Raw genomic sequence first — 57,671 nt, 5'->3', positions numbered from 1 at the left:
TGCCTCCTCTCGATACAAACGTAAATTTAGGATCTTTTCGTGCCATTTGTCTGCGCCTCCTTTAGCGATAAGTTTTCGCTAAACGTTCCGATAAAGGTGCGCAGTATTTAATGCAATAGCGAAGTGTTCACGCCCAACTTTCCGCGTCGTTGTGCGTTTTGTGAGCGAGCTTGTCCGGAGTGAACTCGGAATTTATTGCCATGGTAGCCGACAAGCTGCGGATTGAGCATAAGGTTAGTTGAAAGGGTTAGGGGCAGTGCGTGGTAAGTGATTTTGAATTGTTGGAAGGTGTTTAGGCTAAAACAATTTTGCCTACAAACTTCTTATTAGGTAATTTAAAGCCAATCAATTTCTTCTTTGTATATGTATAAATTTCACTCCTTTATTGGGTTCGGTAAATCCAATGGAGGAGTGTTTGCTTATGACTGATTTTGAATTTCAAATTGATAATTTTATGTTGTAGTATATCTACATACACAATTAAAATCACTGATGTAATAGTATTGAAAATGAAATAACAAAGAATGCTTGTGGGAAAATCGAGAACTCAAAAATTATCAGAAAAATCAAAAAAAGCTCAGTGTAGAAAGCTTAAAACTTGTTCTTGGACAGTTTGATACATCGAGGTATGAACAGTTAACTTTCTTCAATAGAGTTGATTATAGAGATTCTAATGGAACAATTTAGCATCTGATAAAACAAATGTTTAATTTAGAAGGAGACATATGAACTTGAAAAATAGTGGGAGTGTGAAATGTGGAAAAGATATTATTGGTTTGTATTATGATAATGTTGATGTTAGCATCGGCTAATGGGAATGTTGAAATGATATCAAATCCAAATACTTCTAATGAGCCTAAACGTGAAACGGATGAGTCTATTATTCCAAAAAACACATCCGTATATTGTGCTCAAGAAAGTATAAATTTGGATAGTGAAACTGAAAAAGATTTCTATGGAACTTGGAAAGTTGAGAAGCTTTTAGGATTTGCAAATTCATATAATGATGCTTCTGAATATCCAACAGGGCAAAAATTTATTGGAGATGAAATTATCATCAAAAAAGACTTTTTTTCATCAAAAGGACTTAAAAACTATAGTGTTTATCAATATGAACTTAAAAAACCATTATATGAGATTACAGCGACATGTTATAACTCTGACTCTTTTTATAGATTATATAAAATAGATATCCCAGACTTAAATATAAATGATGTAGTAAAAGTAATAAATATAAGTGACCCTTCTACAAACCTTGGAATACCTTTAAGTTTTTTTGTTGTTAATAACGATAGGCTTATCTTGTTATCAGAGGCAACTATTTTTGAGCTTAAAAAAATTACGATTAAATGAATGCGATTCTGAAAATACCCGTTGATATGGAATGGCGTTTATTATTTGCGTTTAGAAAATATCCCCTGCTTAAAGAACGTATGCTTGGTATGTAATGCATAGCAAGAGCTATCAACAAATCAATGCAGCAAAAAGACACTGAGATCTTATTCATCAGTGTCTTTTTTGTTTATACTTTTCCGCCAGAGGATTGTAATTATTAAAGCAGTTTAATCAGCTCTTCTAGCTCGTCAACCATACCTTTTGCAAGTTCAAAATTATTGTCTTTTAAAGCTAATTCTATTTTCATTTCAACTGCTTTTTTATTTTGTTCATTTTCTAAATAGTCTTTATCAAAATGACTGGCATAAATCATCTTTCTGAATTTTCTCATACTCATTTTTCTAATCGTCTTATCGTCAATGATTAATACATAATCCATACCATTTACTACAGAATAGAAATCATGAGAAATCATGAGAATCGCACCCTTATAGTCTTCAATGGCTTTCTCCAGTGCGATTTGTGTATAGGTGTCTAAATGGCTTGTAGGTTCATCAAGAAGCAATAAGTTTGCTTTGCTAGCAGAAACTTTTGCCAATTGCAGTATGTTTTTTTCGCCACCAGATAAAGATTCTATTTTTTGATTAAGAATTTCTCCTTCAAAACCATAGTTTGAAAGATGTGCTCTAATCTCGTCATAAGTTGCAAACCCAGCATCGATGAAGTCTTCTAGTATGGTATTAGAATCCTTTAGCACTTCGTCTTGAAGCTGAGAAAGATAAGCCACTTTAACATCATCATGTATTTTAATTGAATCATGATTATTTTTAAAGATATCTCGAAGTAAAGTCGTTTTTCCGGTACCGTTTGGACCGATAAGGGCTACTTTATCTGTAGGTTTCATCTCAAAGTTAACATTTTCTAAAATCAACTCATCAAAGGAAACACTATAATCATTCACATTTAAAACAGTGATGTCTTCTTCAATTTCATTGTCCACACAAAAACTGATTTCCGGTTGCTTAATATCAACGAATGGTGCTTTAATTTTTCGCGCTTCCAATCTTTCTTGAAACTTAACCCTAGCTTTTAACGCTCTCCCTCTAGATGCTTCTGAATTATAGGTTGCGATCGCTCTAAGATTATCAATAATGTCATCGTATCTCTCAATTTCTTCTTGTTCAGCGACTGCGATTTCTTGTAACTCAATTTTCGTCTGAAGTAATGAGAAGTTATACTCAATATATCGCCCATCGAACTCTTGGATCTCCATGTTTTCAAGGTGTATAATTTTGTTAAAACAATGATTCAATAGATAACGGTTATGCGTAACAACTAGCAATATTCCTTTGTGAGCATTAATAAGATTTTTAAGTGCATTTAGGTTTTCAAAATCTAAAAATACATCGGGCTCATCCATAATCATTAAGTCTGGACGAGTCAGCATTTCCTTCATCACTTGAATAAGCTTAAATTCCCCACCACTTAGGTCGGATACCCTAGCATCTTTTAGTTTCAAAAGGTTGGCTAAATTTAGTTTCTTATTAATATTGCTTTCAAAATCATTTCCATCCATTAAATCAAAGGCATCTAGAGCTAATTGATACTTTTCGAGTAATGAATCAATATCTGATGATGTTTCCATTTCAGAGAGAATAGTTGTTATTTCATTTTGTATCTTAATAAATTCTTCTCCTATATATTCAAAAACGGTTGTTTCTTTACTTCTGTCTACTTGTGAGAACTGACTTACATATCCAATTTTGCAGGTTGGGTCAATTTCTAACTTGCCTTCGAACAAATATTTTTCTGGATCCATCAGTATATCGATCAGTGTACTTTTACCACTGCCACTTGTTCCTATAAAAGCGCAATGTTGTGCCTCTTCAAGCGTAAATGTAATGTTTTTATATAGTTCTTTTTGCGGAAATGAGAAGGATAAGTTATCAACTTTTATCATAGTATTACCTTTCTTTATACAGAATTAGTGAATATTAACAGATGTGTAGAAGATCATAGACTTTGAGTTTACCGTTGATAGAGTAACACTGTTTACAAACAACATCAATCATTTCACATAAAGTTGTTCGTAGAATCGGAAAATCAATTTAGAACAATATGACTAAGCCTGCCCAGAGGGCGTCTTATAACTCCATTTTATCTGGAAAGAAGTGTGGTAGCCTCCGTGTTTTATTTAATTATGAATAAGAAAAGGGTTTAAATACTGTAATGGAATTGTAGGGTTTGATATACTAAATATGGAAATGAAAAAAGGAATTAGATTAGCGTATAGCTTGATAAGGTGGTTAGCTACATAGATGGTTGTGAAATTGCAGTAAAACCAATCAAGAGGAGGCAATTCATGCTTGATATTGAAAGAATAAAAGAAGTAATTCCTCATCGATATCCGTTTTTATTAGTCGACAGAATATTGGAAATTGAAGATGGGAAAAGAGCTGTTGGAATTAAAAATGTGTCAATTAATGAGCCTTATTTCAGTGGACATTTTCCCAACTATCCGGTTATGCCTGGGGTCTTAATTGTAGAAGCATTGGCACAAGTTGGTGGTATTATTATGTCCAATGAAATGATCGGTACTAATAAAATTGGTTTATTGACTGGGATCGATAATTGTAGATTCAAACGTCAAGTAAAACCAGGAGAACAACTTCTGCTTGTATACGAAGTAACTCGAATGAAGGGACAGGTCGTCAAAGGAAAAGGTATTGCCACGGTAAATAATGAATTAGTGTGTGAAGCTGAAATAATGTTTGCAATCAGTTCAATTTAGATAGTTTTAGTTTATGAATGGTATGCGCTTTCTAATAATGAGAAAAGAAAAGCTAGAGATGAAATGGCGCCACTAGATGATCTTAGAATATGGAAGTGGGTCAAAATTTTGAGCATAATATGAAATTGCAAAAGACTGCTGGATTTAAACCAGTGACCAAACTAGAGATACTTTAAAATGCCTTCAATTAAGAAACTAATGAATACCGCTTAATTATCGGTCCTAAAAACCAATAAATGAGCGGTATTTTTATGCTCAACCCCCTCCTTCACAAAATGCACATTCACTTGGAAAATAATGTTTGACATGTGAGGAATATCACTGATAAGATAAATAAAATTAAACCGAGGCGAATAATCGGATATGAATCCGGGAATACTCATTTCTTTTTTTGCGTTAAATACCAATTAAACAGATATGCATAATTATAATTTAATGGTCGGAAAGGGTGGACGGAGTGTCTAAAGAAACACTGGTTATCGAACATTTGAACAAAGTATTCGCCGCTCCTGCAGGTGATGTTATCGCTTTAAGCAATATTCAGCTGAAGGTGAACAAAGGCGAATTAATTACGATTATTGGTCCCAGCGGTTGTGGTAAAAGCACCTTGCTGAAAATTGTGGCAGGGCTGGATACCAGCTACAGCGGTACGGTTCTACTAAATGGCAAGCAGATTGACGGCCCGAGTATTGAGAAGGGATTTATTTTTCAAGAGCCAAGACTCTTTCCATGGCTGACAGTGGAGCATAATATTGCAGCGAATCTATCCCTCAAAGACCCGGAGGTTCGTAAAAAGGTGGATGAACTGATTGAGCTTGTTCGCTTAAAGGGATTTGAGAAATCCTATCCGCGTGAGCTGTCAGGTGGGATGGCACAACGGGTATCTATTGCTAGGGCTTTACTGCGTAATCCGGATGTTTTACTGCTCGATGAACCCTTTGGTGCACTGGACGCTTTTACTAGATCACATCTGCAAGAGGTGCTTCTTGATATTTGGCAGAGCAATAAGACGACTATGTTATTTGTAACTCATGATCTGGATGAGGCTGTATTCCTGGCAGAGCGGGTAGTTATTATGAATCCTCGACCTGGGCATATTCGCAATATTCTTCCTATCGATTTACCGTTTCCGCGCAAAAGATCCAGTACTTCATTCCAAGAGCTACGCCGACTGGTCTTGAGTGAATTTGAGAAAGTAGAGGAACCAGCGATTGATGTTGGAGCTGGTATCTAGATAAAGAGAGTTCATTTTTATAAAAAAAAGGGGAGAAATGATCCATGAAACTATTTCGCAATTTATTACTTGTTATGCTTGTCTTGTCTGTATTTGCAACGGGTTGCGCTTCTAATGAGAAGAGTGCGGGAAAGAATGACGCCAACAAGTATGAAGGTGTGAGCATTAAGATTGGCGTGCAAGGTAGCGGAGGATTGTTTGGCAAAGCCCGTGAGGAAAAATGGTTTGAACAGGAATTTGATAAGCTGGGCGTCAAAGTAGAATGGACGGAGTTCCAAAGTGGACCTCCAATGACAGAGGCGATCGCTTCAAATAAGCTGGACATAGCGACCCTTGGCAACATGCCAATCATCGCAGCGCAAGCGGCGGGTATCCCTATTAAAATTATCTCTCAAGTATTAGAAGGTACGAATAACGTTGCGCTTCTTGTGCCTGGCAGCAGTACTGCTCAGAAACTGGAGGATTTGAAGGGGAAGAAGATAGCTGTTACAAAAGGCAGTAATGCTTACAACTTCCTTTATCGCGGTATCGAGGAATCCGGACTTAAAGATTCAGATTTTGAAGTAATTCAGCTGCAGCCTGATGAAGCACAACCCGCGTTTGAATCAGGTGGAGTGGACGCATGGGCTACATGGGATCCATATATTACTTTAAATGCATTGACTGGTAAAGGGAAAGTATTGACTGACGGAAAGCAATTGGGCGTATTATCCCCTTCCTTTGTGATCTCCCGTTCAGCGTTCGCAGAGAAATATCCAGAACTAGTTACTCTTTACTTAAAGGTCACTAATAAAGCTATTGCCTGGGAAAAAGATAACCGCGCTGAAGCGACAGAAAGATATGCTGCTGAACGGAACATCCCGGCGGCAGTTATAGAAGGAACGTTTGAACGTGCGCAAATGATTAACATCGCAATAAGTGATGCCATTGTCGAAGAAATGCAAAAGACGGCTGATTTTCAATATAAAATCAAGAACATTCGTAAAGAAATTAAAGTTTCCAAAATAACGGATAATCAATTTATCGAGGCAGCACTGAAGGAACCTTTGAAATAAGAGATGAAACCACAGATGTAGAAAAGAGGTTGTGACATGCAATTCAGTGCTGAAAAAGCTGTGATCTCACCACTTATACAAAAAAAGAATCCGGCAAAGAGACGCGGTCTTTCCATCCAAACGACGAATATATTGCTTGGACTTATTTTGCCGGTAGCTATTCTTCTCATTTGGGAAATAGCCGGAGCGATGGGAAAGCTCAATCCCATATTGCTGCCAAGGCCAAGCGAAATATGGTTGGAACTGGTCAGCCTGACCGCATCCGGTGAACTGGCGAGACATTTGGGCATCTCTGCTTGGCGGGCACTGCTTGGTTTCCTAATTGGGGGAGGGCTTGGCTTAGCTGCTGGACTGTGGGTAGGCTTTTCATACAAAACAGAACGTTTGCTGGATCCGTCGCTGCAAATGCTGCGCACGCTGCCCCATTTGGCAATTGCTCCGCTATTTATTTTGTGGTTCGGATTCGGTGAAACGTCCAAAATATTGTTGATTGCTAAAGGCTCGTTTTTCCCATTATACGTAAACACATTCCTGGGAATCCGCTCGGTGGATGACAAGCTGTTTGATGTGGGGAGAGTCCTGCAATTCAGTAAATGGCAGATGGTCAGCAAGTTAATCATTCCAGCTTCACTGCCAAACATCTTTTTAGGCATTCGCTTGTCAGTGGGAATTGCTTGGCTTGGTCTTGTGGTTGCGGAAATGATGGGCTCTAGCTCAGGTGTTGGTTATCTTATCAATGATGCGCGATCGTTCTCTTTGACTACAGTGGTGTTCGTTGGGATCATCGTGTTTGCCGTAGTAGGGAAGCTGTCAGACTCACTCGTTAAGCTGTTAGAATCTAGATTGCTGAGGTGGCAGGACAGTTATAAAGGAGATAAAGGATCATGAGCGAACATACATCCAGCACTAAAATAGAGCGTCAAGGTGATGCGTTAAAATGGATTCCGAAAAAACTGCATGGCTGGATCGTACCCCTTGCCTTGGTTGCGATTTGGGAAGTGGCCGCGGCGCTCCATTTAGTCTCTGCGACAACACTGCCTGCTCCATCTAGCATCATTGCCCAGTTCTTCTCTTTAATTGCCAGCGGTGAATTGCTCCGACATTTGGGGATTAGCGCTTATCGTGCAGGACTTGGGTTTTTATTGGGGTCTGCGACGGGCCTGCTGCTTGGTTTATCTACAGGACTTGGGAAATTAGTAGAACGAACACTAGATCCCTCTTTGCAAATGCTTCGAACAATACCTTTACTTGCCCTTATTCCGTTATTTATTTTGTGGTTTGGTGTGGGCGAGTTTTCCAAAATATTAATGATTTCATTAGGTGCATTTTTCCCGGTGTACTTAAACACCTTCCTTGGGATACGCAATGTTGATATCAAGCTGGTTGAAGTATCCCGCATTTTCCAATATACAAGATGGCAGCTGCTTAGCAAAATGATTATTCCAGCCGCATTACCTAACATTTTACTTGGTATTCGGTTGTCGCTTGGTGCATCGTGGCTTGTACTTGTCGTTGCGGAGATGATGGGAACTAGTGCGGGTATAGGCTACATGATTCAAGATGCCAGAGCTTATTCGCAAACAGATATTGTATTTGTTGGGATTTCAATCTTTGCCGTAATCGGAAAACTCTCGGACTCAGCTATTCGCCTGCTCGAGAGAAGATGGCTTCATTGGCGTGATACATTCAAAGGTTAACGAACTTAGAATACGAAAGGCAGGGTCATTATGGGAACTAGACAAGATCAGCTACATTTAGGTGCATTTATTTATTATTCAGGTCATCATCATTATGGCTGGCGCCATCCTGAATCAGGAGCGGATAAAATATTCAACTATAAATTTTATCGCGAATTGGCACAGACTGCCGAGCGCGGGAAGTTCGATATGATGTTTTTAGCGGATTTGTTGTATGTAATGGGGGCGGATCAAGCAGCTTCGGGTATGTTGGACCCATTGACCCTGCTGTCTGCCCTTTCGACAGATACAGAAAAACTCGGATTAACAGCTACTGTATCAACCACGTATAACGAACCTTATAATGTAGCCCGCAAATTTGCATCATTAGATCATATTAGTGAAGGTCGAGCTGGCTGGAACATAGTTACTTCTCAGCTCGATGTGGAAGCTTATAACTATGGGAAGCCGGAGCATCCTGAGCATGGACTCCGTTACCGTATGGCACGGGAATTTGTTGAGGTTGCAACGCTTCTCTGGGACAGCTGGGAAGATGACTCTCTGATCGTTAACCGCGAAGAAGGGAAATTTGCGGATGCGACGAAGATCAAAGAAGTGGAATACAAAGGGGAGTGGTATTCTACGAAAGGGACTCTCAATGTACCTCGTTCACCTCAAGGGTATCCCGTACTTATTCAAGCCGGTTCTTCTGCTCCAGGGCAAGATTTTGCAGCTAGCTTTGGTGAGGTGATCTTCACAGCACAGCAGTCACTTGAAGCAGCCAAGGCTTTTTATGAAAGTGTCAATTCTAAATTAGCAAATTACGGCCGTGAACGCGGCAGCTTAAAAATTATGCCTGGTTTGTCCCCGATTATCGGAGCGACTGAAGAGGAAGCACAGCGGAAATATAAGGAACTGCAGGAACTGATTCCTCCTGCTGCTGTTGTGGGTATGTTGTCTGGGATGTTGCAATTTGACTTGTCCGAATTTCCAGTGGACGGACAGCTGCCTGATATTCCTGATCCAGTAGAAGCATCGAATGGAATGAAGAGCCGGGTTCAGCTGATTATGGATATGGCTCGTAAGGACAAATTATCCATTCTAGAATTAGGACGCCGTTTGCTTGGTGCAAGAGGTCATATGCAGTTTGTTGGAACTTACGAACAATTAGCTGACCTTATGCAATTGTGGTTCGAAGAATATGGCTGCGATGGATTTAACATTATGCCACCTGTACTGCCAGGCAACTTGGATGAATTCGTAGATCATGTGGTACCTATTTTGCAAGCACGTGGCTTGTTCCGTACCGAATATACAGGCAGTACTCTTCGTGAACATCTGGGACTGGAACGCCCTGATGTCCGTCATTTCCATAATCGCAGAGTGGCTGAAACAGCGGCTAGTAAATAGTTCGCCCAAGGGAAGTAAAGGATTCTGTACAGTATAGAACTGTTGATTCCTTTCGTAGTGAAGGTAAAATGCAAAGGAAGCGATTCTTCATTCATTGAGGAGTTGCTTCTTTTTTAGCATTGGGGCGTTTGTGTTCTTCGATCAAAAGGATGATAATTGGAGAATGCGCAGGAATAATTACTTTACATAACTTTATATCCGAAAAGCGAGGCGTAAGAAAATGAATACATCTGAGTTTCAACAGTATGTGAAGAAGTTCAGTGAAACCAAAGGTTTTGACACTAGTAGCATTGAGCAGCGAATGTTGTACTTAATGACTGAAGTGGGGGAATTGTCCAAAGAGGTACTGTCCGTATCCTTCGATCCTGATGGTGAGAAAAAAGAAAACTTAGGATATGAGATGTACGACGTGGTGTGGAATATTTTTGATCTGGCCAATAAGCTGGATATTGATTTGGATCAGGCATTTAAACGTAAGCTGGAAATTAATGAACAAAGAACATGGGAGTAGTATAAAAAAATCCAAGGACATCCCGCGCGGGGAGCCTTGGATTTTTTATATAACATTTTTATTTAAATGAAGCATAACCTTCATCCGCCATTACAACACTACCGTTAATTGCGCTAGCTTCTGGCAAGGAGAGCAAGTATACGGTATCAGCAACTTGTTCAGGTAGCGTTAATTTGTTACCCATGACTTTGCTCTTCATCTCGTCGACCATTCCTTGGTCTTTATATCCTTGGATAATTGGGGTATCTACAGCACCTGGAGCAACGGCGAGTACGCGGATACCGTGAACGGACATTTCAAGCGCTGCCGATTTGGTCATCATTATGACCGCACCTTTGGAAGCGTGATAAGCGAATGTACCTGGGGAAGCCAGGAATCCAAATACAGAAGCAGTATTGATGATCACACCCTTGATGCCGAGTTCACGCATTTTTTTACCTGCCGCAATAATACCGTGGGCAACACCATGCTGATTGACATTAATAACACTATGATAATCCTTAAGGTCTTGGTCTAGTACAGGAGTGACGCGGCCGATCCCGGCATTGTTGAACATGACGTCAATTCTTCCATAAGTGGTAACGGTCTTTTCAACCAGTGCTTCTACCTCTTCATATTTTGAAACATCGGTTTTGACGAAAATCGCTTCGCCACCATCCTTGATGATCTGTGCTACTGTTTCTTCACCTAATTGTTGATTGAAATCGGCAACGACCACTTGGTCACCTTTGCTTGCGAATTTAATAGCGGTTTGTTTCCCGATTCCACTGGCTCCACCTGTTATTACGGCTACTCTTTTGTCTGTCATTTGTGATTCCTCCTCGAGAAATATAGTTATACTAGAAATATAGGGTCATATGGTGAAAAGGTTATTTACTAACTTATTTACATTCTAACACTAGTCCAAATTAATTAAAATTTAAGTAAATTTAATAGGTATTAAGTAAATATTAAGTTAGGGAGTGATTCAAATGAATTTAGAGCAATGCGAGAATATCGTAGAAGTCGCAAAGATTGGTTCACTAACCAAAGCCGCTCAGAATCGTCATATCACCCTGTCTGCGATAAGCCAATCTATAACACTGTTAGAAGCGGAGCTGGGAGTTGCTTTGTTCATTCGTTCGCGAGGCCAAAAAGCAGTTCCCACAGCAGAAGGACAGGTCATAATCAGCAAAGCAAATGAAGTCCTAATGAAAGTTAATGAATTAAAAGCTGAAGCACAGATTTACAGTGATACGTTAAGCGGTCATTTGAAGATTGCTACAATTCCGGGACCTATGCATCTAATAGTGAAGGTTATTTCTGGTTTTAAGATGGATTTTCCAAATGTGAAAATAGAGATTTTTGAAAAGGGACCTAAAGAGATTCTGGATAATGTGCTTCAGGATGAAGTGGATATCGGACTGATGGTCTCGCCGGAGGGCTTATCAGATCAACATAAAGGGGTCGTATTTGAGAAATTAATGGAAGGAAAGATTGTTGTAGGCGTACATCCTCATTCACAATTAGCTTTAAATACAATGATTACCCCTGAACAGTTAGCAGGTCAGACATTGGTTTTATACGATGATCATTACATACAGGACTTTGTGGAGCGATATTTACTGAAGGCTGGGCCGATGAATATCCTTTTTATAAGCAATAATACCCGAGCCATTGAGAATGCAGTTGCGGCAGGACTCGCGATTACGATCGGTATGGATTATTCTTTTATAAAAACATTTGAGGATTCTCAGAAGATTATGAAGACGATCGAGCTGCGATCTTCTGATCAGCATACTCCAGGTTCTATTGTTTCAGCTTCTAAACAAGGCTCAAAAACGGTCCGAAGATTTATCAACAGGCTTAAGCATGAGTTTGAGGAAGGGATCAGAAGAGGTTGAACGTTCATTTCTCCAATGTTGGAGAGCTTGAATTAGGAGAGGATGGAGCGCCCCGAAAAGATTACAAACATCAGTAACCATGCTAAATAATGAATACAAAGGATTACAATTAGTAAGAAAGCTACGACTATAGCACAAATCACTTCGATGCACCTATTCTTAGATCGCTCTTCGGTCGAGCTGTTTGCGAATGAAGGTCAAGCAGCAATGACCAGTCGGATTTATCCTACAGAAGCTCGTTCGGGAATCGAATTTTTTGAACACAATGGCGAAGTGACCATCACAGAATGTACGTACTGGAATTTAAAAAATATTTGGAAAGTATAATAAATAATTTATTGGGAATGAGTTTAGGAGGAACTGGAGTTGCTGAAAGAGACACAAGGAAGCTTAGTGTATCAACAAGTACTTTGTATCGGAGAATTATTAATTGCTAATCAAGTGGGTGCTATCGTGTGTACGAAGGTAGGCGCTATTGCTGCATTACCTACTTTAATTTTGGGTACCGATAGAAACCATCAAGCGCTGGCCGCTTGATGGTTTTTTATTTGTGCCCAGCAGGGACGGGCTGAAATATGAATTTGATGAATGAATTAGAAGAAGTTAACAGTATGCCTTGGTAAATTTAATTTAACCTTTACGCTTCCTAGTTAATATAAACCCTATGATGTTGTCCAAGCTCAGATCGTCATTAGGACAGCCAAGTGGGGAGGATGTCAACACAGTGAGAAGGTATTTAAGGCAAATTAATGTGGTAGTTATTTTTGTTTTGTTGATTTCGTTGTTGCAGCCGGGGGCATTTGTTCACGCTTCCATTTCAGATTTACCTGCTACAGAATATGGTACTGTTATTGATGTTCGTAAGACGGAGCTGGCACCTGAGGCGATGTATACCTGGATGGATCTTCAAAATGAACGTGGTTTGCAAAAGGTTCATGCTGTCGAGTTTAACCCGCAAAATCCTAACTTAGAGCTGCGGGCGGGCACGAAGGATGGAAAGGTTTATGGCATGAAGGGTGTAACGGAAATGGCATCTTATGCGGATACGCCTGGAAACCGTGTAATAGCAGGGGTTAATGGTGATTTTTATGAAATCTCCGGTTTTGCCACGGGTGTTCCTAACGGATTGTTTATGGATGAGGGTGTGATTCTGAACAGTTCGATCTCAGCTTTTACCTTCGGTTTAAAAGAAGACGGCAGCTCGATTTATGGTGTGCCGAAGTTAACTAAAAACATTACGATAAACGGAAAAACGACTAATCTAACCAGTATCAACCGTTATCGAAATACAAATGAGCTGGTTCTCTATACGGAAAATTATAATACAACTACAAAGTCGACCAATGAGGGTGACGAGGTTGTTCTAGATATTGTCGAAGGAGAAGTGAAAAGCGGTCAGACCTTGAAGCTGAAGGTGTCTGAAATCCGTAACAATCAAGGCAATACGCCGCTTTCCCAAGGAAAGGTGGTTTTGTCTGCTAATGGGACATCTCGTGCTGTTTTGCAGGGGTTATCGGTTGGTGATAGTGTTACTGCAAGCTTTGCGCTAAGTGGAGAATGGAATGAAGTCAAAGTAGCAATCGGCGGTGAAGGACCGCTGGTGAAGGACGGAGTAGTTCAACAAGGTGTAGGGCCTTTAGGTATTCATCCACGTACTGCCATTGGTACAAAAGCGGATGGCAGCATCGTTCTTTTCGAAGTAGATGGAAGATCACCGGGCTTTAGTGAAGGCGTAGATACCGATGAACTGGGAAAAATAATGAAAGATATGGGCGTTATTAACGCCATGAATCTAGATGGTGGCGGTTCATCTACCTTTGTTGCCAGAATGCCAGGTACTACCGGCGTTAAAATGATGAACCAGGGCTCGGATGGCTACGAACGTAAAACCGGCAACGGTTTGCTTATCGTCAACACAGCTCCTGAGCAATCTGCAGCTTCTAAGCTGGTTGTGCAGCCGAATACGGAACGTATTTTACAAGGCTCAACCTTTGCATTCAAAACCGCAGGCGTGGATGAGAATGGACATCCAGCTCCGTATTCAGGAACGGTGAATTGGCAGGTGGATGACGGTCTTGGAACCATTGACGGAAATGGAGTCTTAACAGCAGGAACCTCCGCCGGAACCGGAAAGGTGACTGTAGAAGCTGATGCGGTCAAAGGCAGCGGCGAAATCGAAGTGGTGGATAAGCTCACAGAGCTTAAATTTCCTGATGTAATCAAAACGTATTCTTCAGGTGCTACTGCACCATTGACCATAAAAGCTCTTCGGAATGGACAGGTTATTCAAGCAGATAATCATAGCTTCGAGTGGCGAGTTGAAGGCGAGATCGGGACAGTGGACAAGAATGGTCTGTTTCAAGCGACGAGCGAGAACGGAAAGAATGGTAAGATTATCGCTAAATACGGCAATGTAGAGACATCATTTGAAGTTAATGTTGGATTACCACCAGTAATGCTGGAGGATTTTGAGAGTGGAATCAATAAATATGTAGCTTCCAGTGCTGCTGCCAACAGTGTGAAGCTTCTAGAAGTAACAGATCAGGATTTTGTCCGCAGTGGGGATAAAGCCTTGAAGCTGGAATATGATTTTGTGGGGAAGACAGGTACATCTGGAGCATATGTAGCTGCGAGTTCAACCGGAAATCGAATTCAAATTCCGGGTTATCCTGAGAAAATCAGTATGTGGATTTATGGAGATGGCAAAAAGCACTGGCTGCGAGGACAGATTCGTGATGGCAATAATGCAGCGGTGCCTGTGGATTTTACGGATCAGGTGAACGGTGTGAATTGGACCGGATGGAAATACGTTGAAGTCTCCGTTCCCAAGGGAAAAGCCACACCTTTAACGATGGATATGCCTGTTCGCTATATGGAGACCAGTAATCTTAATAAGAGTGAAGGTGCTATTTACGTAGATGATATTCGCGCCATTTATGGTCCGCTAGAGGAAGATAGAACACCTCCAGTGCTTAAAGATGCTTATCCTGGTGTGAACGAAATTGTAAAAACAGCTACGCCAACCCTTTCTATCAATGGTGAGGATGATGGTTATGATCCTGTAGCCCATCCAGGAACGACCTTAATTGATCCTGCAAAGACTCGGGTTTTTGTAGATGATCAATTAGTAGAGCATGGATTTTATCCACCAAAGGGACAAATTACTTATAAACCTAAGATTCCGCTAACTGAAGGTAGACATAAAGTAAAAGTAGCTATTCGCGATATGAGCGGTAATCAGACAATAAAAGAATGGTATTTTACTGTGAATCTAGGATCACCATTCTATGTATACAAAACGCCAGAAGTAGTATACGCCGGCAGCACATACACTTTGGATGTAACCGCGGAGAAGGCTAACAAGCTGAAGGAAGGAAATCTTACGTTTGCTTTTAATCCTGCTGCAGTTAAAGATTTGCAGGTGATTCGGGGGAGTAAGGTAACAGAAGCCCAAATGGCATCACTTATTGATCCGGTACTGGGAACTGTACGCCTTACCTTAAGCGACATAAATAGCTCTAATCTTGGTGATAAAGATCTCATCGGCCAAATTCAATACACAGTTCGAAATGATTATTTGGGTCCCTATACACAAGAACAGTTGGCTGGAGACATCAGTAAACCGTTTGTAATTGAGAATACATCCGGTTCTGTAACCTCTACGGAGGGTACGGGAATCCCTATTTCTTTTGTTGGGGCAGCTGTTGAATCTGTGGTGAAGACACAGTTAATGCTCACTTGGAATCATTACGATATAGCCAAAGGCTTTGATGCTTCTTTTTCGGTAAAGGATTTGAGTGGCAATGGCGTTGAGGGTGCTTCACTACTGATTGATGGTATGGAGGTACAAGGAGCAGTCTCAGGGGCAAACGGAATACTTTCAACGGCTTCCGTTACTTCTGCAGAAGGAGCGTTTAAATTACAGACAGTGAAGGGGAATATCTACAGTCCTGTAATGACATTCAGAGTTGCTCCATACGACGGGACAACTGCTCCGCGGAATGTGAATGTTACGATGGGACTCGATGCAGCAACCTCCCGTCAGTTCACTTGGCAAACCGAACCGTTAACCAGGGACACTGTAGTTGAACTTGTGAAAAAAGCAGATTTCACGAGCTTTCAAGCCGAAAATGTAATAAAAATAACTGGCAGCAGTTCGATCTACAACACTAACAATGACGGAACAATGCGAGTTCACAAAGCGGAGGCAGTAGGGCTTACCCCTGGAACGGAATATGTATATCGTGTGGGGGATGGCAAGTTAAATGTAAGTGCGCAAGGAACCTTCGTTACAAGCGGGGGGGAGAGCACTTCTACAAAATTCCTGTTCATCGGTGATTCCCAAGCTGACTCGAAAGCAGGTTTTGGTCTTTGGGGAAATACGATTCAGGCTGCTTTTGCCTACATGCCAGATGCAGAGATGCTAGTTCATGCAGGTGACATGGTGGATAAAGGATTTGAACAAGAGCAGTGGAATTGGTGGTTCGATGCTGCGCAGCAACAGCTCCTGAATACCACACTTGTCCCGATTATCGGGAACCATGAAGTGATGGGAACGAATGGAGACGGGGATTACCTAGCACAATTCAATAATCCGCAAAATGGTGCAGCGAGTGTGAAAGGGACGAACTATTCCTTTGATGTGAAGGATACTCACTTTGTGGTCATGAATACAGAACATTCAGGTAGTCCGTTTGCAGAACAGGCAGAGTGGCTGGATCAGGATCTTTCAGCTACAGATAAAAAGTGGAAGGTGATCTTTTTCCATCAAGGTCCCTACGGCAGCATCTACTCTAATGAGCAGGTGCAAGCAAAGTGGGTACCAGTGTTTGATAAGCATAATGTGGATCTTGTTATGAATGGCCATGATCATATTTACTTACGAACTTTTCCGATGAAGGATGGTAAGCAGGTAGCGGAAGGCGAAGGTACTCGATATGTGATCGGAGGTTCCTCGGGTCCTAAGTTCTATGCGTTGACGCCACGTTTTTGGCAGGAAAAAATATATGATGAGGATGAACAAATTTATACCGCTGTTGAGATTGCCGAGAATGAGATTACGGTTACTGCAAGAACGGTTGATGGTGTGGAAATTGACCGTCTAGTAATCGGGAAAATTGTTCTAGAATCTATTGCGCTGGATCAAACCACTGTAGAGCTTGAACCTGGTGCTAGCATTCAACTGCAAGCTAAGGTTCAACCAGAACAGGCTAATCATCTAAAAAAGATTTGGTCCATCGTTTCTGACACTACTGAATCAGTGGTCACTGTAAATGAGAGCGGCCTGGTCACAGCGTTGAAGCCAGGTATAGCTAGGGTAAGAGTTGCAGTGGAAGGTTACCCGAATATTTATGCGGAGAGTACGATAAACGTAGATGTTCTGCAATCTATTAAGCTTCAGGGCAAAAGAGAGCTTAAACTGGAAGAAGCTGATCAAACGGTAACCGAAGCCGTTTATGCGTCAGGTAAACGTATCCCGATATTAGATGGACTTCATTATTCCAGCTCAAATGAGAATGTTGCTACAATCAACGATCAGGGCTTGATTCAGACCTATAAGGAAGGTACATCAGTAATTGCAGTTACCTATAGAGAGTTCTCATCGGAGTACAACCTTGTCGTAACAACGGATGTGGCTTCTGAGCTAACAGGAATCGCGATTAAAGGGCCGGATTCGTTGGAGCTGGGTAGTAAAGGCTCTGTTGTCGTTCAGGCTGTGTACAGTGATGGCAGCACGCTAAAATTGATCGAAGGCGTAAAATATGATACTTCTGATCATGACGTTGCCATGATTAGTGAGACAGGAGAACTTCATGCTCTAACTGTCGGTACAACAAAAGTCAGTGCTGTTTATAACGGGTTAAGTACTGATTATGAATTGACAGTGACAGAAGGTTCACCAGGGACAACACCAACACCAACACCAACGCCAGGTGGCTGGGTGCCGGGACCTATGGTGACACCAACGCCTACATCCTCACCAACACCGTCGGCATCTGCACAAGTGGGAATTGTAACGATAACAGAATCTCAGTTGTCAGCGAACAAGAATGCACAAGGTGAAGTTGTGGTTTCCATTGACGAAGTGGTAACGGGATTACTCTTGCCAGGGAATGCGGTTGAACTACTTGGCAGTGCATCCCTCAGAGTGGTTACGAAGGAATTGACGGTTATTATCCCTGTGAGGGTATTGGCGGATCTAAGTAAGCAGGACCCTGCTGGAATCAATGCCGAAAGTAAGATTTCACTTCAATTGAATTCAGTAGCTAGCGATGCAGCAGCGGAACTGATTAATCGTGCAGGAACACTTGCGGGTGCACAATTGAGAGTGATAAGTGATATGCGGGAATGGTCGCTTAGCATGATAACTGAACAAGGAAAGAGCTTCAGGTTAAGTCAGTTTGCAGAGCCGATCACGATTTCATTTAAGGTTGACGCGAATGTAGATCGACGTTTATTAGGAATTTATCACATTGATGATACTGGTAATTTGGAGTATATGAATAGTAATTGGTTGGAAGGTTATATTGTTGCTCCTATCAGTCATTTTAGTAAATATGCATTATTAGAATACGACAAGGATTTTAGTGATCTGAAAACCGATCATTGGGCATTCCTTACTGTGAAACAGCTCGCAGCTAAGCAGCTTGTACAGGGCGTAACAGCGGATCATTTTGATCCCAACAGATCGGTTACACGTGCTGAATTTACTGCGATGCTAGTTCGCGTACTTGGGCTGAAAGGTCAAACGGAAGCCGTATTCGCCGATGTAGCTTCGGACAAATGGTATGCCGAAGCCGTAGGCTTAGCGAGACAAGCTGGAATTGTTACTGGCCAGAATTCTTTACAGTTTGAACCAGATGCTAAGATTTCTCGTCAAGAGATGGCTGCGATGCTGGCTCGTGCATATGCTTACGCCAAGAAAACAGTAGCTGTCGATAGTCTTAACGGTATGGCATTTAAAGATATTGCTGCTACTCCGAAATGGGCTCAAGAGGCTATCAGCGAGGTGCTCAGACATGGATTGATGCAAGGACGTGGGGAAGGGCAATTTGCTCCGAAACAAAATGGCACTCGTGCCGAAAGTGCACAGATGATCATCAACTTGTTGAATGTTATGTAGTAATGATTTTGGCCAGTCTCAGAAAATTGGGGACTGGCTGTTTTTTGGTCCATTTTTTTTTAGTTTTCGGACTCCACAGTTCTTATTGTCATATTTTTGAACCGGCTCGCCGTATATTTTAATGAATAGCTGCATCTGAGTCCCTTAGGTGAGCGAAAAAGCAGAAATCAGCTAATAAGGTCTCAACAGTCAGATACGTTTGATTTTCCAACCCGAGAACATAATCCAAAACCTGGAAGACGATCACCTATTCTTATCCTGTTTTTGTGACATGAGGGTTATATTGGTTATTGAATAGTGGGAATTACCCTTCAGAAGCAAGTAAATGCTAGGATTAATTGTTATAAGCCAACACAAATTGTTATGTTGTGTTATGATAGTAGGGAGGTGACTCCCATGAATGATTTTGAGAACTATCCCGATGAGCTGGGTAATTTCATTCGGCACATCAGAAAAACGAGAGGGTTAACCTTAAGAGGACTGGAAGAAAAGAGCGGTATTAGCTACTCACAGCTTAGCAAGATCGAACGTGGAGAGAGCATTCCGCTTAAAGACAATCTGGACAAGATCATTGAAGCGCTTGGAACAGATCTGAAGAATCGGATGTATCATTTGGCAGACTATATGCCTGATATTGAATATATCAAGACCTTGAAGCATGGTTATGAACTGCCGCAGCTTAAGCAGTCTCAAGACTACATTTATGAGACGGCCTTTAACAAGCTTAAGGAATTCAGGGCAAAGGAAGGTAAAGAAACTTCTTATGTTTCCTTTGATTCTAATGAAGTCATAGTTTATGAAACCGAATATGGGGCAGGAATGGTAATAGAGAAGATTGAGAAATACAATCTTACTGACGTCCTGAACGATAAGTTTGAGGGTTGCCTCGACTCCTTAAGAAAGAGCCCTCGGAAAGGGCGTCAAGCCTTTCTATTTGGCGAGTGGTTACGGGAGTGCGTTTATGAGCTGAAGGAAGAAGAACAGGATCAGGTCATACAAGCGCTCAAAGAATTTACACAATTTAAAGTACAACAAATAAAGGGTGCTTATAAATAATGTATGTTTCATAAATGATCTCAAAAATGAATAATGTTGCCCTTTCTTGCAGCCATCTATTCATCTTGATCCATAAACTAACAACTAAAAATGGTTTGACAGAAAAGGGGATATTAATAATGAAAATTAACATGAAGTTTACCAGCAAGGGAAAAGTCGCTATAGAGAATTTTAATAACGAGGAATTGCTGGAGATCTTCGCACGATACATCAAGACATTATCCAAAAAGTATGATATCGAAGTTGATGTTCCTCTTGACGAGAATCAAAATATTGTTGGTGATGGCGCAGTGATCGCGACTGCTAAAAATGTAAAATGTGATGTAGAAACCTTTTTCAAAGAGCTGGGTAGAGATATTAAAGTTCCATTGAAGAAGAGACTTGGCGGAAAATTGGAAAATGTATTTAAAACTGAAATTACGGAGTAGGGACTATTCTATTTAGATGGAGTAATCCTTGTTTCAAACAAAGAAGGTAGGGCCATTAGAGGCTCTACCTTCTTTATGTTGATGAAGTTAACATGAAGACAAAACAGAGAGCACTCGGAGTAGAAGTCATGGGAAATTATATAATTGCGCACAATAAGCGAATGAATTCGTGTCGGGGATGTTATATTTCTTTAGAATGTATGAGATCTCTACTGTCTAAGATCTCTTTAACAATCTCAATGAAATCTGGTAAAGCTTGTGCCTCAACCGCTAACGCATAGATGTTAAGTAATTCTTCATCAGATATCGATTCAAGAGATGAGGGGCGAGGTGAGGGATGAAAATAGTAATTCATTTGGTTCCTCCATCATATGTTTGTTTTTATTTCGCATTTATCTATATGGTATCATTTGGAATACAATCCGTCCCCTGTCATTCATCTTACGAATTTATCTTTACATCTGAGGATAATTATGGCATAATCTCTTTTTTTGTGCGATTATAGGATGGATTGCTTTAAATTTTAATAAATAAAAAAAGATCCCGACATGTAGAGACATGCCGGGATCTTTTTAATCGGAGTCTTTCTTTAGAGTAGATAAGTACTTTTTTAGGCGAGGTTCATTGGACTCCGAAACAGTTGCAAACTGCTCGCCATGATTAAAATAAACGATTTTTCGTTCGGAATCATAGCCTTCGATGTTGTTAATATTGACTACATTGCTGCGGTCAAGGCGTTTAAATCCCTTACCCTCATACGCTGTGAAAAGATCGGAAAGAGTGGTGGGGAGAACAAATTCGCCTTCTTTCGTATGGACGAATATTGTATTCTTATAATTCGAGAAATACAATATTTCTTCCTCCAGAATATCACAGGAGGAACCGTCTTTCTGTAAGACACGCATCTTTTCCCCATCCTTGTTTAATTACTTACGCAATTCTTTTGGAATTTCTGGACTGTGAATGTAAGGCTTGATTATTGTTGCAAAGACAAGAGCGGACATGCCAAGCGCACTAGAAGCAACACGAGCGAGCGTTTTCTTCATCTACTAGACCTCCCTTGTAAAGGAATGATTACTGTTAAGGACTGGATGAAAAAAGCCAGACCGATGACAGACGAGTTAATCCAAAAATTTGCGAGCACTAACAGGATGGATAACATTTTCAAACCTAGGTACCAGTCTTTAGAGAGTTGTGCATTTCGATCTGGATTCGGAGCAAATAAGATCATTGAAATCATACTAAATAGATTAATCCAGAGCAAATAACTATGTGCAAGGAATGTAAGATGGGGGATTAACGAACATATGAAAATGGACGTTATATTACAGGCTGTTGCAGTTTTCAAATGGGCTCCGCCAGAACAAATCCTTAGCAATCCAAAACTTAGAAGCGCGATCAATGTTCCCATTAATTGCCCTGTAAAGCCCCCTATAAGAAGGGAAACTGTAATAATGAATAAAGTATTCAAAATAATACTCAGTGCATACTGCATTACTTCTATGGAATGAGTTTGCTCAGGGTTTGTTTTTTTTATGGCCGAAACGATTCTAAATGCTAAATGATTCATGGTCATTTCTATCCTTTTTATAGGATAAGTACAAATATCCCCATAATATAACCCCATAACCAATAGGGATTAGAAGAAAATAGCTTGACTGAAAAAATAACGAAACGGAAGCGATTAGAAATAGAGCAGGAAGATTCAGAGCAAATAGTATTTTTTCGCTCGTACTCGGTTTTATTTTTATATCAGGTTTATCGGGTACAAAATCAAATCCTTTACGTTTTCGGCGCATATACACACCAATACCTATGGCAGCCAAAGCTGATAAAACTTGAAGTATAAATATATTGATAGAAACAGAGTTGGAAGAGTCTAAAGGAAACTTGATTACAAAGTTTAAAAAATAATATAGAGAGGTTTGAATCACGGAATATGCTTGATAAGCCATCCCGGTCAGTATGGAGGCATAAAAGGGATGAATTCGGAACAACAGCCACATAAAGAAAAACATTAGTGCATATTGTGAGAAAATATCTAATTGAAATAGGTCATAGTTCGTCCGAAGTGAATAGGAGAAAAACCCCATTACAAAACTTCCGAACACCATCTCCTTATGAAAGAGATCAATTTTGAAGATTTTAAAAGCTAAAAAGAAAATAGCATAGGTTTCTAGTCCTGAAAAAACCATGAAGAGAATAAAATCAAGCATGCCGACACTCCCGATGACTAGTTTAACAAATCTTAATATTGCAAGTATCATACATAATTAACTAAAATACAACTATGAGCACGTGATTTTTCTCCATATTTTTCAAAAAAATTCAATATGTGAGGAGTTTCTACATGGGTCAACGTCCAGAGAGCAGTGAGTATTTGAATGAGCTGTCAAAGTATATCTCTTTAGTACCAACAGAAGGGGAAATTTGTACTATTTTTAGAGAGCAGACGGATGAGATTTGTAGTTTTATTTCGAACCTTACGGAAGAACAAGGAGAGCATCGTTACGCTCCTGACAAATGGAGTATTAAGCAAATGGTCGGCCATCTAGCGGATACTGGAAGAATTATGTCTTATCGTTTATTGCGCGTGGCAAGAGGAGATACAACACCATTAGCGGGGTTTGAGGAAAAGGACTACGTACTAACCGCAAATTTCGATGCGCACACTTTAGAAAAGCTGCTGGCTCATTACAAGCTTGTCCGAGAGTCAACGCAAGCCCTTTTAGATACTCTGCCGGAAGAAGCGTGGACTCGAATGGGAACGGTTAACAATGGAGCTATCTCCGCGAGAGCGGTGGCCTGCTTAATGATCGGTCATGATCTTCATCATTTGAATATTCTTAAAGAAAGATATCTTGTATAAGCGAGTTAGATATAAAAAAGCATTCCTGAGGCTAACGCGCCTTCGGAATGCTTTTTTAGCTTAAAGAAAATATTGGGGTCCTCCGCAAAGCCTCGCCTTGTGGAGATTTTTTATAGTGGTGGATTCTTGTGACATTTACGGCACACTGGATAGTAGGCTTCGTTGCCACCAATTTGGATTTGCTTACCGCTGTATACAGGCTTACCATTTTCTACTCTTAGAGCCATCGTTGCTTTGCGCTCGCAGAACCAGCAAATAGTCTTCATTTCCTCGATTTTATCAGCATAAATCAGCATGTATTTGCTGCCTTCAAATAGCTGGTTTTGGAAATCATTTTTAAGTCCAAATGCCATAACGGGAATGCCTAGTTCATCTACAATCCGTACTAGCTGAAGAATGCAGTCCTTGCTTAGAAATTGACATTCATCAATTAGCACACAGTGGGGTTTGGGCTGGTTACTGCTGACGATATTATAAATATCGGTATTCTCGTCGACGGGTATGGCCTGTTTCCGCAGCCCAATACGGGAGGAGATAAAACCAACTTCGTCCCGATCGTCTATGGATGGAGTGAAAATGAGCACCGATTTCCCTTGCTCTTCATAATTATGCGCAACCTTGAGTATCTCAATAGATTTACCGCTGTTCATTGCTCCGTATTTGAAAAACAATTGTGCCACTTCCATCTATCCTTTCGTATAAGCCAATTATCTAATCTTAAAAATGCGACCTTATTAGAGTATCATATTCGTGTCAGCTGTATCCAGTGAAAACATTGCGATAGATTTGAATGTGGTATGATAAAAGGAATCAAGTGATTGGAAAGGAAGTAATAAGTGTGACTGAAAAAATAGACGAATACAAGGAACGGTTAGCTCTGATTCAGCAAAATGGAAATCTTTCTATCGAGGCTGAGGCTTTGCTGGAAGAGATGATGGCAGATTTGGTGGAATTGAATCGAAGCAATAAAGCGCTGCGGCGGGCAATAATGAAAACTGGGCAGGCCTCCACAATGTCGACTCGTTTAAGGGATGCACTGTACGAATAGAAAAAGAGGGTATTCGAATGGGTTTGATTTTCTCTTTTCTCAAAAAATATAAAGTCGCTGCAATAGCTGCCCTAGTGATGATGCTTATTGAACTAGCGGTGGAATTGTCACAGCCTTTACTCATTTCCAAAATTATTGACCAGGGCATTAAAGAACAGAATTCCTCTGTAGTATGGCTCTGGGGCGGTGTATTGATCGGCAGCGCGGTAGTCGCGTTTATAGCTGGAGTGTTAAGTTCTTTTTTTGCTGCCCATGCGAGTCAGAGCTTTGCTTTTGATCTTAGGGACAAGTTATATGAAAAGGTACAATCCTTTACATATGAAGTATTCAATCGGTTTGCTACCTCGTCGCTGATCACACGTCTGACCGGCGATGTATCGCAGCTGCAGGACACTATATTTATGAGCCTTCGCTTTATGACACGGGTGCCACTGGTTGTGGTGGGCAGTGTGATTATGGCATTGGTTGTTCATGTGAAGCTGGGATTATTTCTCACTGTAGCTCTACCTTTGTTGCTTCTCTTCCTTTACTTCATCATGAGAAAAGCTTCTTTGTTATTTCGCAACGTACAAAATCGGCTAGACGGTGTGAATGGAGTAATTCAGGAGAATCTTACAGGAATTCGCTTAATCCGTGTGTTCGTGCGCATGGGACATGAGATTGGACGTTTCACGGTATTTAGCGGGAATTTGATGAGATCCACGGTATCTGCGCTGCGTTTGACCGAGACGACGATGCCATTTGTTATGCTAATTGTGAATGCAGCGATTATGCTGATCCTATGGTTTGGACGGATTGAGATTGCAAATGGGGATGCTACTTTAGGAGAAACCGTTGCGGTTATTAATTACTCTTTACGAACCATTGGAGCATTGTCAGCAATATCTGGGCTAGTCGTTACAATTTCTAGGGCACGCGCCTCCTCACAGCGTATTACAGAAGTGATGTCAGCAGGCGCTGGAGTTAAGGAAGGCGGAGCCGCAAAGAGCGAACCGATACAGGGACATGTTCAATTTGAAGGCATCAGCTTCAAGTATCCTGAAAGTAGCATTTCAGTGCTTGAGGATATTACTTTTGAAGTTTCTGCTGGTGAGCGAGTAGCGATTATGGGAGCCACCGGATCAGGAAAGTCTTCTCTTGTCGGTCTCATCCCACGTTTATACGAAGAGACAGACGGCATCATTAGCATTGATGGGCAAAAGAGCAGCGATATCGATATTTCAAGATTGCGGCGATCGATTGGTTACGTTCCTCAAGAAGTACAGCTCTTCAGCGGATCGATCCGCGATAATATCGCTTGGGGCAATGAACATGCCACACAGGAACAAATCGAACACGCAGCGTCTGCCGCTCAAATTCATGCAACAGTGATGGAATTGCCTAATGGTTATGACACGATGCTTGGTCAACGAGGGGTAAATCTGTCTGGTGGGCAAAAGCAGCGGTTGACCATTGCTCGGGCGCTTGTGAGGAAGCCTGCTATTTTGATCCTCGATGACAGCACGAGTGCGCTTGATGCTGTGACAGAAGGACTTTTGCTGGAGGCACTAAAAGAAATTTCTTGTACAACCTTCCTGATTACTCAAAAGATCAGTTCAACTGCATCTGCCGATTTAATTTTGCTGTTGGACGAAGGGCGCTTAATCGGTAAGGGATCACATGAGGAGCTTATGGCAAGCTCTCTGCTGTACCGCAAGATTTATGAATCACAGGTAGAGGAGGCGAAGCAGCATGTTCAAAGCAATTCTTGAACCCTTTCGTCACCCAAAACCCGTCATTGAGCTTGGAGCTGGAAGAAGTCTTGGTTCAGCAGCTGGAAGGAAGCCAAAAGCGAAGGCGAAGGATTGGGGCGGCACGCTCATGCGGATTTGGAGCTACCTTGCCGAGCGTAAAGCTAAGCTTTTTCTCGTTCTGTTAATGGTGGTCTTCAGCTCGGCTTTAGCGCTGCTCGGGCCTTATATGATTGGTAGAGCCGTGGATGATTATCTGGAAGGCACTGGCGGACGTTCGTGGACGATTTTTTTGATCAGCCTTGCTAGTGTGTACATTTTCTATTCTTTAACATCTTGGCTGCAAAATATTTGGATGATCGAAATCGCTCAGGAGACCGTATTTCGGATGCGCACGGAGTTGTTTTCTCATCTGCATCGTTTGCCGATCTCATTTTTTAACCGGAGACAGCAGGGCGAAATTATGAGCCGCCTCACCAACGATATTGAGAACGTCAGCTCTACACTGAATAGCTCAGCTATTCAGATCTTTTCAAGTGTGTTGACGTTGCTCGGAACGGTTGGTGTAATGCTGTGGCTCAGTCCTCTTCTGACACTGCTTACATTCCTGGTTGTACCTTTGATGTTATTAGGCATGCGCTGGATTACTCGGCGTACGGGTCCGCTTTTTAAAGAACGTCAGCGCAATGTGGGTGAGTTAAATGGTTATATAGAAGAAACGTTATCCGGTCAACGGATTATCAAGGCTTTTTCACAAGAGGAACGGGTCATCGCTGGTTTTCATGAACGCAATGAGCGAATTATGCTCTCTGGATACTGGGCACAGTCGATTTCTGGCTTCATTCCTAAGCTGATGAATGGACTTAATAATTTGAGCTTCGCTATTGTTGCTGGAGTTGGCGGTCTGCTAGCGATCCGTGGGGCAATAACGGTCGGAGTGATTATCGTATTTGTTGAATACACGCGTCAATTTACTCGCCCTCTTAACGACTTAGCGAATCAGTGGAATACACTGCTGTCAGCGGTTGCAGGAGCGGAGAGAGTGTTTGAGGTGCTGGACGAAGAGACGGAAGCTAAAGACGAAGGTGCAGCCACTTCGCTGGTTAAAGTTGAGGGTGCAGTGAAGTTCGAAAATGTATCTTTTTCATATGACGGAAGTTCTAACACACTGCATGATCTTAGCTTTGAAGCGAAGCCTGGCGAGATGATTGCCTTAGTAGGACCTACCGGTGCCGGCAAAACTACTCTAATCGGACTGTTATCCCGTTTCTATGATCCTAACCAGGGAAAGATTACGTTGGACGGCTTAGATATCACTTCCATTCGGCGTGAAAGCCTGAGGAGCCATATGGCGTTTGTGTTGCAGGATTCCTTTTTGTTCAAGGGTAGCATCCGCGATAATATTCGTTACGGGAGACTGGATGCTTCCGATGAGGAGGTCGAAGCGGCGGCGAAGCTGGCTAACGCTCATTCTTTTATTATCCGAATGCCGGAAGGTTATGATCGAATGCTCTCTGCTGATGGCAGCGGTATAAGCCAAGGACAGAAGCAATTGCTATCCATTGCAAGGGCTATTCTTGCCAACCCTTCCATGCTTGTTCTTGATGAAGCCACTAGCAGTATCGATACCGTGACCGAAATCAAGATTCAGGAAGGACTACAGGCGTTGATGAAGGGACGGACCAGCTTCGTTATTGCTCATAGACTGGGTACCATCCGCGCTGCAGATCGAATTCTTGTTCTTCAAGGGGGCAGATTATTGCAGCAGGGCTCTCATGAGGAGTTGTTGAAGCAAGGGGGCTTGTACAGCGAGTTGGTTCAGGGTGGCCGTAGAGAGTCGCTTGATAAAGCTGGGCTTTAAGCTGTGCATAAAAAGGCGGGAGTTTTCAAGGAAGCGCAAGTTGCGTCCATGAGAACTCTCGCCTTTATGTAATGTGTGGAGATTCATTATGCATTCGAAGGAGTTGTTGGATGGTTTGATTTAACCTTCTTTGGAATGAATTCTATTGTACAAAGTACAATGAGAGGGGGATTTTGCTGCCTAGGAGATCGTTTCTTGCGCTGCAGCTTGCTTCGCTTGTTGTTTCTCCTTGAACCGAGGGCCAACATAATTGCGTTTGCGGTCTCTTGCTAGAATCCAGCCCCCAAGGAAAGTCATACCTGCTGCAAAGAGAAGGAAACCACCGCCAAAGTGAAGCCAAGCGAAATCTGGGACAACGGAGTCATCGCCATGCATAGAGATATAATCAAAAATATCGTCCTTCATCATTAAGAAGCCCTTCATTGCGATTAAACCAGGAAACACAAGAATAAGGATGGCAATGAAGCGTGAAATTAACAGTTTCATAAATGTCTCCTACCCCTCTTAGCCCATTAGATTCAACCATATGATAACGCTTTAGTAAGAAAAAGTCTATTTGGATATGACGTTTATAAGTTTTGTAATACTCTAAAAAGAGAGTACAATATACAATGTAAAATGAACTTACGTGTAATGACTGGAGGATACATATCATGACAATTTCATGTGACGTGGCCATTCTTGGCGGAGGAACCGGGGGATATGTGGCAGCCATTCGCGCTGCACAGCTTGGTAAGTCCGTCGTCGTCATCGAAATGGACAAACTGGGAGGAACCTGCCTGCACCGTGGCTGCATTCCTAGCAAATCGCTGCTCAGAAGTGCAGAAGTATATGCTGAAATCAATGAGAGCGAGAGCTATGGCATTGAGACAAGCGGTGTACAGCTTGTATTCCCGAAAGTACAAAAGCGCAAGGAAGCGGTAGTTGAACAACTTCATCAGGGCGTACAATATTTGATGCGCAAAAATAAAATACAAGTTATTAAAGGCAAGGGGCGCGTGACGGGTCCCTCTATTTTTTCCCCGCGTAGTGGTGCTGTTGCTGTGGAACTAGAAGACGGTGAAATGGAAACAGTGGTCTCTAACCATCTTATTATTGCTACAGGATCTCGTCCGCGTGTATTACCTGGTCTGGAACCAGACGGGAAAGTTATTCTTAGCAGTGATGAAGCACTCACGCTCGACGAGTTACCTTCTTCCATCATTATTGTTGGAGGCGGAGTAATTGGGGTGGAATGGGCCTCTATGCTTGTCGATTTCGGAGTACAGGTTACGGTAGTTGAAGCTGCTGGTCAGTTACTACCTCAAGAGGATGAAGAAGTAGCTAAAGAACTGCAACGCTTATTGAAAAAACGTGGCGTTAAAGTTCTAACTGAAACTACAGTAGATGCTGCAACCTGTAAGGTAACTGAGGATGGAATAACGATCGATGCCCGTAAGGGAGAGCAAACTCAAAGTTTATCCGCAGAAAAGCTGCTAGTATCCGTAGGCAGAGTAGCAAATATCGAGAATATTGGCCTGGAAAATACAGATATTCGCTTTGACAAAGGAATTATCGCTGTAAATGCTAGTATGCAGACAGCTGAACCGCATATTTATGCGATTGGCGACTGTATCGGTGGATTACAATTAGCACATGCGGCCAGTCATGAAGGCATTATGGCGGTCAACCATCTCGCTGGTGAGAGACTTCATCCTTATCATACACATCTTGTACCGCGCTGTGTCTATACACGTCCTGAAGTAGCGAGTGTGGGTCACACTGAGAAGGAAGCTAAGGCATTGGGACATGATGTGGTGACTGGAAAATTCCCTTTCTCAGCCATTGGCAAGGCGATTGTATACGGTCAGAAGGACGGGTTTGTTAAAGTTGTAGCGGATCGAACCAGCGGAGATATTCTCGGTGTGCAGATGATTGGTCCTCATGTAACGGATCTAATCGGAGAAGCGGCACTAGCCCAACTGCTTGATGCAACACCTTGGGAAATTGGTGAGGCCATTCATGCTCACCCTACGCTTTCGGAGATCGTTGGAGAAGCAATGTTAGCAGTAGACGGAAGATCTATCGGGATTTAGCTTTTCTTTTTGGGTAAAAAGGGATTATAATAAACTCAAGCCAAGTCTTAGTACCAGGTTTTAAGATCAGGATACAATTGGTCTTAAATCCTGTAAGACTCAGGCTTTATGAATAAGGAGGTATCTCTTTATGGAATCCCAAGATACTGTAGAAACGATTAACAGACATAAGCAGCTTGGACTAAGTGACGGCCAGGTCATCGATATGTACAGATATATGTTGCTCGCACGTAAATACGACGAGCGCAGTCTGCTGCTTCAGCGCGCTGGCAAGATTAACTTTCATGTCTCCGGCATTGGCCAGGAGGCGGGTCAGGTAGCAGCAGCATTTGCGCTGGACCGGCAGAATGATTATTTTTTACCATATTACCGTGATTATGCTTTCGTACTCTCCGTGGGTATGACTACTCGTGAACTGATGTTGTCTGTGTTCGCAAAGGCAGAAGATCCAAACAGTGGTGGGCGGCAAATGCCAGGTCACTTTGGTAGTAAGCGTCTGCGTATTGTGACAGGCTCAAGTCCGGTAACCACGCAGGTCCCTCATGCGGTTGGTTTTGCTTTGGCGGCCAAAATGCAAAAGAAAAAGTTCGTCTCATTTGTAACCTTCGGAGAAGGCTCCAGCAACCAAGGCGATTTTCATGAAGCTTGTAACTTTGCCGGAGTGAATAAGCTGCCGGTTATTATTATGTGTCAGAATAATCAGTACGCGATCTCTATTCCTGCTCACAAACAGCTGGGCGGTAAGGTCAGCGACCGTGCTCTGGGTTATGGGTTTCCAGGTGTGCGTGTAGACGGCAATGATCCACTGGAAGTATATCGTGTCGTTAAGGAAGCTCGGGAAAGAGCACTTGCGGGGGAAGGTCCTACGTTGATCGAAGCTATGATGTACCGTTTATCTCCACACTCCACCTCGGATAATGATTTGGCTTATCGGACCAAAGAAGAGGTTGATGAGAACTGGAAGAAGGACGGCGTAGCAGGATTCCGCAATTACCTGATCGGTCTGGGACTTTGGAGTGACGAGCAAGAACAAGATCTTATTGCTGAATGCAATCTTGAGCTTAAAGCAGCTATCGAATATGCTGACAACGCTCCATTCCCGAAACCGGAAGATACACTGCTGCATGTTTACAGTGATTCCGACCTGAAAGGAGGAGCATAAACCATGGCTATAATGGAATATATCGATGCCATTCGGCTCGCTATGAAGGAAGAAATGGAACGCGATGAATCCGTGTTTGTGCTTGGCGAGGACGTGGGGCTCAAAGGTGGCGTATTTACCACAACAAAAGGTCTGCAAGAACAGTTCGGAGAAGAGCGTGTACTAGATACACCGTTAGCGGAATCGGCTATAGCTGGTGTGGCGATTGGTGCAGCTATGTATGGTATGAAGCCTATTGCTGAAATGCAGTACTCTGATTTCATGCTTCCAGCAACGAATCAAATCATTAGCGAAGCGGCCAAAATCCGCTATCGTTCAAATAACGATTGGAATTGTCCGGTTGTCATTCGTGCGCCTATCGGCGGCGGTGTATTCGGCGGTCTGTACCATTCTCAGTGCCCGGAATCGATTTTCTTCGGTACACCAGGATTGAAGATTGTCGCACCTTACTCTGCTTACGATGCAAAAGGGCTATTGAAAGCAGCCGTACGTGACCCTGATCCGGTTTTATTCTTCGAGAACAAGAAGTGCTATAAGCTGATCAAGGAAGAAGTGCCAGAAGGTGATTATATCGTTCCAATTGGCGAAGCTAATCTGCTGCGCAAGGGAACAGATATTACGGTTATTGGTTATAGTTTGCCATTGCATTTTGCGATGCAAGCAGCAGAAGAATTGGAGCGCGAAGAAGGCATTACAGCGCATATTCTGGATCTGCGGACCTTGCAGCCCCTTGATCGTGAGGCGATCATAGCTGCTGCTCGTGAGACAGGGAAGGTTCTTATTGTGCACGAGGATAATAAAACGGGCGGTATTGGCGGCGAAGTGGCGGCGATTATCGCTGAACATTGTCTATTTGAACTAGACGCGCCGATCTTCCGTCTTTGTGGTCCGGATGTTCCGGCGATGCCAATCAGCCCACCAATGGAGAAGTTCTTCATGCTTAGCAAAGAAAAGGTGAAGGCGGAAATGCTTCGATTGGCGCAATATTAAAATAGTTAAGTGGAAGCGAAGCTTCGTAAAACTTAAGATTATGCTTACGAAGAAAGTTTTACTTCGTAAACCATAAGCGAATGCTTACGATGCAAGTTTTACTGCGAAGTATTTCTAATAAGCGAAGCTTCGTAAAACTTTTAAGGAGTGAAAAGATGTCTGACAACCAAAAGTTGACTGACGTGATCATGCCGCAGCTGGCGGAATCGCTAGTATCGGCGACGATCGGCAAATGGCTGAAGAAACCGGGTGATCCGGTAGAGCAATACGAACCATTATGTGAGCTTATTACAGATAAGGTAAATGCTGAATTGCCTTCAACGATAGATGGAGTTATGGGTGAACTATTAGCGGAAGAAGGCCAGGTTGTCAATGTCGGCGAAGTCATTTGCCGTATTGCCGTGCCTGTGACAACATCTGCTGCTCCAAACGTGACTAACACAGTTGCAGCTAATTCGTCTAATAATATTGCAGGACAAAATGCTACATCAACTGCTAACGATTCAATGCGTGCGCGGTATTCTCCCGCAGTACAGACTTTGGCGGCTGAGCATAACATCGACCTGACTTTAGTTATGGGTACTGGTATGGGTGGTCGGATTACCCGTAAGGATGTGCTGGCCTTTATCGAAAGTGGCGGAGCTACATCTCCAGCTTCGATTTCTGCTAGTCAACCTGCCCCAGTGGTGTCACAACCGCCTGTTCCACAGTTCGTTCAAGCCGAAAAGAAGAAGACGGAAGAGCCTCTTCGCCATTCGGGTCTACATTTGAGCGAATCTCCTCGTATTCCAACAATTGAAGTCGAGGGTGGACGAGGCAACAGTTCGGAATACCTGATTGATGTAACACCAATCCGGAATACAATCGCTACAAGAATGCGCCAAAGTGTCTCGGAGATTCCGCATGCTTGGACAATGATTGAGGTAGATGTGACTAATCTGGTCGCACTGCGCAATAAACATAAGGATGAGTTCAAGCGTAAAGAAGGTATCAATCTAACCTATCTGGCTTTCATGATGAAGGCTGTTGTGAGTGCGATTAAGGATTACCCGATTATGAACTCTGTCTGGGCTGTAGACAAAATTATTGTCAAACGTGATATCAATATCTCGTTAGCGGTAGGCACAGAAGATTCGGTTATCACTCCTGTGATTAAAAAGGCTGATCAGAAAAATGTCGCCGGGTTGGCTCGTGAGATTGATGAATTGGCACAAAAAACCCGCGAAGGCAAACTGAGCTTGGAAGATTTGCAGGGAGGGACTTTCACTGTAAATAACACAGGTTCTTTTGGCTCCATTCTATCTTATCCAATCATTAACTATCCACAGGCTGCGATCTTAACCTTTGAATCGATTGTGAAAAGACCTGTGGTTATTAACGATATGATAGGTGTGCGATCAATGGCTAATATCTGTCTGTCACTGGATCATCGGATTCTGGACGGAGTAATTTGCGGCCGTTTCTTACAACGCGTCAAGGATAATATTGAAGGATATACACCGGATACTAAACTCTACTAAATAATGACGAGCCAAACTGTGCAGGCATGAGACTGAAAAAGGGGACCTGACGGTATGAATAATTCGGATATTCGTAAGCTGCAGATATCATATGACCCCATTATGGAGTATGGAAAGGCTTGGGATCTGCAAAAGGAAAGTGTGCACGCCATTGATGCTGGTGAGCAACCGGAACGACTGATTCTTTTGCAGCATCCTCCTACCTATACCATTGGTTCACAGAATCATCCCGAACATCTTCTTCTAGATCAAGAGCAGCTCAAAGAAAAAGGAATTGAGCTGTTTGAAATCGACCGGGGAGGAGATATTACATATCATGGACCGGGTCAGCTTGTAGGTTATCCGATCCTTATGCTCGGTGAAGATGGTAAGGTAGATTTACACGGGTACTTGCGCAGTCTGGAGGCAGTAATTATTGATTATTTGGCATCCTACGGAATTGTAGGGGAACGGAAGCCGGAGTATACAGGGGTATGGGTTGGCGACGAGAAGATCTGTGCCATTGGTGTCAAGTTTAACAAAAGCAAATTCCGAAGAGGGTTTGTTACTAGTCATGGGTTTGCCTTTAACATCTCTGAAGGAATATCTGGACACGGCTTTCAAGGAATTATTCCATGCGGTATCACCGAATTTGGAGTAACCTCCCTAGAGGAGTGTGCAGGTCGTCGTTTTGAACTTCAAGATGTGGCCAGAGAATTGGTCCCCTATTTCCTAAGACACTTTCCATATGAAGAGCAGGATGAGTTCTTCGACACTATGGCTAAGGCTGATTAGTGAACAAACAAGCAAGCCAAATAGCGGCAAGGGAATCCCTAGCCGCTATTATCAATGTTCCTTGTATAGATATTAACCTGCAAGGAAAGGCTCGATAACCATAAAGAGCGTAGAGGCAATCATGGCGAACAACATGACGTAGATGAAGATTTTGAACCACTTATTACGTTGCATGAGTAACTCCTTTAGATTTAGTTTAAGTTAATAGCATAAAGATGGTCTTTCTGTACAACCATTGTAACGTATTCACGAAAGAGAGGGAAGTCCAGTGATTTCACAAGACAGATTGATTCAAGAATTTATGGAACTTGTCCAAGTTGATAGTGAAACAAGAAATGAACGGCAGATTGCCGATGTACTTAAGAGTAAATTTAACGCTCTGGGATTAGAAGTTACCGAAGATGATTCCCAGGAAAGAACAGGACATGGAGCGGGTAATCTGTTCATTACCTGGCCGGCTGAGAACGGTGGAGCTGCACCAAAGCTACTGTTCACTTGCCATATGGATACGGTTGTTCCTGGACAAAATATCAAGCCTACGCTTGGCGCGGATGGATGGATTACAAGTGACGGCACTACAATTCTTGGAGCGGATGACAAAGCTGGACTAGCTGCACTATTCGAAGCAATTAGAGTGATTCAAGAGCAAAAATTACCACATGGTCAGATTCAGTTTGTAATTACTGCGGGTGAAGAATCTGGATTGCTAGGTGCGCGTTCGATGGATCCGAGTAACTTGGATGCAGATTTCGGTTTCGCACTCGATTCCAATGGTGAAGTCGGAGCGATTGCAGTTGCGGCACCTACGCAAGCTAAAATAACGATGCGAATATTTGGAAAATCTGCTCATGCAGGTGTTAATCCAGAGGACGGCATCAGTGCGATTCAAGTAGCCAGCAAAGCGATCGCTGCTATGAAGCTTGGTCGGATCGACAACGAAACGACTGCGAATATCGGTAAATTCGCCGGCGGCGGCCCTACGAATGTGGTGTGCGATCACGTTCAATTGGATGCCGAAGCACGTAGTATCGTGCAGGAAAAGGTTGGCGATCAAATCGCTTCGATGCGTGAAGCACTGGAGACCACTGTCCGAGAATATGGTGCAGAATGCGAATTCCGCAGTGAAATAATTTATCCAGCGTTCAGTTTTAATGAGAATGATCCAGTGGTACAGCTTGCACAGCGGGCTATTACTTCTATGGGACTCACACCACGACTGTTCCACTCTGGTGGAGGAAGTGACGCTAACGTGTTCAATGGCCTAGATGTTCCGACCGTTAACCTCGCTGTAGGTTACGAACATATCCATACTACTAAGGAACGGATTAAAGCCGAAGACATTGTTAAAGTGGCTGAGCTTGTAGTGAACATTGTTAAAGAGAGTGTAAAGGGCTAACCTTTGTATAAGGCAGTAGAGCAGCGATCCTCCGTGTAGGATTGCTGCTCTGTTTTTTTATAGGTAAGTTTTATCTACTGGGCAAGGTCAAAGGACAGTGTGAAAATACCCGCGTTTAAGTTCAGCTGAGTCCGATAGGAAGATTGCTATTCAGATTCCGCAGAGGGAAGCCCAAATTTAAGGGGTGTTCCAGCAGCCAGTGAATGGCTATTGGAACACCCCCATAATTTTAAGGACAAGTATCACTATGTCCTAATGTGAATTTATCCGGCCTTAGACGGAATGATCTTGGATTGATCCTTTAGGGAAAGGATGTATGTGAGAGGCATATCGGGCCCATACCGCTCTATCCACCTAGCTAAGATGGCTTTGATTTCCTCCGGTTTACCTACCATTGTGACTGCGGATGAGCTTGTACGGCTGAAGATTTCGTTCATTTGAAATTCCTTCTTTCCCTTTAAGTTTGCTATAATACACCGTATGCAGAATAGAGATAAAGGAGACCAGAAATTTTATGGGAAACCAACATTTACACAGCAAGCCGGAGCTTGACGAAGTGACGCTGTCTACAAAGCCTATATTTGATGGGAAGATCATATCTTTACAAGTGGACACTGTGAGATTGCCGGATGGTAATACTGCAACACGTGAGGTTGTGAAGCATCCCGGCGCAGTAGCAGTGCTTGCTTTGAACAACAACAAAATGTTAGTTGTAGAACAATATCGTCAGCCTATGCACCGTACAGAGGTGGAGATTCCAGCCGGTAAGCTGGATCAAGGTGAAGACCCTTTAGTTGCGGCTGGTCGTGAGCTGAAGGAAGAGACCGGTTTTCATAGCGGTGATCTGAAGTTACTTAAATCTTTCTATACTTCTCCCGGCTTTGCTGATGAGATTATTCATTTGTATGTTACTAATAATGCCGAGCCAGGGGATATGTCGCTTGACGAGGATGAATTTTTAGAGGTCTCGGAGCTTACCTTGGAGGAAGCCTATCAATATATAGCTGACGGACGTATCGCGGACGCAAAGACGATGATGGCGGTGTACGCTTGGCATTTATACACCCTGACAGGCCAATGGAACTAACACCTGAACTGAAGAACTTCTATTGCGATCTGCATGTTCATATCGGACGAACGTCGGAAGGACAAGCGGTCAAAATCAGCGGCAGCCGTGAGCTCACTTTTGCTGGAATCGCTAAAGAAGCTGCAGAGCGTAAAGGTCTTGAGATGATAGGTATTATTGATAGTCATTCACCTGGCGTTCTACGTGATATTCAGCGTTCCTTAGAATCTGGAGAGATGACGCTAGCAGAAGGTGGAGGGATTGCTTATCAGGGGACTACGATCATCCTAGGAACGGAGATTGAAATCCGCGAACCTGGGCGAAAAGAGTGCCACGTACTCGCCTTCATGCCCGACGTGGAGCGGATGACAGATTTCAGCGCTTGGATGAGTCGCCATATGCGAAATGTGAACCTTAGTTCCCAGCGCCTCTATGCACCGGCTAGAGAGCTTCAGGATGAGATTTATGAGCGAGGAGGTATTCTAATCCCTGCACATATTTTCACGCCTCACAAGGGCTTGTACGGCTGCACTGCGGAACGAATGTCAGATATCTTTGATCTGGATCGGATAGCTGCAGTTGAGCTCGGGCTGAGTGCGGATTCTGAAATGGCAGGTTATGTTTCTGAGCTCGATAACTTCACATTCTTAACGAACTCTGATGCGCATTCACTGGGCAAATTAGGTCGAGAGTATAATGTAATGGCTTTGGCACAACCTTCTTTTGCTGAACTGCGACTCGCACTTGAACGTAAGGAAGGACGGAAGGTAACTGCCAATTTTGGACTTAACCCCCGGCTTGGTAAATACCACCGAACCTACTGCGGAGGCTGCGGTAGTATTATTGACGAAGCATATATCACATCGGAGCGTTGCCAGTATTGTGGCAGTCTGAAATTGGTGAGGGGTGTATTCGACCGCATCCTAGATATTGCTGACCGCAAGACACCTGTAGTACCTGCAGACCGTCCGCCTTATCACTATCAGGTTCCACTTGAATTTATACCGGGTCTCGGGAAGGCTAAAATGAACGCGTTGCTGCAAGCTTTTGGCACCGAGATGAACATTTTGCATGGTTGTGGTGAAGCGGAAATTGCTAGCGTAGTAGGAGTGGATTTGGCTTCTATGATCGTTCAGGCTCGCTCAGGTATATTGGAACTATCTGCAGGCGGTGGGGGAACATACGGTAAAGTCGTACAACCTGGAAAGTAGAGTTATTGTACTAAGGACAAGTCATATCACGGGGCGTTTTCTCATATGGTGTAACATGTAACCGGAAAGGGGAACGTCTCGATGCGTAATTTAAGGCTGATGATGAAGGAACAGACGCCTCTGTATATTTTTGTCGGCGTATTATTTCTGGTAGGTGTTGTATTTGGAGCTCTTATCGTTAGTGCGCTTACGATGGATCAGCAACAGGAGCTGAGTGATTATCTGGGGAATTTCTTTGTAACGGTTGATCAACAGAGTCTACCAGCAGCACCTGATTCGTACTGGAGTATAGCGGCCTTGAATCTAAAATGGATTGGGCTGATCTGGATCCTTGGATTATCAGTCATTGGGTTGCCGGGAATCTTGATTCTTGATTTTCTTAAAGGGGTATTGATCGGTTTTACGGTCGGTTGTCTAGTCAGTCAATATTCGTGGCACGGGATGCTGTTTGCTCTAGTCTCAGTGGCACCGCACAATCTGGTGCTGATCCCTGTGTTGTTAGTGAGTAGTGCTGCGGCAATTGCTTTTTCCTTGCAGATGATTCGTAGCCGAGTGCTAGGTCAACGCCGGACACCAGTGACGCGACCTTTTACTATGTACACGATATTGTCACTTGTGATGGCGCTGTTGATTCTGGGCATTTCTAGTTTTGAGACCTATGTTACGCCGATCATGATGCGCTGGGTTACGCCTTCACTTGTACAAGCAGTGACGACCTTGGGATTGCAGTAAAAGCGTTTGACTTCTCAAAGCGACACCCCCTATAATGGAAGAAGTGGTTTGAAGACCGGTGAGGTAATTTTCCAAGGGGGAGGGAGACAATGGAAGCCCGGATAGACAAAATTAAGCAACAGTTACAATCCCAAGGATACAAGCTTACACCCCAACGGGAAGCGACCTTAAGAGTGCTGCTGGAGAATGAGGAAGATCATCTTAGTGCAGAAGATGTTTTTATGCTTGTGAAAGAGAAGGCTCCCGAGATCGGTCTTGCGACTGTATATCGTACCCTGGAACTTCTTAGCGAGCTTCATGTCGTAGAAAAGATTAACTTCGGAGACGGTGTCGCCCGTTATGATCTACGAACAGATACTGCAAAGCACCATCATCATCATTTAATTTGTGTGCAATGCGGTAGTATGGATGAGATCCGTGAGGATTGGCTAGGACCGCTAGAAGAGCGACTGGAGAAAGAATTTAATTTCACAGTGCTTGATCATAGACTTGATTTTCATGGGATATGCTATCGGTGTAGCGATAAGAATAATTCAAACGGAAATCCGTCCTAAGTCATCTTATAATGAAATTCACTTCATAAGCTCTCCCCGGTTTTTTTACCGGAGAGAGCTTTTTAAATGATTGGTCTATTGGAGGTATACATATCAGCCCGTTTTGGTGCATAAGGTGAAGGACGAGCAGATCTTAACTATATATTAGTGGGAGGCGTCCATATGATCGTTTCTGTGCCCAAAACAGTTCGCAAGCTGTATTTTATGATCATGTTTGTGGCTCTAAGCTATTTGCTCTACAGTGCTATGAGCTGGCTTGGTGAATGGATTAGTCCGATAGAGAATTATGGAATTCCTGAAGGCACCGCTGTTCGGGCATTTGATCATGCCGATCGTGGTGATGATGGTCTGGATACAAGACAGCGCTTGCGCTTTTATTACTGGTACGGAGAATGAAAGCTTCGTGGGAAGCAGGAACAGGCGAGAAGAATGTCGAAGAAAACTAGGTGGATTCATGCAGCGTATACTAAATGTACACATCTGCAGAACCCTCATGCTGAATGTGCTGCAGGAAGTCACTATGAGTAGCTGCGCCAGGACAGGAGCGTGAAATAATGAAGTCACACTTGCAGCCTTTTTTACATTATTTATCCGGAGATAAAGGCTTATCCCCGAATACATTGGAATCTTACGGTAGGGATGTATCGCAGTTTCTGGAGTTTGCTGAAGAGCGGGGGGCAGTTCAGCCTGAGGAGATCCGAAGATCTCATGTGATGTTATATCTTGGCTCATTACGCGGAGCGGGACGAGCAACTGCAACGTTGAACAGAAACGCAGTGTCCCTTCGTGCTTTTTTTCATTATTTGTTGAAGGAACGTTTGATTGAGCAGGACCCAACGCTGGACATGGAGACAATGAAGCCTGATAAGAAAACTCCTATGGTGCTTACCATCTCAGAGATTGAGCAGCTATTAGCTGCACCAGATGTGAATACGCCACAAGGGATGCGCGATAAGGCTATGTTGGAATTGCTCTACGCAACAGGTATTAAGGTTTCTGAATTAATCTCGCTAAACGTGGACGATGTGCATACGGATATGAAATTTGCACGTTGCACAGGAACTTCCGGCAAGGAGCGGGTGGTTCCGATTGGAGCCATTGCTGCTGAAAGTGTAGCGGCGTACATTTCACTTATGCGGGACAAGCTGCTCCGTGATCAACAGGAGGAGCCGGCTATGTTCCTGAATAGTTTAGGCGGGAGATTAACCCGGCAAGGTTTTTGGAAAATCATAAAAAAATACGCGCGGGAAGCAAACATTGAGCAGGATATTACACCTCATACACTTAGGCATTCCTTTGCAGCCCATCTACTGGAAGGCGGGGCAGATTTGCGATCCGTACAACAAATGCTGGGTCATGCCGATATTTCGACGACTCAGATTTATAACGGTATTGCCCGTAAGAATATGAAGGAAGTATATGAGAGCCACCATCCCAGAGCTCGTTAATTCTGCTTCAAAGATGCTTTTTGTGAGTAAGATGGTTATGATGGAATCATACTGAAAGGATAGACTGGGGATTGCTCCGCAGGTTATCCTTTAGCAGAAACGGATACCTGATAAGCGGTACATTGTATCGCTAGTTTCGGAAGCGTATGTCTTCTGGAAGACGGTACAGCCGTTTCTTCTTGTTGGTACGAAAGAATATCTATATTAAAAAAGGAGTGAAGACAACAATGTCCTCATTTAAACGAATTGGTTTTATTGTTCTAGATAGTGTTGGTATCGGTGAAGCGCCAGATGCTGCAAATTTCGGTGATACTGGGTCGCATACGCTTGGCCATATATTGGATCGTGTTCCTGGATTGAAGCTACCTAATCTCCAGAAGCTTGGGTTAGCTAATATTGCTCCGCTGCCGCCGCTTGAACCTGTAGCTTCACCAACAGGGTACTACGGCAAAATGCAGGAAGTATCAGTAGGCAAGGATACAATGACCGGACACTGGGAGCTAATGGGGCTGAAGATTGAGGTTCCCTTCAATACGTATCCTGATGGCTTTCCAGCAGAGTTGATTGAGAAGTTCGAAGCGGCAACTGGTCGCAAGGTGATCGGTAATAAACCGGCTTCCGGTACGGAGATTCTAGTTGAATATGGCGAAGAGCAAATGAAAACCGGGGCTTGGATAGTTTATACCTCTGCGGACAGCGTATTCCAGCTTGCTGCTCATGAAGATATCATTCCACTCGAAGAGCTGTACAGCGCATGTAAAATCGCCCGTGAGCTGACGATGGCTCCAGAATTCTCGGTGGGGCGCGTGATTGCTCGACCATATGTTGGCGTACCAGGAAATTTCGTTCGGACGCCGAACCGTCATGACTATGCTGTGAAGCCCCCAGAACCAACGGTAATGAACGCGCTGGCTGATATCGGCAAGGATGTTATCGCAGTAGGTAAGATCAACGATATCTTTACAGGAGAAGGGGTTACAGCCTCTTATCCTACGAAGAGCAATGAACATGGAATCGAAGTGACTATTGAGCAGCTTCGTCAACCTTTTGACGGTTTCCTGTTCACGAATCTGGTGGATTTTGATTCTTTGTATGGGCATCGTCGTGATCCAGAAGGATACGGTCGAGCACTGGAAGTATTCGATCAGGCACTACCTGAAATTCTATCTACACTGGGTGAAGATGATCTATTGATTATTTCTGCAGACCATGGTAACGATCCGATCCATGCTGGAACTGACCATACCCGTGAATATGTGCCGCTCTTAATCTATAGCCCACGGTTTAAACATCCAGAAAGTTTGGGCATTCGTGAAACCTTCTCTGATGTAGCTGCAACCATTGCTGATAACTTTGGTGCGAAGGCGCCGCAGTATGGGACAAGCTTTTTAGCGAAACTGCAATAAGAGATTGTGGGCGGCTTCACAACATTAATGAAGGAGGATCATCCATGAGCGCGTTAACTCAAAAAGAAATTCAAGAAGCAGCCATTTATATAAAAGACAAATGTCCGGTGGCTCCGGAAATTGGCTTGATCCTTGGTTCAGGTCTCGGTGTGCTGGCAGATCTTATCACTGATGGAGTGAGCATTCCATATGATGAGATTCCTCACTTTCCTGTGTCTACTGTAGAAGGACATGAGGGCGAGCTGTTGATTGGTATGATTGAAGGACGCCGTGTTGTGATGATGAAGGGCCGCTTTCATATGTATGAGGGCTATGGACCGGAAGTAACAGCATTTCCTGTGCGGGTTATGAAAGAGCTTGGTATAGCCAGTTTACTAGTAACGAATGCTGCTGGTGGAGTGAACACAGATTTCAAACCAGGCGATCTTATGCTTCTTACAGATCATCTTAATATGACTGGACGTAACCCGTTAATAGGGCCTAATGATCCTGCACTTGGGGTGCGCTTCCCAGATATGTCGACCGCCTACAGTCGCCGCCTGATTCAGGTAGCAAAGGAAACGGCAGCTCAGCAGAATTTCGAGTTCAAAGAAGGCGTATATGCAGGTCTCCTGGGACCTTGTTACGAAACGCCTGCTGAAATCGTAATGCTTCGTATTCTAGGCGCGGATGCTGTGGGGATGTCTACTGTATCGGAGACCATTGTTGCGCGTCATGCGGGTATTGAAGTATTGGGTATCTCCTGTATTACTAATATGGCTGCGGGAATCCTGGATCAACCTCTCAATCATGAAGAGGTGATGGAAACTGCAGAACGTGTGCGTGAGCGTTTCTTGAAGCTGGTCTTAGGCTTTATTCCAAAAATGTAATTTCGGGGACTGCATTTTGAATTACTGGGAGGTCATATTTATGACACAAGTGATTAAACGTAAGCCATTAACGTATGATCAGGTAATGAAAGTAGTTAATTTGACTAAACCAAAATATATCGGATTTGCTCGCGCAAATGTCCGTGAATTGCAGGTGTAAGATGAGAGCTGTCGATATTATTCAGAAAAAAAGAGATGGTGGAGAGCTGAGTCGTGAGGAAATATCCTTCCTAATTCAAGGCTACAGTAAAGGTGAAATTCCTGATTATCAACTTTCCGCTTGGGCCATGGCGGTTTATTTTCAAGGCATGAACGCACGGGAGACCGGCGATCTAACGATGGAAATGGCGATGTCCGGTGATCAAGTAGATCTTAGCCCAATCGCAGGAATTAAGGTTGATAAACACTCGACAGGTGGAGTGGGAGATAAGACTACTGTTGTACTTGCTCCTTTGGTAGCCTCTGCTGGAGTACCTGTAGCAAAGATGTCTGGACGGGGTCTTGGGCATACAGGAGGTACACTCGATAAGCTGGAGTCGATCACTGGCTTCTCAGTAGAGATGGATCGAGATCGTTTCTTTGATCAAGTAGGTGAAATCGGTGCTGCCGTGATCGGCCAGTCGGGCAACATTACACCCGCAGACAAAAAGCTGTATGCCCTTCGGGATGTAACTGCGACTGTTGAATCCATCCCTCTTATCGCAAGCTCAGTGATGAGCAAGAAGATTGCAGCAGGTGCAGACGCTATTGTTCTAGATGTCAAAACAGGCAGCGGTGCTTTTATGAAGACGCTTGATGATTCTATTGCGCTTGCTCAAGCCATGGTTGACATCGGCACACATCTGGGTCGTAATACAGTCGCTATCATCAGCGACATGGATCAACCGCTCGGATATGGAATTGGCAATGCGCTCGAAATCAAGGAAGGAATCGAGACCTTAAAAGGTCACGGTCCGAAGGATCTGCAGGAAGTCTGTCTTATTCTGGGTAGCCAGATGCTTGTTCTTGGTGGCAAAGCCAAGGATGAAGAAGAGGCCCGCTCGATGCTTTTGACACATATTGAAGATGGCACAGCGTTGGAGAAATTCAAACAAATCGTGAGTGCGCAAGGCGGAGATGTTTCGCAAATCGATGATCCGGAAAAACTGCCTGCTGCCAAACGATTCATTGAAGTGAAAGCAAAAACTAAGGGGTTCATTGAGGGGATTCAAGCAGAAGAAATCGGCATTGCTGCTATGCTGCTTGGTGCCGGACGTGAAACCAAGGAATCTGTGATAGATTTGGCTGTGGGTATTCAACTTTCTAAAAAGGTTGGAGATGCAGTAGAGGTCGGCGATACCCTTGCAGTATTGCATATCAACGATGCCAGTGATAAGAAGGTAGAGGAAGCTGAAGATAAGGTATTAGAAGCCTACCGTATTACCTCTGAATCGATTCTACCATTACCACTGGTATTCGCGCTTGTTACGAAGGATGGGGTAACACGGTACTAGTCAAGGTAAATAATTATGGTCATGACGAAGACCCTAAACAGACAGCAGAGCAGCGATCTTCCCATTACGGGAAGATCGCTGCTCTTTTTTTGTAACAATTACAGACGATTATCGATCTTATTGAAAATCTGAGAAGCCCCGCTATTTGTATTACACATTACTACTACAGTCTCACCACTAGCAGGATAGAAAGCCGATCGGAAGGAAACGCCGGGATCGTAGCCCATAATGTGGAACTTGATCACCTCTCCTTCTCGGAGGGTGATCCATACGCCATAACCATAATATCCTTCGCCGTCCACATGAATGTGGGGTGTAAGTAACAACGAAGTGAGTACTGGACTCAAAAGTGTGTGGTTCATTAGCCCTTTCCAGAATAGCTGCATATCGGGAGCGGTTACAAAAGCTCCACCGTCAGCGCCTCCCTTTACCGGGATTGAATAGATGTTGCTCCTCCAGTCACCGTTTTCTTCCTCTATGTATCCGAGTGCACAATTGGCAGGTAAGGCATCTAACGTAAAATAACCGGATTGCTTCATTCCACAAGCCTTAAAGATGTGAAGCTCCACATAGTCGCAAAAGGACATTCCACTCAATTCCTCCACCAGAAGGCCTAACACGATATATCCGGCATTGTTGTAGTGGAAACGTTCGCCAGGGGTCCGCATCATGGGGAGGTTTTGGAACATCGACACAAAGTCATTAAGCTGCCGCAAAGTGTACATAGGTCGTGTTTTCCACAGTTCCTCGAAATCATCCATGATTGTTTCATCAAAATAATCCGGAATACCAGAACTGTGCGTAAGCAGCTGATGTATGGTGATCTCAGGATTAAAGAGAGGGAGATCTACCTTTTTCAGATAATCTAAGACTCTACTTTCGAAAGAAATCAATCCCTGTTCGACAAGTTGGCAGACGGCAACCGCCGTAAATAATTTACACCCGGAAGCAATCCCAAACCGAGTATGAATATTGTTTTCGCGTTTATCCGACTTATTAGCATAACCGTAACAGCTGCTGATGATTTCTTTATCCTGTTGATTTACCAGGACTATGCCAGAGAAATTGTTCTGTTTAGCTTCTGCTTCAATACAATCTGCAAGATGGTTCATCTGTATATTCACTCCTCTATAAACCTGTTATGTTCTTAAATAGATTCGTTCCAACCTTTCATTTTCCTTTAAAGGGGCTTAAATGAATACGGAAAAAATGGAAATCATTAAAATTTGAAATAATTTTTGATCTCCCCTATAATAAAAATGCTCTGCAACTGCTGCTGGGCTTTTTTTAATTGATAACCTTATAACTTCTTGTGATAAATAATTGTGGTTATTTCCTTGAAAATGGAATAATTTTCACCCTTTCTGACGAAACTGGAACACAGTACCTGTGATATGAAGGTTAACGTTCAGGAGGGGAACCATTGTGAGAAAATTGCGTTTTGCTGTGCTTGTGCTCTGTATTGCTGTGTCGGTTCTAGGACCTATGTCAGGCGCTTATGCAGAGGAAAAAAACAAGGACTCTGGCAGTAAAGCTGCCGCTGTAGACCTCGCACCGGGAGCACGTTCTGCGATTTTGATGGACGCTGGTACCGGCACTGTTATTTATGAGAAGAACAGCCATGATAAGCTGCCTCCCGCAAGTATTACGAAGATTATGACGATGTTACTAACGGTGGAAGCGCTGGATGAAGGTAGACTGCAACTGACGGATAAGGTGCGGACAAGTGAATATGCGGCTTCGATGGGCGGATCGCAGATTTTTCTGGAGCCGGGTGAAGAAATGACGGTAGACGATATGCTCAAAGGCATCGCTATGGCGTCTGGTAATGATGCTTCTGTCGCTATGGCGGAAAAAATAGCGGGTTCAGAGAGTGCTTTTGTAGACTTGATGAATAAACGTGCAGAGGAGCTGGGTCTAAAAGATACCCATTTTGCCAACTGTAACGGTCTTCCAGCCGCCAATCACTATTCCTCAGCATACGATATTGCGGTCATCAGTCGGGAACTTTTGAAGCATGATCAAATTATCAAATATACGGGTTCCTATCAGGATTACTTACGCAAGGATTCAACCAAACCGTTCTGGTTGGTGAATACGAACAAGCTGGTGCGTTTCTACACTGGTGCTGATGGACTGAAGACAGGGTATACTGCAGAGGCTAAATTCTGTCTGTCCGCTACAGCGGCGAGAGATGGCCTGCGTGCAGTCGCTGTTGTGCTAGGCGAACCGAACACAAAGACACGCAACAGTGAAGTCTCAGGCATGTTCGATTACCTGTTCTCGCAATATAAGGTACACACGATCCACAAAGAAGGGGATGCTATCGGCACCCTCAAGATCGAAAAGGGCGTAAAATCGGAGCTGCCGATCACAGCGAAAGAGACGTACAGTGTTCTTTTGAAAAAAGGTGTGGCCCAAGAAGGCATTCGCCACGAATTAGTATTGCCGGAAAGCGTGAAGGCTCCAGTGGCTGAAGGTCAATCTGTAGGCAAGCTGGTTGTCTACCAAGGTACCCAAGTGATTAAGGAATATGATTTAAAAGCTGGGGAAGCTGTGCCGAAAGCAGGCTGGTGGAAGCTCTTTAAGCGTACAACAGGCTCGATGTTCGGCGTAGATTAAAAACAGTTTTTTTGTAGATTACTCCCATGTACTCTGTAGATTCATAGGGGTTTTCTTCTAGTTTTGTCGTGAGGCAGGATTCCTGATTTGCCGCGTAGAAAACCTTGTCCTTGAAGGGAATTAGTACCGTCTTTCAAGGTCAGTTTTCAAAGCAACGAAGAGGAGAGTGGCAAGCATGAATTCTCATGTGGAGATGGAGCATCACAGAGGTGTGTTGATTGTCCGTTTATCAGGGGAGCTGGACCATCACGCAGCAGATTTTGTAAGAATGGATATGGATGAAGCGATTATGCGTGGTCAGGTATCGCATTTAGTTCTTAGTCTTAAGCATCTGCAGTTTATGGACAGTTCAGGCCTAGGCGTGATTCTGGGAAGGTATAAACTGATCCACAGTAAAGGTGGAAAAATGGTGGTGTGTGATGCAACGGCACCTGTGAAGCGGCTGCTGGAAATGTCAGGCCTGTTCAAAATCATGCCCCTATATGACGACGAGAGTACTGCACTCTCGGATTTGGAGGTTGCGTTATGACAAATAGTAAGGCTGGTAACTTCATGAACGTGCAGTTCGCTGCACGCTCGGAGAACGAATCGTTCGCGCGTGTAGTCGTAGCGGCGTTCGTTTCCCGGCTTGATCCTACGATGGACGAGCTGAATGATCTGAAGACAGTCGTGTCGGAAGCGGTCACCAACTGTATTATTCATGGGTATGATAGTGATCCGGAAGGCATTGTGACCATTTCGGCATCACTGGACAACGAAACCGTACATCTAACCATTGAGGATCAAGGACGGGGCATCGAGGATTTAGAGCTGGCGCAACAGCCGCTGTATACCTCTAAGCCGGAGCTGGAGCGGTCGGGCATGGGCTTTACTATTATGGAGAATTTCATGGATGAATTTGAAGTCACTAGTGAACCGGGACACGGTACTTCTATCTCAATGAAGAAAACCATCGTCTCGAAAAAAGCTTTATACAATTAGGGGTTGGAGCCATGGATGCAGAGTCAAAAAAAGCTCCGCCGACCTATTTGGACGATGCGGAGGTCAAACGTCTTATCGCGCTCAGTCAGGCCGGAGATAGTCTTGCCCGTGACACACTTGTAAGCTGTAATATCCGACTGGTCTGGTCGGTAGTACAGCGGTTTATGAACCGCGGGTATGAGCCTGACGATTTGTTCCAGATCGGTTGCATCGGACTACTGAAGTCCGTAGATAAATTTGACCTCAGCTATGAGGTCAAGTTCTCCACTTATGCTGTGCCGATGATTATCGGTGAGATTCAGCGTTTCCTTCGTGACGATGGCACCTTGAAGGTCAGTCGTTCCCTTAAGGAAATGGCTAACAAGGTCCGTAAAATGAAGGATGAAATGTCTAAAACACTTGATCGTTTGCCTACGATCGGTGAAGTTGCGGAAGCACTAGGGGTTACACCCGAAGAAGTGGTATTCGCTCAAGAAGCCAATAAACCGCCGACTTCTATCCATGAGACGGTGTTCGAGAATGATGGAGATCCGATCACGCTGATTGATCAAATCGCTGACGAATCACAGGAGCGTTGGTTCGATAAGCTGGCATTAAATGAAGCGATCGGAGGCCTCAGTGAACGTGAACGTCTGATTGTCTATCTTCGTTACTATCGTGATCAAACGCAGTCGGAGGTCGCCAGTCGTTTAGGGATCTCTCAAGTGCAGGTATCCCGGCTGGAGAAGAAAATACTTCAGAATATCCGTGAGCAGATTGCTCAGTAGGATAAAGTTATTCATGTAATGACGCTTGTAAAATAGCGAATTAGAACAAAAAGCCGCCCCGAGAAGGGGGGGCTTTTTATGTGGAGATGATCTCAACATGCATTCACTCGGCGACGAGAATGTGATCACATGGTCTATGGATATGGAAGAAAATCTGCTGACGATGTCGAATATTTTAGAGGAATGGGTTGGTTGCACAAGGAAGACTATACCACGCAACCCTAATTTTTTGCGGGAATTTGTGTATGTAGTGGATCTTGATCGATATGATGCCTACATGCAAAGATTAACTGCTGGTCATATCAGTAGTCTTGAGTACCGGATGCAACTACCTACTGAAGGACTAAAGTGGGTTCAAATGATCGGCACGCCAATCCTAAATAAGGAGAACAAGGTTTACCGAATAGATGGAGTTATGCTGGACATTACTGAACAAAAAACAGCGCAAATACAGTTGGAAAGCTCGTATTCATTGTATCATCAGATGTTCTCTAATCTTGACGTGGCGATTTGGTCTTATGATTATGTAACTAAGAAAGTATTGTTTATATCGGATGCCGTCCTTAATATCACCGGTTATTCCGTTGAACAGGCGAAAGAAGATGATTTTTGGTTCCGTATTGCTCATAAAGAAGAAACCCCCTCGATTGAAGAGATCCTAACAACGGCTCGGCAGGGGATTCCAAAGCTTAGTGAATATCGTATTATCCACGCAAGTGGAGAGCCTCGATGGATACAGGTAAGAATCATACCCAGTCTGGATGAATTCCATACGGTAGTTCGGCTTGACGGAATCTTGGCAGATATCACTGAAAGAAAGTTGATGAAAGAGGCTTTGCTCAAAAGTGAACAGCGTTATAAGTCCTTATTTGACTATAACTCAGACGTCGTATGTGAGGTGAATCTGCAAGGTAATATTTTGGCAATCAATTCTACGGCAGAGCAAATTACTGGAGAATCTATAAGTATGGTTGGAGAGAATTTGTCCATCATGAATCTATTTGGAGCAGAGAATATACCGAGGATGTTAGATTATTTTGAAAGAACAGTACGGGGATCTGCTCAGCATTATGTTGTGTCCTCTTCCCGTAAGGATGGATCAGTGAGCCACTGGTCTATGAAAAATATCCCGATTTATGTGAATAGTCGTATTATTGGTGTTTTTGTGGTTGCTAGAGAGATAACATCAGCTGTAGAAGTAGAACACAAGTTGGCGCAGCGTGAAGCAGAGTATAGACTTATTATTAATAACATGAAGGATATGATGGGGGTTCTGGATCAAAAAGGTAATTTCATTTTAGCCTCCCCTTCCTGTGAGATCCTGATCGGTATTCCTGTAGGCTTAATCAAGGACACTACCATACTTGAGTATATCCATCCAGATGAGCAAGAAGGCTTGCGAGAACAGATCTCAAATATTTTTCGGACAAAAGCAAGCAAGATGTTTTACAATCGTTTTATTCATTCAAAAGGTTATATCCTAAATTTAGAATGTCTTGCTACTCCCGTTCTAAGTGAGGATGGAGATGTAATGAACATTGTGATAGTTGCAAGAGACATTACGAAGAGAGTTCAAATGGAAAAAGAACTAAGGGAAAGCGAGGAACTTAATCAGCAGCTGATCAAGATGTCGCCTGAAGCGGTCGTTCTCCATAGCGATTATAAGTTTGTGTATGTGAACTTTTCTTGTCTTGGATTATTTGGTGTTTACGATGAGAGTCAATTGATCGGTAAAAATATTTTCAATTGGGCACATCCGGAATTTCTGTCGCTGGCAAAAGAACGAATGCGTGAAATCTATAAAGAGCCCTATAGAATCCTAGCACCAATTGAACAAAAGGTTGTACGTTCAGATGGAACGATTATCGATGTAGAGGTAACAGCTAGCTCCATTGTGCACAAAGGAAAGGTCGCATGTATCTCGATATTTAGGGATATAAGTGATCGCAAAAAAGCAGATGAAGACAGAGAACATACAGAGCAGATTATTCGTGAGAGTGAGGAACGGTATTTTCACTTGCAAACGAGTCTGGATCAGTTCTCCCAAGACCTTTTTGGTGTCATGAAGATTAGCCATATGGAACAGCGGTTGCTTAGAGAGGTCAGAGACACTCTGCAGATAACCAATATACATTTTATCGAAGTTGAATCTAACAGTGATAAATTATGTGAAATTATTGAGACTGAGCAAGGGTATTCACTCAAGATAGGGGAGTCCCGAGGAAAAAGCTACTTACTATCGATTAACGAGAAGACGGTTTTATTGGAAATCAGTTCTATTCGTGTGTGGCTGGAGACCATTACCCGTTATGTCAGTGTTCTCTTTGATCATTTTTTGCTTATCGAAGATTTAACGAAAGACCTTGAGCTAGCGGCTTCCAAGCATGTGGCTCCTACTTGGCTTCTCCGCTTTATGTTTAATTTATCCGAGAATGAGCGAAAACGTCTTGCTCAGGATTTACACGACTCAGCGCTTCAAGAACAAATTATCTGGTATCGTAAGCTGGATCTTCTCTTAGGTGAAAAGTCCATCAATGGGGAGTTTAGAGAACAGCTAGAACAGATAGCTGAAGGCTTACTGGATGTTATCTATCAACTGCGGATTATTTGTAACGAGCTCAGACCTCCTGCATTAATCAATGAAGGTCTTATCTCCTCGCTGGAGACGTTGTTTGAATTTACGCAGCTGCGTACCAACTACCAGATTTATTTCGAGGTTGAAGCATTTACACATAAGTTGGATGATGAAGTGCTTATAGGTTTGTACCGTATTGTGCAAGAGCTTTTAGCGAATGCAGCGAAGCACTCTTTTGCGACTGAAGTCCACATTACCTTAGCTAGTGAAGACAATCATATTCATTTGAATTATAAAGATAACGGAATTGGAATGAATCTATTAGGAGAGGACTCGCTTACAAGTATGGGTATTTATGGAATGAAGGAAAGGGTTCGGAGTATGGATGGGACGATAGCATTCCACTCGCCAGAGAAAAAAGGATTAGCAGTCTATATATCTATACCTGCAGATTAATCATGCGGTATAACAATTAAAGAGGGGTAATCATAGGCATGATTCAAATATTGTTAGTGGATGACCATCCATCAGTTATGGAAGGGACAAGAATGATATTAGAGCAAGAAGGAGATATGAAGGTTACTCTAGCCATTTCAGCTCATGAGGTGCTTGAAATGGTGAGTAGTCATTCTTTTGATGTAATGTTATTTGATCTTCATATCGCAGATGTGAATGGGATTGATTTGGCGAAGCAAGTATTAACCATGAACGCGGATGCGATTATCTTAATCTATACCGGATATGAATTTACCAACAAATTTAACCTGATGATCGAATCGGGGATATTTGGGTTTATCTCAAAAACGACGAATAGAGAGCAGTTAATTACAGCGGTACGCTGTGCATTAAGAGGTGAAGTCATTCTACCGCGAACCTTAGTCAAGCAGCTAAGAAAAGTACCTCCAAAAGGATTAGAAATTAATGATGAACAAGCAGTCTCCAAGATTAGCAAAAGGGAACATGAAATGCTAACGGAAATTGCAAAAGGAAAAAGTAATAAAGAAATAGCGGAGATTGTGCTGATGAGTCAGCGATCGCTCGAATATAGTTTAACGAATTTGTTCCAAAAGCTAAATGTGAAATCTAGAATTGAAGCGGCTATAAAAGCTAAACGGTTAGGAATATTGAAGGACTCAGATTTTACTAATTCATTGTGAAAATACGTAACAATCTCATAGATTGAAATCCCGATCACTGGATGGTGAGACGGGATTTTTTTGTTTTTCGCTTCTTGGCGGGGGTGCGCAATAATTTTGCGCGGTCACGCCAATTTTTTTCGGTTACCATATTCTGCTTACAGTTTATGATGAAATAGTTCCTAAGAATTACTAAAAATTGACTAACGTAATGAGGTGCAGAAGGGTGAAATGGTTTTATAATTTGAGGACAGCGGTAAAGCTAATCTCAGCATTTGTGTTGGTATCAGTCATTTTATGCTTTGTAGGATTCTATGGAATAAGCAATTTGAGTAAGATGGATGAGTCCATCGAGGATATGTATAATAATCGCTTAACACCGATTGCCTATCTCGGTGAAGCGAATGAGCTTTTTTTAACAAATAGAATAAATATCCGAGATATTAATACGATGGCCAAAACCGAGGTGAAGAAAAAAGAGTATCAAGATAAAATACATAAGAACGTCCAAAGCATTGAAGGCATCATGAGTAAGTATAGTAAGACAAAATTGAGAGAAGAAGAGTTAAAGAAGATGAAGACTTATCCCGAGATCTGGCAACGCTATATTACCAGCGTGGATCACGCGATCGAAGTGGATAAAACCAATATCAGTAATGAAGAGTATACGAATTATTTGCTAACAGGAGATTTACAGCTGGCTACTACAGAGATGACGGATTTCCTGCAAGGTTTAATTGACATCAATATGAAGCAGGCGCAGGGATCCAGTGATAGTGCTAATAAACTATATCAATCCTCTCGGTTAATTACCTTTAGTGTTACGATTATTGCACTTCTGATCAGCGTGGGTTTTGGCTATCTAATCTCGCAAATCATAGCACGGCCTCTAAATCAAGTGATGCGCCTGCTAGGTAAAGTAGCTAATGGGGACTTAAGCGAAACTTCGAATCTAAATTCCAAGGATGAGATCGGAAAACTCGCGAATTCTGTGAATGAAATGGTTCTGAACTTAAGGCAAACTGTGGGGGGGATTTTGTCCTCTGCAGAAAGTGTCTCGGCGGCTGCGCAGCAGATATCAGCCAGTACAGAGGAAGTGGCTAGCGGCAGTATGAGTCAAGCCACTGCAGCACAAACGATGAATGAGTTGTTCCGGGAATTGTCTGATGCAATAAATTCAGTAGCCCAGAGTGCAGAGCATGCCTCTGAGCTGTCAGATCAAACCATGCGTATCGCTCAGGACGGTGGTCTCGTCGTTACGAACTCTATACAAGGAATGACTGTGCTAAATAATCAAATGTCTAGATTAGAGGAAGACTCCGATAGAATTGGAGAGATTATTGCAGTCATTGATGATATTGCAAAACAGACAAATCTTCTGGCGCTAAACGCAGCTATAGAAGCCGCTCGTGCGGGTGAACAGGGTCGAGGTTTTGCCGTTGTGGCGAATGAAGTAAGAAAGCTAGCAGAGCGGAGCAGTGAGGCTACGAAACAAGTCACGAACATCATTAAAGAAATGCAGAAGAATACACACCAAAGTGTGAATGCGGTAGTTGAAGGCGTAGCTTTTTCACAAAAAAATGGGGAAGCCTTTGATCATATTATCTCTATGGTGAACGATACCGCTCATAAAGTAACAGAAATCGCTGCTGCCAGTGAAGAGCAGGCCGCGCAGTCATCAGAGGTGCTGTACTCGATCGAGAGTATATCGGCAGCAACAGAAGAAATGGCGGCAAGCAGCAGTGAAACGGCAACAACGGCTAATGCATTAGCACAGCTTGCGGAGGAACTAAATGCACTCGTATCTATTTTTAAAGTGAAGTAATCAGTGTCATGGGGATCATCATTGATAGGAGAGGAGAAGTAGTGCAAAAGATAAAGGTGCTCGTTGTAGCTACTTCAGTAATGATGCGGAAACAGATATCGAACCTAATTACGGAGGATTCAATTATCGAGGTTATTGGAGCAGCTCGTAATGCATCCGAAGCGGTTAGCATGGTTCAAGAACTCAGGCCTGATGTCGTGACGATTGATATAGAAGTGCCGGAATTGAATAGTTTAGTAGCACTCTCTAGTATTATGTCACAGCGTCCAACCCCTATCCTAATCCTAAGCTCAGGATCAAAGGATGGAATAATAGCAACCATCACGGGTCTACAGAATGGAGCCGTAGATTTTATATCCAAGCCAACTCAGTTATATGGACTTGATTTATCCCATATAAAAGACGAGCTCATATTCAAAATTAAACATGCTGCTCAAATTCCATTGCGAACCCTTATCCTTAACAATATAACTGTTTCCAAAGTGATTACAGGACAACAGGCAGAAGACAATTCTAAAACTGAGTGTATAGAAGAATTCGATCAAATTATCGCCATAGGGTGTGGAGTAGGTGGACCGAAGGCGCTTGAAATCGTAATTAGCTCACTCCCGGCGAACTTCCCATACCCCTTGTTAATCGTTCAGCATATGCCGCCCAAGTACACGAAGGTATTGGCAGAACGATTGAAGCGGTTCTCAAGTGTACAGGTGGTTGAGGCGAAGAATGATCAGTTGGTGCGCGGCGGAACAGCCTATATCGCACCTGGTAATTGTCATATGACCGTAGTTCAACAAGGGCAAGCATATAGAATCAAACTACACAGGAAAGCTCCGGTGAACGGGCACCGTCCATCCGTGGATGTGTTGTTCGATTCGATCTCAGGTTTAAAAAGCTTGAAGCAGCATTTGATTCTGATGACCGGAAGGGGTAACGATGGGTCGAGAGGGATGCTAAAGGCCAAACAAGCTGGCGCCCAATCTACAATGGTAGAATCGCAAGAGACTTCTATTATAAATGAAATGGCTGAAGCGGCAATGGCGCTCGGGTGCGTGGATGATGAGGTTCCTTCGCACTTGTTAGCCTCGAAGGTTATGGAGGTTACGGGGGAGCTACAGCGTTAGATTAGAATGAAAAGGGTCTCCTTTGGAGGCTCTTTTTGTAATGTTACAGTCTTTTTGTTATTTCTACGTTATATCGGTGATGCCCTCTTAATCTCTGCTTTATAAAAATAACCCAAACCTCTGTGAGCAATCTAACAACCGAACGCACCACTAACCTTTATAGTATTAGCAGAAATGCAATAATTCCATTTAATGTTAATCACTCCGAGCTATGAAGGGGAAGGTGTGAGCAAGCATGGCCATCCTAGAAGTAGAGAATCTCTCAAAAGAATATAAAGGCAAGGGCAAAATAAATGTATTTCGGGCGCTAAACGGGATAAGTCTGAGTGTGGATAGCGGCGAGTTTGTAGCGATTATGGGACCTTCGGGAAGCGGTAAAACGACACTGCTGAACATCCTTAGCGGAATCGACACGGAGTATAGTGGGGGAGTACGGATTGCAGAGACTAGTATAAGTGAGATGTCTAAGAACGAGCTTGCACTGTTTCGTCGGCAGCGAATGGGGTTCGTTTTTCAAGATTATAATCTGCTTGATAGCCTGACCCTACGGGAAAATGTAATGGTGCCCATGGTGCTGGATGACCAAGAGGTAGACGACATCAATACCAAGACAGATGAGGCGATAGTACTCTTTGATCTGGGCGAGGTGAAGGATAAATATCCGTATATGGTTTCAGGAGGACAGCAGCAGCGAGCGGCGATTAGCAGAGCGATTATTAATGATCCGGAGGTGATTTTTGCGGACGAGCCAACGGGGAATTTGGATTCCAGATCCTCAAGTATAGTGATGAAGACCTTCGCCAAGCTGAATGCTATGAAAGGAGCGACGATTGTGATGGTCACGCATGATCCTTTTGCGGCCAGCTATTGTAATCGCGTGCTTTTTATCAAGGATGGGAAGACTCTATTAGAGATTACTAGAGGAGATAAAGAGCGGAGAGCTTTTTTCGATAGGATTCTGGAGAGTCTGGTCTGCATTGGAGGGGGGGAAGATGACCTTTAGGAGAATGGCTTTTCAGATTTTCAAGGCCAACCTTAGAAGGTATTTGTTATTTTTCCTATGCAGCAGCTTTACGATCATGGTCTTTTTCGCCTTTTACTCCCTGTATACGAACCCTGATTTTAATGATCCCTATCAAGTGAATGGGATGGTGTCCGGTAATTTATATGCTCCTTTCTTGGTTATGAGAGTCTTTGCTGTTCTTTTTATTGTATATGCCCAAATGGCCTTTCTGAAATTTAGAAAAAGCGACTTTGGGCTGTTAATGGTTCTAGGAATGACGAGCCACAATATCCGGAAAATCATATTTTTTGAAAATAGCATGATTGCATTAGCTTCGATTCTTACGGGTTTAGGTGCAGGGACGGTCTTCTCCGGTCTTTTCTTCTTCATCATCTCGTTGTTTGTTAATATAGGGGATAGTGCGTTTTCACTAACGCTGGATAGTTATCTGTACACCATCAAATTCTTCGGGATGATTTACATAGTTGTAATTGGAATCCATTTATTATTAACATTGAGATACAACATTGTACGCCTTCTAAAAGAATCCAGGACCGCAGAACGTAGCCTTCTACATGGTAAAATCACCACAGTCATCGGAGGTTTACTGTTGGGGATTACTGTTTTTGATATGATCACTCAGTACAACCCTGATGATGCCCGTAGGATGTTAATCAACCTTGGAGTAAGTATGGTGGGTGTCTACTTGCTGCTGTCAGGACTTGGCGACTGGATGAAACTCATCTTCTCGAGATCAGCGAAAGCTTACCACAAGCATTTGATGTTTAGCTCCGATTTGAATTATACCCTTGGGCGCTCCAAAATAGTGCTTTCACTCATCACCTTCCTCGTTTTCATCACGATTTTCTTAAGCGGTATTATCTTTTATATCACCTGGGATGCTGAGAATATTGCTGTGAAAAACAACCCTTATG

The 57,671-nt window shown here is 43.1% G+C and carries 56 protein-coding genes (2 of these 56 running past the window's edge); 43 read left to right on the top strand and 13 right to left on the bottom strand.

What is annotated here, in order from left to right; genetic code table 11:
- Window positions 1–46, bottom strand: the beginning of a protein-coding gene (locus ACN6MV_RS21840; protein WP_419884817.1) for a tyrosine-type recombinase/integrase. Its footprint begins 986 nt before the window's first position; 46 of the gene's 1,032 nt are visible here — the first part of the coding sequence; it begins with the start codon at window positions 44–46; its stop codon lies beyond the left edge, outside the window.
- Window positions 47–756: 710 nt separating this feature from the next.
- Between ACN6MV_RS21840 and ACN6MV_RS21835 the strand changes: the two genes are divergently transcribed.
- Window positions 757–1,353 (top strand): hypothetical protein, encoded by a 597-nt coding sequence (locus ACN6MV_RS21835; protein WP_419884816.1) that lies wholly within the window; start codon window positions 757–759, stop codon window positions 1,351–1,353.
- A gap of 199 nt (window positions 1,354–1,552) precedes the next feature.
- Here ACN6MV_RS21835 and ACN6MV_RS21830 read toward each other — a convergent pair whose 3' ends face one another.
- The gene (locus ACN6MV_RS21830) at window positions 1,553–3,295 is read right to left on the bottom strand and encodes an ABC-F family ATP-binding cassette domain-containing protein (RefSeq protein WP_419884815.1); all 1,743 of its coding nucleotides are present in this window, start codon (window positions 3,293–3,295) and stop codon (window positions 1,553–1,555) included.
- A gap of 402 nt (window positions 3,296–3,697) precedes the next feature.
- Between ACN6MV_RS21830 and fabZ the strand changes: the two genes are divergently transcribed.
- The 7 genes from fabZ to ACN6MV_RS21795 all read left to right on the top strand — a co-directional run bounded on the left by fabZ (window position 3,698) and on the right by ACN6MV_RS21795 (window position 10,012).
- The gene (fabZ, locus tag ACN6MV_RS21825) at window positions 3,698–4,126 is read left to right on the top strand and encodes a 3-hydroxyacyl-ACP dehydratase FabZ (protein WP_375103499.1); all 429 of its coding nucleotides are present in this window, start codon (window positions 3,698–3,700) and stop codon (window positions 4,124–4,126) included.
- 457 nt (window positions 4,127–4,583) lie between these two features.
- On the top strand, window positions 4,584–5,360 hold the full coding sequence (locus tag ACN6MV_RS21820; protein WP_283908407.1) for an ABC transporter ATP-binding protein: 777 nt from the start codon (window positions 4,584–4,586) through the stop codon (window positions 5,358–5,360).
- A gap of 44 nt (window positions 5,361–5,404) precedes the next feature.
- Window positions 5,405–6,415 carry an aliphatic sulfonate ABC transporter substrate-binding protein gene (locus tag ACN6MV_RS21815; protein WP_419884814.1) on the top strand — a complete coding sequence of 337 codons (1,011 nt, stop codon included), beginning with the start codon at window positions 5,405–5,407 and terminating at the stop codon, window positions 6,413–6,415.
- Between the two features lie 36 nt (window positions 6,416–6,451).
- The gene (locus ACN6MV_RS21810) at window positions 6,452–7,303 is read left to right on the top strand and encodes an ABC transporter permease (RefSeq protein WP_419884813.1); all 852 of its coding nucleotides are present in this window, start codon (window positions 6,452–6,454) and stop codon (window positions 7,301–7,303) included.
- Window positions 7,300–8,112 carry an ABC transporter permease gene (locus tag ACN6MV_RS21805; protein ID WP_375103496.1) on the top strand — a complete coding sequence of 271 codons (813 nt, stop codon included), beginning with the start codon at window positions 7,300–7,302 and terminating at the stop codon, window positions 8,110–8,112. Before ACN6MV_RS21810 ends, ACN6MV_RS21805 begins: the two co-directional genes overlap by 4 nt.
- Before the next feature lie 30 nt (window positions 8,113–8,142).
- Window positions 8,143–9,501: an LLM class flavin-dependent oxidoreductase gene (locus tag ACN6MV_RS21800; protein ID WP_419884812.1), complete on the top strand. Its 1,359-nt coding sequence runs from the start codon at window positions 8,143–8,145 to the stop codon at window positions 9,499–9,501.
- 220 nt (window positions 9,502–9,721) lie between these two features.
- On the top strand, window positions 9,722–10,012 hold the full coding sequence (locus ACN6MV_RS21795; RefSeq protein ID WP_419884811.1) for a MazG nucleotide pyrophosphohydrolase domain-containing protein: 291 nt from the start codon (window positions 9,722–9,724) through the stop codon (window positions 10,010–10,012).
- Between the two features lie 58 nt (window positions 10,013–10,070).
- Here ACN6MV_RS21795 and ACN6MV_RS21790 read toward each other — a convergent pair whose 3' ends face one another.
- On the bottom strand, window positions 10,071–10,820 hold the full coding sequence (locus ACN6MV_RS21790) for an SDR family NAD(P)-dependent oxidoreductase (protein WP_076121845.1): 750 nt from the start codon (window positions 10,818–10,820) through the stop codon (window positions 10,071–10,073).
- A gap of 163 nt (window positions 10,821–10,983) precedes the next feature.
- Between ACN6MV_RS21790 and ACN6MV_RS21785 the strand changes: the two genes are divergently transcribed.
- The 6 genes from ACN6MV_RS21785 (at window position 10,984) to ACN6MV_RS21760 (ending at window position 20,502) form a co-directional block, all read left to right on the top strand.
- On the top strand, window positions 10,984–11,895 hold the full coding sequence (locus ACN6MV_RS21785; protein WP_419884810.1) for a LysR family transcriptional regulator: 912 nt from the start codon (window positions 10,984–10,986) through the stop codon (window positions 11,893–11,895).
- 147 nt (window positions 11,896–12,042) lie between these two features.
- Window positions 12,043–12,222 carry a GH32 C-terminal domain-containing protein gene (locus tag ACN6MV_RS21780; protein ID WP_375103493.1) on the top strand — a complete coding sequence of 60 codons (180 nt, stop codon included), beginning with the start codon at window positions 12,043–12,045 and terminating at the stop codon, window positions 12,220–12,222.
- Window positions 12,223–12,261: 39 nt separating this feature from the next.
- The gene (locus ACN6MV_RS21775) at window positions 12,262–12,432 is read left to right on the top strand and encodes a hypothetical protein (RefSeq protein ID WP_375103492.1); all 171 of its coding nucleotides are present in this window, start codon (window positions 12,262–12,264) and stop codon (window positions 12,430–12,432) included.
- A gap of 187 nt (window positions 12,433–12,619) precedes the next feature.
- Window positions 12,620–19,018: a phosphodiester glycosidase family protein gene (locus ACN6MV_RS21770; protein WP_419884809.1), complete on the top strand. Its 6,399-nt coding sequence runs from the start codon at window positions 12,620–12,622 to the stop codon at window positions 19,016–19,018.
- Between the two features lie 396 nt (window positions 19,019–19,414).
- Entirely contained in the window at window positions 19,415–20,074 is a 660-nt protein-coding gene (locus ACN6MV_RS21765; protein WP_042190416.1) for a helix-turn-helix domain-containing protein, read from the top strand.
- Window positions 20,075–20,193: 119 nt separating this feature from the next.
- Window positions 20,194–20,502 (top strand): hypothetical protein, encoded by a 309-nt coding sequence (locus tag ACN6MV_RS21760; RefSeq protein WP_042129778.1) that lies wholly within the window; start codon window positions 20,194–20,196, stop codon window positions 20,500–20,502.
- A gap of 181 nt (window positions 20,503–20,683) precedes the next feature.
- Here the strand turns inward: ACN6MV_RS21760 and sda are convergent, their stop codons facing one another.
- The 5 genes from sda to ACN6MV_RS21735 form a co-directional block, all read right to left on the bottom strand.
- Window positions 20,684–20,857, bottom strand: a complete 174-nt coding sequence (sda, locus tag ACN6MV_RS21755; protein WP_081390100.1) for a sporulation histidine kinase inhibitor Sda — start codon at window positions 20,855–20,857, stop codon at window positions 20,684–20,686.
- 217 nt (window positions 20,858–21,074) lie between these two features.
- On the bottom strand, window positions 21,075–21,407 hold the full coding sequence (locus ACN6MV_RS21750) for a LytTR family DNA-binding domain-containing protein (protein ID WP_052414675.1): 333 nt from the start codon (window positions 21,405–21,407) through the stop codon (window positions 21,075–21,077).
- Window positions 21,408–21,428: 21 nt separating this feature from the next.
- Window positions 21,429–21,548: a cyclic lactone autoinducer peptide gene (locus tag ACN6MV_RS21745; RefSeq protein ID WP_139328656.1), complete on the bottom strand. Its 120-nt coding sequence runs from the start codon at window positions 21,546–21,548 to the stop codon at window positions 21,429–21,431.
- A complete protein-coding gene (locus ACN6MV_RS21740) occupies window positions 21,545–22,072 on the bottom strand; it encodes an accessory gene regulator ArgB-like protein (protein ID WP_419884808.1) in 528 nt (175 codons plus the stop codon). Before ACN6MV_RS21740 ends, ACN6MV_RS21745 begins: the two co-directional genes overlap by 4 nt.
- Window positions 22,053–22,718 (bottom strand): hypothetical protein, encoded by a 666-nt coding sequence (locus ACN6MV_RS21735; RefSeq protein WP_419884807.1) that lies wholly within the window; start codon window positions 22,716–22,718, stop codon window positions 22,053–22,055. The genes ACN6MV_RS21740 and ACN6MV_RS21735 overlap by 20 nt, the downstream gene beginning before the upstream one ends.
- A gap of 134 nt (window positions 22,719–22,852) precedes the next feature.
- On the opposite strand from ACN6MV_RS21735, the gene ACN6MV_RS21730 reads away from it, so the two are divergent.
- On the top strand, window positions 22,853–23,371 hold the full coding sequence (locus ACN6MV_RS21730; RefSeq protein ID WP_042129774.1) for a DinB family protein: 519 nt from the start codon (window positions 22,853–22,855) through the stop codon (window positions 23,369–23,371).
- A gap of 110 nt (window positions 23,372–23,481) precedes the next feature.
- Here ACN6MV_RS21730 and ACN6MV_RS21725 read toward each other — a convergent pair whose 3' ends face one another.
- Window positions 23,482–24,051: a thymidine kinase gene (locus ACN6MV_RS21725; protein ID WP_042129772.1), complete on the bottom strand. Its 570-nt coding sequence runs from the start codon at window positions 24,049–24,051 to the stop codon at window positions 23,482–23,484.
- A 158-nt stretch (window positions 24,052–24,209) separates the two neighbouring features.
- Between ACN6MV_RS21725 and ACN6MV_RS21720 the strand changes: the two genes are divergently transcribed.
- Genes ACN6MV_RS21720 through ACN6MV_RS21710 form a run of 3 tightly spaced genes read left to right on the top strand, consistent with a single transcriptional unit; the run spans window position 24,210 to window position 28,010 of the window.
- Window positions 24,210–24,419, top strand: a complete 210-nt coding sequence (locus ACN6MV_RS21720; protein ID WP_042129770.1) for a hypothetical protein — start codon at window positions 24,210–24,212, stop codon at window positions 24,417–24,419.
- Window positions 24,420–24,436: 17 nt separating this feature from the next.
- Window positions 24,437–26,170: an ABC transporter ATP-binding protein gene (locus ACN6MV_RS21715; protein ID WP_419884806.1), complete on the top strand. Its 1,734-nt coding sequence runs from the start codon at window positions 24,437–24,439 to the stop codon at window positions 26,168–26,170.
- A complete protein-coding gene (locus tag ACN6MV_RS21710) occupies window positions 26,151–28,010 on the top strand; it encodes an ABC transporter ATP-binding protein (RefSeq protein WP_419884805.1) in 1,860 nt (619 codons plus the stop codon). The genes ACN6MV_RS21715 and ACN6MV_RS21710 overlap by 20 nt, the downstream gene beginning before the upstream one ends.
- 180 nt (window positions 28,011–28,190) lie before the next feature.
- Here the strand turns inward: ACN6MV_RS21710 and ACN6MV_RS21705 are convergent, their stop codons facing one another.
- Window positions 28,191–28,496, bottom strand: coding sequence for a DUF2627 domain-containing protein (locus ACN6MV_RS21705; protein ID WP_042129764.1), 306 nt, complete (start codon window positions 28,494–28,496; stop codon window positions 28,191–28,193).
- Between the two features lie 167 nt (window positions 28,497–28,663).
- On the opposite strand from ACN6MV_RS21705, the gene lpdA reads away from it, so the two are divergent.
- The 5 genes from lpdA to lipB all read left to right on the top strand — a co-directional run bounded on the left by lpdA (window position 28,664) and on the right by lipB (window position 34,531).
- On the top strand, window positions 28,664–30,085 hold the full coding sequence (lpdA, locus tag ACN6MV_RS21700) for a dihydrolipoyl dehydrogenase (RefSeq protein ID WP_042129762.1): 1,422 nt from the start codon (window positions 28,664–28,666) through the stop codon (window positions 30,083–30,085).
- 130 nt (window positions 30,086–30,215) lie between these two features.
- Entirely contained in the window at window positions 30,216–31,247 is a 1,032-nt protein-coding gene (locus ACN6MV_RS21695) for a thiamine pyrophosphate-dependent dehydrogenase E1 component subunit alpha (RefSeq protein WP_042190387.1), read from the top strand.
- 3 nt (window positions 31,248–31,250) lie between these two features.
- Complete coding sequence (locus ACN6MV_RS21690) at window positions 31,251–32,237, top strand: alpha-ketoacid dehydrogenase subunit beta (RefSeq protein ID WP_042129758.1); 987 nt, start codon at window positions 31,251–31,253, stop codon at window positions 32,235–32,237.
- A 155-nt stretch (window positions 32,238–32,392) separates the two neighbouring features.
- Window positions 32,393–33,757: a dihydrolipoamide acetyltransferase family protein gene (locus ACN6MV_RS21685; RefSeq protein WP_419884804.1), complete on the top strand. Its 1,365-nt coding sequence runs from the start codon at window positions 32,393–32,395 to the stop codon at window positions 33,755–33,757.
- A 54-nt stretch (window positions 33,758–33,811) separates the two neighbouring features.
- Window positions 33,812–34,531 carry a lipoyl(octanoyl) transferase LipB gene (gene lipB / locus ACN6MV_RS21680; protein WP_042129756.1) on the top strand — a complete coding sequence of 240 codons (720 nt, stop codon included), beginning with the start codon at window positions 33,812–33,814 and terminating at the stop codon, window positions 34,529–34,531.
- A 72-nt stretch (window positions 34,532–34,603) separates the two neighbouring features.
- Here the strand turns inward: lipB and prli42 are convergent, their stop codons facing one another.
- Window positions 34,604–34,705, bottom strand: a complete 102-nt coding sequence (prli42, locus tag ACN6MV_RS21675) for a stressosome-associated protein Prli42 (protein ID WP_094872112.1) — start codon at window positions 34,703–34,705, stop codon at window positions 34,604–34,606.
- Window positions 34,706–34,799: 94 nt separating this feature from the next.
- Here prli42 and ACN6MV_RS21670 point away from each other — a divergent pair, with 94 nt between their 5' ends.
- Entirely contained in the window at window positions 34,800–35,927 is a 1,128-nt protein-coding gene (locus ACN6MV_RS21670; RefSeq protein WP_419884803.1) for a tripeptidase T, read from the top strand.
- A gap of 263 nt (window positions 35,928–36,190) precedes the next feature.
- Here ACN6MV_RS21670 and ACN6MV_RS21665 read toward each other — a convergent pair whose 3' ends face one another.
- Entirely contained in the window at window positions 36,191–36,364 is a 174-nt protein-coding gene (locus ACN6MV_RS21665) for a hypothetical protein (protein ID WP_156114838.1), read from the bottom strand.
- A gap of 77 nt (window positions 36,365–36,441) precedes the next feature.
- On the opposite strand from ACN6MV_RS21665, the gene ACN6MV_RS21660 reads away from it, so the two are divergent.
- The 9 genes from ACN6MV_RS21660 to ACN6MV_RS21620 all read left to right on the top strand — a co-directional run bounded on the left by ACN6MV_RS21660 (window position 36,442) and on the right by ACN6MV_RS21620 (window position 44,706).
- The gene (locus ACN6MV_RS21660) at window positions 36,442–37,014 is read left to right on the top strand and encodes an NUDIX hydrolase (RefSeq protein ID WP_042129751.1); all 573 of its coding nucleotides are present in this window, start codon (window positions 36,442–36,444) and stop codon (window positions 37,012–37,014) included.
- Window positions 37,005–38,204, top strand: a complete 1,200-nt coding sequence (locus ACN6MV_RS21655; protein WP_419886791.1) for an endonuclease Q family protein — start codon at window positions 37,005–37,007, stop codon at window positions 38,202–38,204. The genes ACN6MV_RS21660 and ACN6MV_RS21655 overlap by 10 nt, the downstream gene beginning before the upstream one ends.
- Before the next feature lie 81 nt (window positions 38,205–38,285).
- A complete protein-coding gene (gene spoIIM / locus ACN6MV_RS21650) occupies window positions 38,286–38,936 on the top strand; it encodes a stage II sporulation protein M (protein WP_419884802.1) in 651 nt (216 codons plus the stop codon).
- Between the two features lie 89 nt (window positions 38,937–39,025).
- Window positions 39,026–39,490 carry a Fur family transcriptional regulator gene (locus ACN6MV_RS21645; protein WP_042129744.1) on the top strand — a complete coding sequence of 155 codons (465 nt, stop codon included), beginning with the start codon at window positions 39,026–39,028 and terminating at the stop codon, window positions 39,488–39,490.
- Window positions 39,491–39,652: 162 nt separating this feature from the next.
- A complete protein-coding gene (locus tag ACN6MV_RS21640) occupies window positions 39,653–39,886 on the top strand; it encodes a DUF4227 family protein (protein ID WP_042129742.1) in 234 nt (77 codons plus the stop codon).
- Between the two features lie 158 nt (window positions 39,887–40,044).
- Window positions 40,045–40,938 carry a site-specific tyrosine recombinase XerD gene (gene xerD / locus ACN6MV_RS21635; protein WP_419884801.1) on the top strand — a complete coding sequence of 298 codons (894 nt, stop codon included), beginning with the start codon at window positions 40,045–40,047 and terminating at the stop codon, window positions 40,936–40,938.
- A 227-nt stretch (window positions 40,939–41,165) separates the two neighbouring features.
- Window positions 41,166–42,344, top strand: coding sequence for a phosphopentomutase (gene deoB / locus ACN6MV_RS21630; protein ID WP_419884800.1), 1,179 nt, complete (start codon window positions 41,166–41,168; stop codon window positions 42,342–42,344).
- 44 nt (window positions 42,345–42,388) lie between these two features.
- Window positions 42,389–43,213: a purine-nucleoside phosphorylase gene (locus ACN6MV_RS21625; RefSeq protein WP_042129737.1), complete on the top strand. Its 825-nt coding sequence runs from the start codon at window positions 42,389–42,391 to the stop codon at window positions 43,211–43,213.
- 161 nt (window positions 43,214–43,374) lie between these two features.
- A complete protein-coding gene (locus ACN6MV_RS21620; protein ID WP_419884799.1) occupies window positions 43,375–44,706 on the top strand; it encodes a pyrimidine-nucleoside phosphorylase in 1,332 nt (443 codons plus the stop codon).
- Between the two features lie 98 nt (window positions 44,707–44,804).
- On the opposite strand, the gene ACN6MV_RS21615 is transcribed toward ACN6MV_RS21620, so the two are convergent.
- The gene (locus tag ACN6MV_RS21615; RefSeq protein ID WP_419884798.1) at window positions 44,805–45,818 is read right to left on the bottom strand and encodes a serine hydrolase domain-containing protein; all 1,014 of its coding nucleotides are present in this window, start codon (window positions 45,816–45,818) and stop codon (window positions 44,805–44,807) included.
- A gap of 310 nt (window positions 45,819–46,128) precedes the next feature.
- Between ACN6MV_RS21615 and ACN6MV_RS21610 the strand changes: the two genes are divergently transcribed.
- The 10 genes from ACN6MV_RS21610 to ACN6MV_RS21565 form a co-directional block, all read left to right on the top strand.
- Window positions 46,129–47,328 carry a D-alanyl-D-alanine carboxypeptidase family protein gene (locus tag ACN6MV_RS21610; protein ID WP_375105437.1) on the top strand — a complete coding sequence of 400 codons (1,200 nt, stop codon included), beginning with the start codon at window positions 46,129–46,131 and terminating at the stop codon, window positions 47,326–47,328.
- Window positions 47,329–47,503: 175 nt separating this feature from the next.
- On the top strand, window positions 47,504–47,857 hold the full coding sequence (gene spoIIAA / locus ACN6MV_RS21605) for an anti-sigma F factor antagonist (RefSeq protein ID WP_042129729.1): 354 nt from the start codon (window positions 47,504–47,506) through the stop codon (window positions 47,855–47,857).
- Window positions 47,854–48,309, top strand: coding sequence for an anti-sigma F factor (spoIIAB, locus tag ACN6MV_RS21600; protein WP_042129726.1), 456 nt, complete (start codon window positions 47,854–47,856; stop codon window positions 48,307–48,309). Before spoIIAA ends, spoIIAB begins: the two co-directional genes overlap by 4 nt.
- Window positions 48,310–48,320: 11 nt before the next feature.
- The gene (gene sigF, locus ACN6MV_RS21595; protein WP_042129724.1) at window positions 48,321–49,076 is read left to right on the top strand and encodes an RNA polymerase sporulation sigma factor SigF; all 756 of its coding nucleotides are present in this window, start codon (window positions 48,321–48,323) and stop codon (window positions 49,074–49,076) included.
- Window positions 49,077–49,173: 97 nt separating this feature from the next.
- Entirely contained in the window at window positions 49,174–52,107 is a 2,934-nt protein-coding gene (locus ACN6MV_RS21590; RefSeq protein ID WP_419884797.1) for a PAS domain S-box protein, read from the top strand.
- Window positions 52,108–52,145: 38 nt separating this feature from the next.
- On the top strand, window positions 52,146–52,808 hold the full coding sequence (locus ACN6MV_RS21585) for a response regulator transcription factor (protein WP_042129722.1): 663 nt from the start codon (window positions 52,146–52,148) through the stop codon (window positions 52,806–52,808).
- Window positions 52,809–53,013: 205 nt separating this feature from the next.
- Entirely contained in the window at window positions 53,014–54,612 is a 1,599-nt protein-coding gene (locus ACN6MV_RS21580) for a methyl-accepting chemotaxis protein (protein WP_076121493.1), read from the top strand.
- Window positions 54,613–54,653: 41 nt separating this feature from the next.
- On the top strand, window positions 54,654–55,733 hold the full coding sequence (cheB, locus tag ACN6MV_RS21575; protein ID WP_419884796.1) for a chemotaxis-specific protein-glutamate methyltransferase CheB: 1,080 nt from the start codon (window positions 54,654–54,656) through the stop codon (window positions 55,731–55,733).
- Window positions 55,734–55,968: 235 nt separating this feature from the next.
- Entirely contained in the window at window positions 55,969–56,736 is a 768-nt protein-coding gene (locus ACN6MV_RS21570; RefSeq protein WP_419884795.1) for an ABC transporter ATP-binding protein, read from the top strand.
- On the top strand, window positions 56,726–57,671 hold the 5' end (the start) of the coding sequence (locus tag ACN6MV_RS21565) for an FtsX-like permease family protein (RefSeq protein WP_419884794.1). It continues 1,043 nt past the right edge of the window; only the first 946 of its 1,989 coding nucleotides appear in the window; it begins with the start codon at window positions 56,726–56,728; the stop codon falls past the right edge of the window. Before ACN6MV_RS21570 ends, ACN6MV_RS21565 begins: the two co-directional genes overlap by 11 nt.

The organism is Paenibacillus sp. B-A-8 (genome assembly GCF_048572915.1).
Lineage (GTDB): Bacteria > Bacillota > Bacilli > Paenibacillales > Paenibacillaceae > Paenibacillus_AQ.
This window is presented reverse-complemented; position numbering and strand designations above follow the sequence as displayed.

Bases quoted from the DNA above. Each gene is read 5' to 3' on its own strand.
- ACN6MV_RS21810 (WP_419884813.1), top strand. From the start codon at position 6,452: ATGCAATTCAGTGCTGAAAAAGCTGTGATCTCACCACTTATACAAAAA.
- prli42 (WP_094872112.1), bottom strand. From the start codon at position 34,705: ATGCAACGTAATAAGTGGTTCAAAATCTTCATCTACGTCATGTTGTTC.
- ACN6MV_RS21790 (WP_076121845.1), bottom strand. From the start codon at position 10,820: ATGACAGACAAAAGAGTAGCCGTAATAACAGGTGGAGCCAGTGGAATC.
- ACN6MV_RS21740 (WP_419884808.1), bottom strand. From the start codon at position 22,072: ATGAATCATTTAGCATTTAGAATCGTTTCGGCCATAAAAAAAACAAAC.
- ACN6MV_RS21620 (WP_419884799.1), top strand. From the start codon at position 43,375: ATGAGAGCTGTCGATATTATTCAGAAAAAAAGAGATGGTGGAGAGCTG.
- ACN6MV_RS21570 (WP_419884795.1), top strand. From the start codon at position 55,969: ATGGCCATCCTAGAAGTAGAGAATCTCTCAAAAGAATATAAAGGCAAG.
- deoB (WP_419884800.1), top strand. From the start codon at position 41,166: ATGTCCTCATTTAAACGAATTGGTTTTATTGTTCTAGATAGTGTTGGT.
- spoIIAA (WP_042129729.1), top strand. From the start codon at position 47,504: ATGAATTCTCATGTGGAGATGGAGCATCACAGAGGTGTGTTGATTGTC.
- ACN6MV_RS21690 (WP_042129758.1), top strand. From the start codon at position 31,251: ATGGCTATAATGGAATATATCGATGCCATTCGGCTCGCTATGAAGGAA.
- ACN6MV_RS21660 (WP_042129751.1), top strand. From the start codon at position 36,442: ATGGGAAACCAACATTTACACAGCAAGCCGGAGCTTGACGAAGTGACG.
- ACN6MV_RS21730 (WP_042129774.1), top strand. From the start codon at position 22,853: ATGGGTCAACGTCCAGAGAGCAGTGAGTATTTGAATGAGCTGTCAAAG.
- ACN6MV_RS21615 (WP_419884798.1), bottom strand. From the start codon at position 45,818: ATGAACCATCTTGCAGATTGTATTGAAGCAGAAGCTAAACAGAACAAT.
- ACN6MV_RS21705 (WP_042129764.1), bottom strand. From the start codon at position 28,496: ATGAAACTGTTAATTTCACGCTTCATTGCCATCCTTATTCTTGTGTTT.
- sda (WP_081390100.1), bottom strand. From the start codon at position 20,857: ATGAATTACTATTTTCATCCCTCACCTCGCCCCTCATCTCTTGAATCG.
- ACN6MV_RS21745 (WP_139328656.1), bottom strand. From the start codon at position 21,548: ATGAAGAAAACGCTCGCTCGTGTTGCTTCTAGTGCGCTTGGCATGTCC.
- ACN6MV_RS21655 (WP_419886791.1), top strand. From the start codon at position 37,005: ATGGAACTAACACCTGAACTGAAGAACTTCTATTGCGATCTGCATGTT.
- lipB (WP_042129756.1), top strand. From the start codon at position 33,812: ATGAATAATTCGGATATTCGTAAGCTGCAGATATCATATGACCCCATT.
- ACN6MV_RS21750 (WP_052414675.1), bottom strand. From the start codon at position 21,407: ATGCGTGTCTTACAGAAAGACGGTTCCTCCTGTGATATTCTGGAGGAA.
- spoIIM (WP_419884802.1), top strand. From the start codon at position 38,286: ATGCGTAATTTAAGGCTGATGATGAAGGAACAGACGCCTCTGTATATT.
- ACN6MV_RS21640 (WP_042129742.1), top strand. From the start codon at position 39,653: ATGATCGTTTCTGTGCCCAAAACAGTTCGCAAGCTGTATTTTATGATC.
- ACN6MV_RS21710 (WP_419884805.1), top strand. From the start codon at position 26,151: ATGTTCAAAGCAATTCTTGAACCCTTTCGTCACCCAAAACCCGTCATT.
- ACN6MV_RS21645 (WP_042129744.1), top strand. From the start codon at position 39,026: ATGGAAGCCCGGATAGACAAAATTAAGCAACAGTTACAATCCCAAGGA.
- ACN6MV_RS21685 (WP_419884804.1), top strand. From the start codon at position 32,393: ATGTCTGACAACCAAAAGTTGACTGACGTGATCATGCCGCAGCTGGCG.
- ACN6MV_RS21800 (WP_419884812.1), top strand. From the start codon at position 8,143: ATGGGAACTAGACAAGATCAGCTACATTTAGGTGCATTTATTTATTAT.
- ACN6MV_RS21805 (WP_375103496.1), top strand. From the start codon at position 7,300: ATGAGCGAACATACATCCAGCACTAAAATAGAGCGTCAAGGTGATGCG.
- ACN6MV_RS21715 (WP_419884806.1), top strand. From the start codon at position 24,437: ATGGGTTTGATTTTCTCTTTTCTCAAAAAATATAAAGTCGCTGCAATA.
- ACN6MV_RS21785 (WP_419884810.1), top strand. From the start codon at position 10,984: ATGAATTTAGAGCAATGCGAGAATATCGTAGAAGTCGCAAAGATTGGT.
- ACN6MV_RS21695 (WP_042190387.1), top strand. From the start codon at position 30,216: ATGGAATCCCAAGATACTGTAGAAACGATTAACAGACATAAGCAGCTT.
- ACN6MV_RS21590 (WP_419884797.1), top strand. From the start codon at position 49,174: ATGCATTCACTCGGCGACGAGAATGTGATCACATGGTCTATGGATATG.
- ACN6MV_RS21780 (WP_375103493.1), top strand. From the start codon at position 12,043: ATGCACCTATTCTTAGATCGCTCTTCGGTCGAGCTGTTTGCGAATGAA.
- ACN6MV_RS21625 (WP_042129737.1), top strand. From the start codon at position 42,389: ATGAGCGCGTTAACTCAAAAAGAAATTCAAGAAGCAGCCATTTATATA.
- ACN6MV_RS21765 (WP_042190416.1), top strand. From the start codon at position 19,415: ATGAATGATTTTGAGAACTATCCCGATGAGCTGGGTAATTTCATTCGG.
- spoIIAB (WP_042129726.1), top strand. From the start codon at position 47,854: ATGACAAATAGTAAGGCTGGTAACTTCATGAACGTGCAGTTCGCTGCA.
- fabZ (WP_375103499.1), top strand. From the start codon at position 3,698: ATGCTTGATATTGAAAGAATAAAAGAAGTAATTCCTCATCGATATCCG.
- ACN6MV_RS21760 (WP_042129778.1), top strand. From the start codon at position 20,194: ATGAAAATTAACATGAAGTTTACCAGCAAGGGAAAAGTCGCTATAGAG.
- ACN6MV_RS21815 (WP_419884814.1), top strand. From the start codon at position 5,405: ATGAAACTATTTCGCAATTTATTACTTGTTATGCTTGTCTTGTCTGTA.
- ACN6MV_RS21830 (WP_419884815.1), bottom strand. From the start codon at position 3,295: ATGATAAAAGTTGATAACTTATCCTTCTCATTTCCGCAAAAAGAACTA.
- ACN6MV_RS21585 (WP_042129722.1), top strand. From the start codon at position 52,146: ATGATTCAAATATTGTTAGTGGATGACCATCCATCAGTTATGGAAGGG.
- ACN6MV_RS21735 (WP_419884807.1), bottom strand. From the start codon at position 22,718: ATGCTTGATTTTATTCTCTTCATGGTTTTTTCAGGACTAGAAACCTAT.
- lpdA (WP_042129762.1), top strand. From the start codon at position 28,664: ATGACAATTTCATGTGACGTGGCCATTCTTGGCGGAGGAACCGGGGGA.
- sigF (WP_042129724.1), top strand. From the start codon at position 48,321: ATGGATGCAGAGTCAAAAAAAGCTCCGCCGACCTATTTGGACGATGCG.
- ACN6MV_RS21665 (WP_156114838.1), bottom strand. From the start codon at position 36,364: ATGAACGAAATCTTCAGCCGTACAAGCTCATCCGCAGTCACAATGGTA.
- ACN6MV_RS21795 (WP_419884811.1), top strand. From the start codon at position 9,722: ATGAATACATCTGAGTTTCAACAGTATGTGAAGAAGTTCAGTGAAACC.
- xerD (WP_419884801.1), top strand. From the start codon at position 40,045: ATGAAGTCACACTTGCAGCCTTTTTTACATTATTTATCCGGAGATAAA.